A 56,482-nucleotide genomic window follows, 5' to 3' on the forward strand; every position below is an offset into this window, starting at 1 on the left:
CCCATCTTTTTTTCTCCTTTAGAATACGCTGCTTCAGCTTAATAAATTATAGTATGAATGATTCGATAATTCGTGTATGTCAGGTGCATATAAATAGACTTTTACATGCCCGGAAGGTTACGTTCCGCCCGTACTGTCGGCATTATTGCCGCTTGCGGGCGGCGTTGGTTCAGCAGTCTCCGGCGGAATATGTGTCGGCGTCGGGGTCTCCTCTATAATCTCGGCGGTGTGCTCCGGGGTTGGCTCTACGAGCGTCTCGTCCCCGGATGCAGGCTCAGCACTGGGCTCCGGCGTAGGCGTCGGGATAGGGCTACTGTCCGGCACGGCAGTCGCGGCCGGAGCAGCAGGCGCTACCAGCTCCACCTTCGCAACAAGCTGCGAGGCGGCATTCTCCAGGGTAATGAACCGGGGGAGCGACACCTGCAGCGTAATATCGTAAACACCGGCCGTAAGCCCCACGACATCTGCAACCACACTGATGCTATCCTGGTCGAGCTGGTCCAGCAGTGTTGGCGCACCTGATAGGGTCAGATCCATAGTGGCGCTTCCAGGGTCTATGACACGGGCTGTCAGCCCGCTGCTGACGCCCTCCAGCTTAATGGGGATAGCAGAGAGGGTCCGCTGGGTAATCTCCGCCGCAGAGACCGCTACGGTCATTGCGGCAGGTTCAATCTTGCCTGTGCCCTCCGGCGGCTTAAGCTCCAGCTTCATCTGCTCTGTACCCGCATTCTTGATAGTGCTCAAATCCAGTACAGCCTCATATGAGGATAAGGTCTTCAGGGTCTCTGCACTGCCGTACACGGTGACCATATCCTGTTCAGGCGTTACCCTGGACAGCACCAGGGAACCGGGCAGACTGCCGGTGAAGCTGATGTCCAGCGGCAAGGTTTTGGACGGGAGGGTAACAGGGACTTCTACCGCTACTGTAGAGGGTTCAATGACCGCATCCTCCAGCTCATTCCCCTTACTGTCCAGAGCAAAGAGCTTCAGCCTCTTCTCGCTAAAAGTCTCATTCTGCCCCTCCAGTTCCACCTTCCCCTGCACCTTCGCTACCCGTCCAAGATCACTTGCCGGAAGAGTAACCTCCACGGATACCGGGTCAATCACAGGACTGCCTACTTCATAGCCTGCTGCCGGCTCTCCCGTAATATTCAGCGAGACGGGAAAAGACTTCGTCGTCCGCGCCTCGATATGCACATTCACCTGATTCGGGACCATATCATCCAGGGTTACACCGCTTGGAGTCGAATACATCAGCGGAAGCGTGTTATCACCGGGCTTCACATCCTTCAGATCCAGCCATACCCGATAGGCATCGGAGAACTTGTAGGTCAGATCGGACTTCTTGCCTCTTACTTCCATCCTGACGCTGTCCACATCCTTGGTCAGTACATAATTCTCACTGTCGAAGCCTTCAATCTCCACTTTGACATTCTCAATCGTCTTCGATTCGGTATTAACCGTAGTCTGGTACGTTGGCGCTGTATCCACATGCACAATGGTCCACAGAATAATCCCCAGAGCCAGGGCAAGGATCTTGTTGAAGTTATTGTTCTTCATCCATTTATCCATTGTCTTTATTCCCCCTCCGTTTCCAGAAAGCGGAGCTCTTCTCCATCAGGGGCGAGCTGGTTGCGCTCAGCTCTTGGTGCAGCTTCGAGATCAGGGACTCTTCCTTGATATCCCGGACAATTTGTCCATTGATGGCCAGCGAGATCAGGCCGGTCTCCTCAGAGACGACCACAGACACCGAGTCTGCCACCTCACTGATACCGATTGCGGCCCGGTGCCGGGTTCCCAGCTCCTTGCTGATGAACGGATTCTCCGAGAGCGGCAGGTAACAGGCTGCCGCAGCGATCTGGCCTCCCTGCATAATCAGCGCTCCGTCATGCAGCGGCGTATTGGGGATGAAGATATTAATCAGCAGCTCGGAGCTGACCTCAGAGCGCATGGCGATCCCGGATTCCGTATATTCATTAAGCCCCGTGGCCCGTTCGAATACGATCAATGCCCCGATTTTGCGGACAGCCAGATAATTCACGGCTTTAATCACTTCACCGATTAATTTACTGATCTCCTCATCATTCTCCGCATTCCGCCCGAAGAACTTGCCCCGGCCGAGCTGTTCCAGCCCCCGCCGCAGCTCCGGCTGAAAAATAATAAAAATCGCGAGTATCCCAAAAGTAAACACCTGGTTCATCAGCCACCTCAGGGTATACAGATCCAGTAGAGTACTGCCGCCCCAGATGACGACCAGGACCATAATCCCCTTCAGCAGTTGAACCGCCCGCGTCCCGCGCACCATATTGAGCACTTTATAGATAATGTAGCTGACAATTAGAATATCAATTATATCTTTAATGGATTCTTTCCATGTAAGGTCGGTAAAGTAGCTCATGGCCGAAAACCCCCGTGATTTCAAATTAACTGGGTTTATGTAAATTGTCTGTTAAGCTTGAATCTTATTCTAGGGTATAACGTTACGCCTCCGGTTGCAAGTTTGGCGGCTGGTAAATTGATGAACCTGTCATTTCAGGCAACAAAAAAGCGCCATCTTTCCGGAAAAAGAGGCGCAAATGAGTTATCTGCTACAAGCGACCAACATTTAGCTATCGGTAGGCAACTTCAGAGAACATGTTCGTCACTTTATACCAGATCCAGCTTACGGCTTGGTCTATACTTTTGACTTGCCCGGAGATATGGGCGGTTGAAGCCTGATACAGCGAGCCGTCGATTACCGTTACGTTCCCGTTGACTTCCCCGTAGACTTGAGTCTTACCGTTCTCCACCGTCAGATCGCCGGAGATAATTTTGCCGGAGGGTACAATCACCGTATTCCCCTTGATCACAACCTGGTCGAGGTCTGCCCCTCTAACCACAAGTTGCCGATCCTGATTCCAAAAGGTTACGGAGCTCATCAACATCACAAGAATGAACATAGACGCCGCCGTCAGTGCCGGATGCCGCTTGATCCAGGTGATGAAGGCTCTTTCCTTCTTGGGTTTCGGTAATGAATCCATAATCCGGCCAACCAAATCCTCCGAGGCCACAGGTGTCTGGTGCATCAGGGAAAACATCAGCATATCGGTCTGTTCCAGTTCTTTGAACCTCGCACGGCACTCCGTACAGGATAAAAGATGCTCCTTCAATTCCCTCTGCTGCAGGTCGGGCAAGTCGTCATCCAGGTAGTCGTGCATCATAGAGACGGCCAGTTTGCATTCCATAGGAGCCAATCCTTTCATACGTGCTAATTTAGTGCATAAGACTTGCTTAACTTACATACGTCCCTGCAATGCAGGAGTTTCATAAAAAATAATCTATTTTTACAATTTGGGTCCTAACTTTTTACGTAAAAACTCACGGCCACGATGCACCCGGGTCTTGATCGTCGTTACAGGCATATCCAGCACATCGCCGATCTCCTGAAGCGACAAATCCTGCAGATAGCGCAGAATCATAACCGACCTGTACTTCACGGGCAGGCTGTCGATGGCTTCATAGATGAGTCTCTGTGTCTCCGAGAGCAGCAGTTCCGTCTCCGGGGTCACATTATTGCTCGGAATCATCGAATACCCGTCAATCCCCTCCTGGTCGTTCATCTCGGCATCCAGGGAATAGGTCGGGCGACGCTTACGCAGCCGGTCAATGCAGAGGTTCGTGCCAATCCGGTAGATCCATGTCGAGAACTTCTGCTTATCATCATACCTATCCAAATTTCTGTAGACGCGCAAAAAAGTCTCCTGAACAACATCCTCCGCCTCATGGCGGTTATTCAGCATACGGTAAGCCAAATGATAAATTTTGTCTTTATATAGTTCCACAAGCTCGGCAAATGCCCTTTGGTCACCCTTCAGGGCGAGCTTTGTCAGTCTGCCTTCCAGATTCTCCACCTGTTAACTCCCCCAGACTTGCCGCCCTTGGACTTTCAGCTCTTCGAAGACCACGGTACAAGCATTTAAATCGTAAATCATGTGCTTGCAAAAATCAAGGTTTGTATTGTTACCTTCTATATAATGTGCTGGAAAAGCTTGCTGCCGGGTTGCTGGCGGCTGATCGCTGGAGGAACCCCCTGGCCCCCCTGGCGGCTGATTAGTCGGGGGCTGCGCAGAACATTTGGACTTCCGGTCGCTGTTATTGGCAGATTTCTTGATTGGAACCGCACGCTGCGGTTGAAATCTGCCAATAAAGGCGAACGCTATCGCTCCTACAGTTCCAAATTTCCGCTCCGCCCCCTCCATCAGCCTGGTTCCCCCCACTGCTTTTCTTGTTGCCCAGGTATATCTCAGGCAACAATGGGGTAGGGCATGGGCTCGGCCGGGTCTCTGATTCCCGGTCTCGCTGGAACGGCAAAAACCCCGTCCCTCCTCTTGGTAAGGGGGAACAGGGTTGAAGAACAACGCATTCAAAATCTTAAAGCGGCTTCGCCGACTTTGAGATCAAAACCTTAAAGCGGCTTCGCCGACTTTTTAGATCAATATCGTCAGAGCGGGTGCTCACAAACCATCAGCCGGTATTCCGAAGACCGGCGGCAATACCATTGATCGTGAGCAGCACTTCGCGCAGCAGCTCAGCGTCATCCCCTTCAGCCTCACGCAGGGCGCGAAGCTCAGCGAGGAGCTGAACCTGCAGGTAGCTGAGCGGATCAACGTACGGATTACGCAGGCGGATGGATTCCTGAATGACCGGAACATTATCCAGAATGTCCTGCTGGCCGGTGATCTGAAGGATCAGCTCGGAGGTCAGCTTGAACTCAGCCTCGATCTGGCCGAAGATTCGCGCACGTGCTTCCTCGTTCTTGCCCATTCCGGCGTATTCCTTGGCGATGACAAGATCCGCCTTCGCAATAGCCATCTGCAGCGTATCGATCAGGGTCGTGAAGAATGAGAAGTTCGCATACATATGCTGCATGATCTTCATATTCTCTTCCTTGCCCTCATAGAAGCTCTGCAGACCGGTTCCGGCGGCATACCATGCTGGAAGCAGATAACGGCTCTGCGTCCAAGCGAATACCCAAGGAATCGCACGCAGGTCCTCGAAGCGTTCGCTATTTTTCCGCTTCGAAGGGCGTGAACCGATATTCAGCTCCCCTACCTCCGGCAGCGGGGTTGACTCTTTGAAGTACGTCAGGAAATCCGGATCACGGAAGATCAGATCCTGATACTTGTTCAGCGAGACTTCAGAGATACGGGCAATAATCTCATCCCACTTGGCTTCGTACAGATCCGCTTGCGGCGATCTGGCATGAATAGCGGCCGTAATCAGAGCGGATGTCGCCTGTTCCAGACTGCGGTAAGCAATACCTTTCATCGAATACCGGGAGGAGATAACCTCGCCCTGCTCGGTAATCTTAATCCCGCCGCCGATGGTGGAAGCCGGCTGGGCCAGAATGCTCCGGTTGAGCGGCATACCGCCGCGTCCGAGGGCGCCGCCCCGTCCGTGGAAGAACTTCAGCTTAATGCCGAACTCATCGGCAGTCGCCGTGATCTGCTTCAGAGCCACACGCAGCTCCCAGTTCGCTGTAACCACACCGCCGTCTTTATTACTGTCAGAATATCCCAGCATAATCTCCTGCAGATCATTCATCGCACGGACCGCATCGCGGTAGATCGGCATGTTGAGCAGCGTACGCATAATCTGCGGCGCATCATGCAGGTCGTCAATCGTCTCGAACAGCGGCACAGCCTGCAGAGTACAGACTACCGTACCGTCGTTGTCTTTGCGGAACAAGCCGACTTCCTTGGAGAAGACCATAACCTCCAGAATATCGCTTGCCGCCTCCGCCATACTGATCAGATAGCTTGTGATACACTGCTTGCCGTATTCCTCCTGCGCCTCATAGATCGCACGGTATACCGCCAGGCATTCCTCTGTCCCTTCACTATACGACTGGTAAGGGGAAGTCAGCGGACGCGGATCATTCAGCAGCTTCTCAAGCAGCACAATCTTCTCTTGCTCCGACAGCTTGGAGTAATCCGGTGTAACATTCATCTTGGCGAGAACCTCTGTCATTGCATTCTCATGCTCCTGGCTGTGCTGGCGGACATCCAGCGTAGAGGTGTGGAAGCCGAAGAGCTCCACCTGACGAATCAGCTTCTTAATGTAGGTATCTGCTACATAATCGGCGTAGTGATGCCGCAGGCTGCGGTCAATCACGTTCAGGTCGTCGATGAATTGCGCCGGGGATGCGTAGCGCTCTGGTGTTCCTTTTTTCTCATCGTCCAGCACATTCTGTGTCTTGGAGATCATATAGCTGAGCTTAATCCGGTAAGGCTCGTTATCATTACGCCAGGCATCGACCCGGTTAAGATTGATAATATTCCGGTCTGCCTCAATGGATTCCAGCAGTTCCGGCGTCACATTCACAATGCTTGTACTAAAGCTCAGGTACTGCATCAGCTCGCGCATAATACGCTGGTATTCACGAATAGCCAGCTTGCGCTGCAGACGGAGGGTCTGCAAGGTAACGGATGCCTTCACGGAAGGGTTGCCGTCGCGGTCTCCCCCGATCCATGAACCGAAACGCAGATAGGTCGGCACATGCCAGTTCTGGCCCGGATAATATTTGCTCAGACAGCGCTCAAGCTCCTGATATACATCCGGCAGCACTTCAAAAATCGTCTCATGGAAGTAATACATCCCGTTACGCACTTCATCCAGCACCGTTGGCTTGCGGTCACGCAGTTCATCAGTCTGCCACAAGGTAATAACCTCATTCAGCAGCTTCTCCCGGAGCTGTTCGCGTTCGCGGAACGTTAGCGTCGGATTATCCAAGCCCATGACGTCGTCGGAGATCCGTTTGTGGATATCGAGAATCGCACGGCGCATAGCTTCAGTAGGGTGAGCGGTCATAACCAGCTCGAGTGACATGCCGCTCATAATCTCAAGAACCTCTTCGTGGGAGAAATCCCGTTCGCGAAGCTCCTGAACCGCGCTCTCAATCGACCCCGGCTGTACAGTCTCCCCGGCAGAACGTTCGTAGTCGCGTTTACGGCGAATCCGGTGGTTCTGCTCGGCGATATTCACCAGCTGGAAATAAATCGCAAAGGCACGGATCACCTGATGGCGATTCTCCGGGTCCAGTGAGCTAATCAGCTCTTTAAATTCGTTGTGCAGTTCAGGCAAAAACAATGAGCGCAGCGATTTGCTGGTCTCCCGGATTTTCTCCACAATATCCAGCAGTTCGTTGCCGCCTTGGTGTACCAAGACTTCGCCCAGTATGTTCCCCAGGAACCGTACGTCCCGCCGCAGCAGATTGTTGGAGTTGCTTTTGCTAACGGTAGTCGTAAGTTCGGTCATGCTGCTCCCCCCATCCTCTTCCGGATCAATGCTCTTAACATTGTCTATTTGAAAAGCTTCCTCATATCATACAATAAAACCGCCCGGAAATCTTCAACTTTATTGCGCGGTAAAGCAGTGCAGTGATTTCGATTATACACCAAACCGGCCATTTATGCAGTCCCAAAAAATTATGTATTTCTTCCTGGTATATTCTCTCTTTGATATGTGATTTATGCAGTGTTCATGTGAAGTTATATGACGTAAAACGACAAAAACAGCCAGCTCCGCAGAGCCGGCCGTTGATCGCAGGTTAACTTTTATTTCATTGTGTGCCCTGAGCGGTTGTTGAATGCCAATTCGAATAATCCGGTAGCCGATAACCCGGCCAATCCGCCTGCCCATAGACGCAAGGTCAACTCCAGCTCTGTAAAAGGATACGCCACCGCTCCAACCAGCAGCCCGATGCCAAGTCCGATAAAAGGGATGCTGTTACGCGGCAAATGGGTATTATTTTTGATCAGCTGCACCAAGGCAAGAATAAAGACCGACAGGATTGAGGCAAAAGCCAATACATTATCCAGCAGTTCGCTGTTCATCATGAGATTGCTCCTTTCTGCGGGATGGTGGTGATATCAACGATGTTGGCAGCCGGATGGTAGGCAATCTGAGCGCCCAGTGCCTCCGCAATTTTACGTGCAGGAACATAGGTAACCCCATTCTCCAGCCACCCGTCCGCAATCTTCCTCCCATTCACCTGTACTGCAACTTTCATCTGAGTCCTCATCGCTTGTTCCTCCTTGGGCTTGATGCGTTCAACCACCGCCTCCACGGCCGCAGCCGTAGGCTTTTTCCCCGTTCGCAGATCTGCCAGACTTAATCCGAAGCTCATCTGCAGATGCGGGTAATCCTTGAAGCTGGTCCAGTCGCCGCCCCATTCGAACCCGATGGCCTTAGCGTGCTGCACCACCTCCAGCCAATCCCGAATCCCATTCTGGTTCTCATCCCTGCTCATATCCCAAGAGACACTTGAACCTTCCGGAAGCAGCAGCGCAAAATCCGCCGCCAATCCATAATTGTGATAACTGTACCCGCCGCGCGCATTCGTCACGATTGCTCCCGGCCGGGTTCGCCCCTGGGCATAGAGCGCATCCTGTTCGGCAATCGTCCGCAGGCCTTGCGTGATCAGGATGGGAACCCCGCCAGCATAACTGCGTTCAATCAGTGCAGTCACTGCGGCAAGGACGGCGGGATGAAGTCCTTTTAACCGGGCAGCAGATTTATTCAGTAGTTGAGTTAGCGTCAGCATGCGATTCCTCCCCTTTCCTGATTTCAGAGAGGACCACGAACAGATCCTGGCGTCTGGTGTACATCAAGAGGGTTAGAATGACTAGCCCTAGGGTCGTTCCCGTCTGGGCAATTGCCCAGGCATCCGATTGCAGCGAGCTTCGTATAGCGTCCGGGACGGGGGCGGAGCTGAATCTGATCCAGAAGGCCACCGCCATTTTAACCGTATACGCCCCGAGGAAAAAGAACGCCGCCAGCATAAACAGACTGACCACGCGCACCCGGAATCTCCGGCGGAAATACAAAAAAAGCGCAGCCATCAGCAGCAGCGCACAGATAAAGGATATAGAATAGGCCAGTAACAACACAATATCAATGCTGCTCATCTTCTGCCCCCCGATCATAGATTAGGAACTCGGCGAACCCGTTGTTCCTGATTTCATCCTGAATGTCCTGAGAGACATTCTTGTACCTGCGGATAGAGAGCGATACTTTATGTCCTGCCAGCGCCAGCCTCCGCTCTCTGTCCCGGTGCAGGGGCGATAGACGCTTGATCCACGCACTCAGCACGTTATCCCCCCCTGTCTTCTTCATTAGTACTGGTACTACCCGTATGGCTGCCTGCGGAATGGTCTATCTTCAAGCGCTGCAAGACTTCAAGCGTGGGTGCCATGAAGTCTGACCGCTCTTTGTCGAGGATATTCTGCAGCCTGTCCCGGTCCTCCTCAGCACGCTCCAGCAGTTCACGCGGCACCAGATTCCCCTTCACAATTGACCGCAAAAGCACAAGCATAATCATGAGCAGAATCAGAGCGATGATATAAGCCAGTCCATACTTATCCGCAAGCGGCAGCAGCTTCTCCAGATTCGCTACATCGTTGCTGTCCATTGCTTCACTCCCTTCTGTGTGGTTATTAAAATAGTTATTAAAGTAGTTATTAAAGTAGTTCTATAAGACGCACTTAAGATTTAAACTTGAAGCTTCAACGTCACTGCGGTGAACATTTGGACTTCCGGCCGCTGTTGTCTCCAGATTTCTTGAATTATACCGCTTGTTGCGGTGGAAATCCGGAGGCGGACGCTACCGCTCCTTCAGTTCCAAATTTCCCCTCCGCTTCTTTTGCTTTTTGTTTATTTCTTCAGTGCTTTTCCTATAGCCCCCGGACGGGTCCGAGGGCAAAATAAAAACGCCCTGAGCGGCGCCTGTGGCAATCTACTCTTCAGTTACAAGGAACGTAAGTCCGTTCTCCACCAGAATCTGCTTGACCGCAGGCTTCAGCGTAGAGGGGACCTCGCTATACTTCGTCTTCCCCAGCGTAACGCGTTGTGCGAAAAATAATGCCATTGCTCACACCACCTTTCTATAATAGAGGTAATGCACAGGTTAGACCCGCTGAACGATTACGTGTAGACTTGCGTGGCCATCTCCGCAATGAGATCCTCAATGAAATCCGCCCGTTCGCTGAGCGCGTTATTCTGCGCCTTTAGCCACAGATTCTCTTGCTGCAACTGCTCCAGCTCTGTCAGTACCGGCGGCTTGTTGGCCTCAGCCTCCTGGTACGCTTCCCACGCTGCCTGCAATTCAGCCTCTGTCGGCTGCGGCGCGTCCAAATTCCAGACGGCGATATACGGGCCGCGTTCTACGAGATCATAATCCTCGCCTTCGGTCAGCAGATTGTAGTCAATGCCATGGCGGTAGTTGATACCTTCTACAGGTTGTTCGTCGATTTCTGGCGGCTTGATCTCGTAGCGAACCCGGCCCTTAGTTTCGGCTCCCGGCCGCAGGACGGGTTCCGGGCCGTTGTCTTGGACGATGAAGTCGTGTAATGAGACTGCAGTTGGATATAGATGCATGATTGATAGAGCTATATTCATATCTTGACCCTCCTTCTTAAGATACTCTCGCTACCCTGAACCAGTTGTACAAATTACTGCCTGTTGTGGACAAGCCGCTTGAATGACTCTGGTGGAGATAAATACTAACAGGTTGACCAGCCGTTAAATCTGTTGTCACATGTCCTGAAGTCACAGAAACCGACGAACCTGAATTAGTATTACGACCTATACACTGATCTTCGGCGCCGTTTTTAAACATGTGCAAGCTAATGACAACCCCGTCAGGCACTCCTTGAAGTGAGCACAAGATGTCGAACGTATACATCCCTGTGCGACTAGGCGTGAACGTCCCTGTAGCTGGATTCCATTCATTTAAATAGTCAAAGTATTTTCCGTTATATACTAGCTTGGTCATTGTGTTTGAAACCATATTCTGTGCAGCAGTTGAACCACCCGCAGCCCCGGTACGTGACTGAGTATTGTTATCTCCCCATGGGTTGAGTACACCCATTCCTGGAACAAGCATACCTCCATCCTGTGCCACCATATTACCAGCCGGAACTGTGCCTGAATACCCAAAGTAGGAGGCGAAACCGGACAGATATGCAGCCCCATTATTCACGCCTGTATTGTTCGATGCATAAGCAACACATTCTGCCAGAATCACTACAGCATTGCCGCGATTCGATACGTTACAACGATCAACGAAAACGTCTGAGGCACTTACATATAATCCGGCTTGTGCGCTTTGTGTAGTGACTACACAAGATTCAAACACAACGCGCCTGGAGGCAGAGACTTTAAAAGCTCCCACCGCTGTCGTAGACGTTGCTGTAAATCCCTTAATTACAAAGACCCCATGACTGTTGTTGACCTCTATAGAGGTCACGCTCACATTTCCCGAAGCGGTAAGAGCAAACAAGTCTGATGTAACAAAACCTGTGATAACAACCGCTTCAGCATAACTCCCTGCCGCCACATTGATATTTACGGTATGGTTAGCCATTTTTGGAATCGCATTAACTGCTCTGCCTATCGTTTTGAACGCCCCACCCGCCGTATTCCCCAGCCCCGTATTCCCATCATTCCCATCCGTCCGGACATAGTAGGTAATATCAGCCGTAGTCTGATTCGGAACGTTTGGCGATTTCACGCCACCCGGGATCATCCATACCTTAGAAGCACCATCAACTTGAGCTACGGCGTATGCATCCGTTTCATTTACGATGGCAAAATCTCCGCCGTTATATGAATACAAGGAATATCTTTTCCCGGTCGATGGCGTTGTGTTCTTGATTTGCAATGCAGCATTAAATGTAACCCCCTCAATAGAAAGAGCTGGGGCTGTGTTAATACCAGCCGTAGAAATGATTTTTTGGTTATTCGTGAACGTGTTATTACCATTCAGTTGGGGGCGGTTATCTAGCTGAGCCTGTACATTACCAGTCACCCCATCCAAATATCCAAACTCCGCATTCGACACAACCCCCGTCCCAATCTTACTCGCATCAATCCCCGCCGATGCATTAACATCCGCATTCACAATCACTCCAGGCGCAATCGCCGTTACGCCATCCGAAGAACTAGTTACATCCCCAGTATGGTTGGGATGCACATAATTATTAGCCCCCTGCGCCACGCTATCCAGCTTCGACTTGTCTGCTCCAGCCATCAGCCCGGCAGCGGTCGTGGTCGCAACCGATGTAGACGCCTTGGCATTCCATGCCGTGCGCTCCACGGCTGTGATGTGCTTGACCGCATCCGCGGCGTGATCCTGCGCGGTCTTGACGGCGGTGTCCAGAATATCCATATTGCCGTTCAGGTCGGTGATATCTACAATGTCTGTACCATCGGGCTTTTTCAGCCCCAGATTACCCGTTGTTTTCATCGCTCACACTCCTATTCATATACTCTTAGTTCGTTCCAGGTCTTGCTGTGCGCACCGTTCCAGGTGAGGGACTGCAAGGAGTCCCACCAGGTGTAGCTGTATACGAAGCTATAGTCCAGATGGGCCGGCTTAATCTCTTCCATGATCTGAATCAGCCCCGCCATATTGGCCGGGATGCCCAGCGTACCGACGAAGTGTACCTCGAAGCTGTACGCTCCGGGCACCTCCACGACCTCCACATCTCCCCCGGAAAAAGCAGACGCCGTCCGCCGGATCATCTCCGGCGTAGTTGTTCCACTGCCCCGCAGCTTGGCCTTGATCATCTCCCGCCGGGTGGCGTAGGACTTGTTCGTATCCGAGGCCAACCCCAGCATCCGCTCCCAGCGGGACAGTCCCCAGGTAGCCGACTCCAGCGTCTTCTGATCATCACTGTCGGCCATCGCATAAGCCATTTCACCGCAGGCTGCACCGGCACTGGCCTGCAATGCCTCCATCTCAGGCACGCCCTGATAATACTCGGGCAGATACTTCATCAGATCAGGGGCCATAATCTCCGGCCCCTCCACCGTCACTCCATCTGCCGAATAAGCCACAAGGCCATATATACTGTCTCCATAAGCCACAGCTACACCCCCTTCAGCTGATTCCAGGTCAGCGGACCTTTGGACAGATAATCATGGGTATGTGCAGCCGGAGCGAATACAGTAGGCTTGCCGTCTACACCTGACCAGGGAACCATATCTGCAGCCTGTGCATAATCGACCTTGCCGTTATTATTCGTGTCGTAGATGCTTTTCAGCATATCGCCTGTGCTTTGGCCTGCCGCCAGCAGCATATTGCTGCTGCCGCTGCCGATGAACAGCTTGCCGCTATCTGTGCAGTAACCCAGCTCGCCTGCGGCCAGCGTACCCAGCGCACTCTCCAGGCCGCGGCGGATTTGAATCAAAGTCTTCCGTGCCATGGTCACCGCCTCCTAGAATGTTCCGCCGTCGATAGTGCTTACCGTGAGCTGGTTGCCATTGGCCGGATCGTAGACGATACTCGAACCGTCGATGTTGACCTCAATGCCAGTCGAGTTGACCAGAATTCCCTTACCCGGCTTGGCCGCAACACTGGTTGAGCCGACAATGATCCCATTGCCTGCCCCGACGGTCAGTGTGACACTATCCGCCTGCCCGCCGCCGGTAAGCCCATTCCCAGCCGTGATCGTCTGTAGCGCGCCGCCCGTCCGCACCCAGGCGCTCCCGTTCCAGCTGTAGATTTTCTGCTCATCGTCCACATAAGCCGTCCAGCCGACAGCCGGAACATAATAAGTCCAGCTACCTGCGGCATATTCTGCAATCTGATTGGTTTTACCCGCCCAGACACCGGTAGCACCGGAAGGAATAATATACCGGTCTGCTTCCACAGGACTTCCTGGCGGAGCCGTCAGGTGCTGATCCTTCACCGAAGCCTGCGGCTCAATATTATGCTTGGCCAGCTCGATTTCGTTTTTGATTTTTTGCGCGGACCACAGGTCTGTAATCGTCGAACCGCCATCGTTGATCACCCTATGCTTCGCGGCATCGTTAAGATGCGTTGCAATTTCTGCGGCGGTCTTCGAATTCGTGCCGTCCGACACTTTATTGGGATGCCCTGCTGTAAGATCCGCCTTAAGCACCTTGGCATACGTGGAGCCGTCAGCGATATCGTCCACCGTTCCGCTCACATCTGTTAATTTCTGCGCGTTAACCCGCCGCCAGGCGGTCCCGTCATCGAAATACAAATACCCGTTGTTACTCCCGCTGCTCACAAGGTACAGACGCCCCACCGAGGCTGCCGCAGGACGCGAAGCTTCGGGACCGGACAAGGCCCGGCCCACCATGGAGTTGGAGCTACCGTCTCCGATATAGACCTCCTTCGTATCTGTACAGAAGCCCATTTCACCCGCCTTCAGCATCCCGTAAGTGGACAGTTCGGCCCGGGTACCGCGTTTGACCTGAATAGTCTGTGCCATATTACACCTCTCTTCTAAAAGATCCGCCGTCAATCAGACCGGCCTGTTTATACCGCTCCAGTTCACGCTGCGTAGCCGTAAGCCCGCCCTGTAACTGGTTCACATCATCCGCTTCCACGGTATCCCCCGGGGTCTCGTAAGTCACATAGACTTCGGGCACATCCGCATAGATGTTAATGAGCCGCCGCCAAGGGGCCTCGTCCGGGAAAGAGACCGAATAATTCCGCACCTCTGTCCCGCTGAAGCGTGAGCCTGTGTACACGGCCAGCGTCTGATTGTTAATATTGTCGTGGGCCAGCAGTCCGCTGAATGCACCACCTGTAAGCCGAAGCTTCTCCTCTACAACATGACTGCCGCCGTTTGCCTTTTTGTTCAGCTTATCCTGAAAAACATCGATCTGCTCCGGATATCCCATACCTACACCTCCAGTACGACATTGCCGAACAGCGGCACTTCTGTCTCCAGCAGCGGGATATTTGCCGTTCCGCCGTTCAGCTTCAGCCCGCTATAGTCCACTACGCCCTCCGTATTCAGCAGCAATGCGCCAATGACCGATTGACTGATATAGCTAGCGGCAAAAGCCTTCTCCTTACGATACTTCTCCAGGAGTGCCGTAAAAGCTTGAATAACCGGCTGCAGCGCATAGCCTGCCGCCAGCGTGACCTTCGCGGTCACGCTGATCGTACGGCCTGTGGCCGATTCCACCGTCACCACCGCGCCCACCGGAGCCTGGCCCTCGCCAAGACCCGGCGCAGGATCAATGAACTGCTGCACCTGGGAGACCAGCAGCGGGGAGGCGGGCTGATGCTCCGCGTTCACAATGACCACCTTGACCGTCTTCGGTCCGGCCCACAGCGGGAAGACCCGCGCTCCCCCTACACCCTGGATCTGCTGTGCCCACTCCATATAATGATATTTATTGCCGCTCGTTGCAGGCCTCCGGGCCGAACCGAAGTACCGCTGCCGCAGCGCTTCATCCGGCTCCGCATCCGTCCCCGGTACCAACAGGCCCGTAATCTCCCCCCGGGCCAGTCCCGGGATATAATCAATCGGCAGCAGCGCGCCTGAATACTGATTCCCCTCAGCCCCGGCAGTCTCACTCTCCAGGCGGTACGTCCCGGGAGCAAGCTTCTCCGCAGCACTATAATGGAGCAGTCCCAGGGAGAAACGGCTGCCCAGCGGAATGTCCAGCGGCTGTTCGCCGCTGGTATAGAACCTCGCACCAAGCTGCGCTTTGCCTGCGGGCTGACGCTTCAGTCCCGTCCAGGCAATGGTTCGTTCCAGATATTCGCCGTCCGCCGTATCCGGGAAGAACAGATTATTACTGACCTCCAGTTCAAGATACATCTGGGCCATTTCAGCCGCCGCCGGCGCAAGCGCATCATAGATAATACTTCCCTCGCGCTTGTCCAGCCCCTCTGGAACCCGATCCAGCATGCGTTCCAGCAGAGCCTCGTACGTCTGATCCTCATACACTGGCCATCCCCTCCTTTCTAAGCTCCACATCGCCATATACCGTTACAGCCGTACAGCTGAAGCTAACCGTATCCCCGTCAAAAAGAATCTCTACATCCTCAAGCGCCTGAATCCGCTCATCCTGGAGCAGCGCATCGCTGATCAGCCGGCGCAGCTCCGGCCGGGCCAGCAGCCTGTCCTGACCCAGTACCAGCTTCCACTCCGTTCCGTAGTCCGCGCTATAGATCAGGTGCTCATAACGGCTGGTTTGCAGCACCTTGATTGCAGCCTGCTTCACCGCTTCAAGCCCGTCTACCCGCCCGCCGATCCGCCCCCGCTCCCAGTCCATCCGGTACGTCAGGCTCGGAGCATTCCCCGCATCGGTCACATTCCCTTCCAGCGCTCCCGTCACCGGACCGGATCTGCCTATTGCCGGAATCATAAATCCACCAGCCGATCGAGGACAATATAGCTCTGTCCGCCTTGCATCCGCACGAGCAGCACGCGGTCTCCCGCTTCAAGTCCACGCCGCAGCAGGATCTCCCGGCCTTCGATCACGGCCTTGCTCTCCATCACGGATTCAACCACAACCAGTGCGGCTCCCGTCAGCAGCAGCCGCTGCTCCACCTGAATCTGCAGCGGCTCTGCCAGAACCACCGTCCCATAAGAAAAAGCCACCGGATTCGTATTCGATACGGCCCCGAGGCTTGCCTGTTTGATAATATCGAGCATGTTGTCTACACCACCTTAATGTCTAGGGACATCGTATGCTCCCCTCCGGAAATTTTATGGCTGCATTGATCCACCAGGAACAGCTGTGTCTGGAATTCATCCAACAACACGTAGATGAAGTTCCCCGCCCTCACCCGTATATCGCCAAGAGCCTGCACAGAGAGACTGACCTTCTCCCGGTTGTGCAGCTTGAGCAGGTTGCCTGCCTTTTCCTGAATCTGCGCAGCATTCGCATTATCGTCCGCCTTCTGGTAGAGATGCAGGATACCCCAGCGCTTTACATTTTCTTTATCTGTGACCGGATAGAACTCGCGTTTACCGGTTTTTTCGTTGTCCTGGTAGAGCAGAATCGTATTGTACGTATTATCGTCGATGCTTCTTTTCAGCGAATAATCGTACAGGTAATGGCCTGCCCCCAGAATCACCTTTAGCAGCATGGACTGCGGACTGCGCAGCGTCAGCTTACCGAAATCATCATAGAACGCCATCAGCCGGCCCTTATACTGCAGCTCACTGCCGACCGCACCCATAATAATATCAAGCAGCTTCTTGCCGTCTTCGATCAGCGAGGGGATCTTGTACTCCGCCGGTTCCAGTAATCCAAGCCGCAAGCCGCGGTCCTTGGCAATGGTACTGATGACCTCAGCCGCAGTAACATCCTGAAGCACATAACTGCCATTGCCCAGCAGATAGCGGATCTGATCGTACGCCGTCAGCTTGATCTCCTGATTCGCACCCGTGTCAATACTGAAGACGAAGCCGTAGAATACATCGACTCCGTCTCTGCGGAACTGCACAATATCCCCGTTGCTGATCGCGAACTTTTTATGCTGATACATCCCGCTGTCCACCAGCGTAAGCTCAAGCGTTGCAGGCTTGCCGGTCCGGGTGGTTTTCCACGTGATATCCGTAACGATTCCGGCAATATTCCAGATGGCGCCTTCCTTATTAATTACGATTAATTCCATCGCCACGGCCTCCTAAGACAGCTTGATCACTCGGCCAATTTTGAGCTTCTTCAGTTCGCTGTCCGAGATATTGTTCAGCTTTTGCAGGGTTTTGGATTTACTGCCGTCACCGAGCAGCTTTTGGGCCACCGACCAGAGCGTATCCCCGGCTTTGAGCGTATAGGTAGCGGGCGCTGCCTTCTCGCTTGCCCGTTTCTGCTGCTTCTTCACTTCACCGGTGCTGCCTACCTTCACAGCTAACGCCTGATAGAACACATACTTTTTGAGTCCAAGTGTATAATCGATATCCCCCGAGGACCCCGCACTGAGCTTCCAGGAGAAGTTCTCAATACTGACCGCCATATTAATGCCAATATCCCCGGTAAAAGTCTGTTGCGCCTGCGCCCTGGCCTGCCTCAGCCAATCTGGGGTCTGCGTATTCTGCACGTTCGCCGATTTCAGCCCTGAAAAAACAAACCGGACCGGCCTGCGGCTGAGCATCCATTTGCGAATCAGCTCTACATACTCGTAGGGTTTCAACAGCTTACCGGCATTCTCTCCGGAGTACACCACAAACGGATAATACTGTGCCGGGAACATACTCTCAATCGTAATCTCCGTCAGCTTCGGATATGCAATCGCGTTGATTTCACCAAAATCCACAATCGTATAGCTTTTGCCATCGCTGTTCTCCTTGATCTCCAGCGTCTCAGGGTTCACCGGAAGCCGGATCACCTCTTCATAATTATTGAAGCTCAGATAGAATCCATACTCCTCCATGTTACGTGTACACCCCCTGCGCCGTAGAGACGAACTCCTCTTTCAGCTTTTGCCCAATCTTCGTGATGATGGAGTCAATATCGCCCGAATTATTAATATTCCCTGTTGTTACCTGCACCGTTGGCGTTAGCTCAACAAAATTCTGAATCGACTGAATCTCCGCCAGCTCCCGCAGCATATCCAGATCATCACTAGAGATATCGACCTTTTCATTGATCTTGCCTACCTCGCCCACCTTGTTGACGTTGTTCAGGCTGCCGTTTTGGTTGGCGAAAGCATTAGTAGAACCTCCCGGGATATTCTTAAGAGACTTAGGGTTAGTTAACTCCTTGGCTTTATCCGCCATTTGTTGTCCCTTATCCATGAAATTGTTCATGGCATTCTTTCCTATTTCATTCCCCTTGCCATATGCCGCTTTTGTATCCTTATAATCTGTTAGCTTGGATATTTCCAAAACTACCTTGTCTGCTGGTTTATATGCTTCAAGGCCTTGACGATATTTCCCAATAATATCACTGGCACCATGAGGGGTCTCCGGTTCCTCTACATCTAGTTTGACCTTACTGATCCCTAATGTGTCGAAGAATGGAATGTTGCTCAGCATATCAACCAGTGAGTTGAACTTGTCGAGCACCCACTGAATAGCCTTAGCCATTACCTTCATGAATCCTCCGGCGAATCCTTCTGCGCCTACAGCAATACTATACATAACATCCAGCGCACCAGCGGCAAGACCATAAAAGAATCCCTGTACTTTATTGACAGCTGAATTAAATATATAAACTAACACATCGCCAGCCAAAGTGAAAAAATTCTGGATACCAATGGCTATATTCTGCACAACTGCAGCCAGGTAGTAGAACGATCCCACAATAAATCCAATCACCTCGCCCGCCGAGACGCCAAGATGCTGCAAAATCATCAATAAGACTGCTATCACCGCAATGACGATTAAGATTGGCCAGTTAGCAGCCAGCCAGGCTGCAGCGAGCATATAGACCTGAACAATCATAGCTGCCAGGAAAACAATCGCTATCGCCTCAAGAATAGGCTTGATGAAAGACCAGTTATCCTGAACCACTTGAGCCAGCCATAACAATCCATTAACCACCATTGAGATCACATTCGCTATGACAAGAAACCCGTTAGCCATCGCATCAATCAGCGGTGCAAGCTGTCCTGAAGTTAACGCGTTGTTAATCATATCCATTACCGGCCGCAGAGCGCCCATTGGCTTAGCACCAATCTGTCCGAGCGCATTGTCAATATTCTCGTTCATCACGTTCCATTTCTCAATATCCCCCGGCTGTGCTGCTTCCTTCACGGCCTTCTCCCCGAACGACTTAATCGTGTTAAAAGGCGTTACCACATCAGCCGTTTTGAGGAATTTCATGATCTTGGAATCGCCGCCCGGTGCAGGCGGGACTGGTGGAGGTGGAGGTGGCGGCAACGGCGGCGGTACCGGGTCCTTCTTCAAGTTGATTTTCGGTTTCGGAAGAACCTCAGGTTTCACCACTGGCGGTTTAACATCCTCTTTTTTCACCTCAGGTTTCTTCTCTTCCTCTTCCTTTTTTTCTTTTTCCTTGAGGCCCTCCCACCACTTCACCTCTTTGGGCTCGGGCTTTTTTTTCTCAGGCTCCTCTACAGCAGGCGCGGCGGTAAGCATCCTGACCCCCAACTGCTGGGATTGCGCAGCCCTTTGGCTTTGCTGCATCACCACTGTTCTGGACACATCCACTTTGACAGGCAGCCGTTTGAAGCCTTCCAGCAGCGTGTCATTAATCTGTTGCAAGGATTGAATGATCCGATCCTCTGAACGGATGATTTGTTCACTGGAACGTTTCACCGCCGCCTGAAAACCTTTTACCGACCGGTTAACCATGTCGAGATTATTATTCATCCGCAGGCTTTGTTTGTGGACGGCTTTCCAGATCGTAACCGACCTGCGCGAGATAATGACTGCTTTGGAGCTATCGATTTCCATTCATTCACCCCCTTCATCTCTTCTTCCCCTTGCTCCGAGCGCGCTCCCGCTTCTCCTTGTCCACACGTACAGAGATCATGGCATAGATCGCCGCGCGTTCGCGGACGGAGAGCTTCATCAGCTCATGCGGGAGAATATGCAGCTCATGGAGGGCGTAATAGGCCAGATTGGCCTCACCATCGCCCTCGTTGATTAGTTTTTTACTTCATCCACCAGCTCGTTCATATCTGTGGCGAAGCCGTTCAGCGCCTGTACCCGCTCCCCAAGCGCAGCGAATTCTCCGGGCAGCAGCATTTTGCGCAGCAGCGATTCGGCGCCCATCACCCCGTAGGAGCGTTGAAGCTCGGTATTTTTCAGATCCGGATGCACAATGCTTGCCGTCATGAGCTTCGCCATATATTCATTGGGATCAATGTCCGTCGTGTAGGTGCCGTTCTTTCCCTTGACCTTACGGGTAGCCGCCTTGCGGCATTCCTGGTTCTCTTCCTCATTCATACTGCGCAGCTTCCAGACGGCTGGGTTACCTTCCTTATCCTTGAACCGCAGCGAGACCGCGAATTCCTCTGTTGTATCACAAGCCGCATTTTGCGCAAAAAACAAACTTAATTCACTCATGTTGTTCCTCCCAGATTCTTATTGTGTTAGGGCAGCGAAGAGGCCCGCCGCAGAATACCGCCGCACAGCGGCTATGACTTCTTTAGTGATCGTCCAGATACTTTGCGGGAGCCCCCAACTTATTCAGTCATTTACTCTTTTACAACCTGCGGATAGCCCGCTTATGCCTTATTGGCCGGCATTTGCCGGAGCCGCGAAGGGCTGCACCAATTCCACATCCTCGAAGGTAAAAGCAACCTCTTCCTCCAGCGCATCCGACTCCGTATCCAGCGAAGCCATAATCACACTGTCCAGATTGACATCCTTCAGCATGATGCGCTGGGCGCCCACGGTTGAGGACGGATCTTCATTGGTCACGATAATGCTGAAGTATTGGTCAATCCCTGTCTTCATGTACTCCAGCATCATCTGGCGGAAACGGCTCGTCATATAAAAAATTGTCATCGTACCGCTGCCCGACCAGCCGGTCGCCTTATGCTGCACCCCGCGGCGTCCAAGCGTCTTCACTTCCGCCTTCTGCTTCTCTACAGTGGCTTCCAGGGTTTTGACATAGAACATTTCTTCCGTCTGTCCGTTAATCGTGGCATACGCCCGGCCCTCCTGGCCGGACAGCGTATCGCTGGCTCTCAAGAATGTCATCTTAGACCACCTTCACTTTCATATATACTTTTTCTACGGAATCTACCGGCTTCACAGCTACCTCCAGCACTACGCTGTCACTGTCCGCTCCAGGAGTCACTACAATATCGCTCTGTGCATTGAAGTTCTCAATCGCACCAAGGTTCTGCAGATCATTCATATAAGTGACGCACTGCGACCAGAACAGCGCGCGCCCGTCCTCATTATTCGGCAATTTGCCAATGAAGTAGCTCTCAAAAATCCGCTTCAAATCACCAGCGATCCCATCCAGCACCCGCAGCACGCGGTTCTTGGAGAAGGCCTTGCCTTTGTCTGTGGAGAAGGAGGTGAACGTGTTAATGTCCTGCTCCACTACTGCACGGCCTCCGCTATAGGTGAAGAGCAGTTCTCCGTCTGTGAGCGCTTCTACAGTCTCGGAATGGCTGAAACGCACATCCGCATCTACAGCATCGTCATAGGCCTGATAAGTCAGAGATTCGTTCACAGCAGCAGCGGCAGTTGCCCCCGCAACCCAAGCCACGGCATGAGCTTTATCCACTACCGTTCCATCACTCAAAATGACGCCGTTCGCCACACTGATGATGCCCTCATGGTCAGCCGTAGCGTAATCGGACAAGACCGCCTGCACCTTCTTGCCTTCCGTATTACGCAGACGCTTCACATAGGAGCTATACAGCGACTTCAGCGTGTTATCCTGCGATACCAGACCTACCGTCTGGAAATCCTGAACCTCCAGTGCCGACAAGAACGCACTATGCTCCGCATTCGTAACCGTACCATTCGCCCCGCCTGCCAGCGGCAGTCCAGCGCTCACCGTCAGCGCCCCAGATTCACTCGGCTTAAATTCTACATAAGCGTTCGCAGCCAGACCGGCAGCAGCGCTTACCGTCTGCTTGTCCACCTCTACCCCGTCCAGCAGCGTCCGGACATCGAACTGAGTAGCGTCATCGATATTTTTCTCGATTACTACCTTAAGCACATTCCCGCGTTCCCCGCCATACAGCGCAGTCGCCTGAACTCCGTTATTGGTCACAGCAGCCTTCACACCCTGATTCAGACGGTAGAGCAGCAGTGTGCCTGCCCGCTTCAGCACCTCTCTTACCGGCAGCAGCTCTGCTGCCGTCAGACCGTAGCCCAGCTTTTGCTGAAAATCATCCTGTGCCGTAAGCTTTAGAATGACTCCCGCAGGCCCCCAAGGCAGTGCAAGTGCCAAGGCAGCCGTACCGCGTTCTCCCATTTTCCCTGCCACAATACCGTTCGAGGCCACATTTACGTATACCCCCGGACGCACCTTGTTTTGTGTTGTCCATGTTCCTCCAGCCATTAGATAACCTCCTTATTTAGATAACGCTCCATTAAGTGCTTAGCCTCTTCCAAAGTGTAGCTCCCGTCCTCTTGCAGAACTACCTCCAGTACATCCTTTTCCTTAGGGCCGAACAGGGCCGAGTTCCTGATCTGCTTTTTCCCAAAAGCATCCGGTTTCCCGCTTCCGCGTTCCTGCTCAATTGCCTTCATTTCCTTAGAACTCATTTCAGCCGCGCCCCTTCTGTGAAGTGTCCCATCAGCTCTGCTTCTTCCTCCGGCTGCTTCTGCTTCTGGAGATAGAGCATATAGTCCACGGTGAACAGTGCGCCCCGTTCCTCTGCTCCGGCTACCCAGGACTGGCGCACCACCCGATAAGCGGGATTCACACTTTCTCTTGCGTCCAGCGCCTCACAGAGCCCGTCAGCTATAGCCTCTGCATCCAGCAGACTGCCTTGCTCATAGCGGATACCGAAGCGGTAGACCGCCATGTATCTGCCTTCACGCTGCCTGTCGTAGGTTGCCGAGAGCAGCTCCAGCCTGAAGTAGGCTGACTGAGGCTTATCCCCTTCCACATAAACAGGAATATCCGGGAAAAACTGCCCCAGCGCAGCAGTGATATTCCCCCGTAGATGTTGTACCGTCATGATTTCATTCCTCTCATGATTAGATGTGGTAATCCCTCCTGCCTTTCTTGAAGTCACTCGCGGGCTCGATTCAGGAAGAATAGGACCCGTCTTGTACCCGGCAATGACCGAAGGAGCTTTCACCGCGCTTGTCTGCCGGCCTGTCTTAGGCTTCGATGAGGTGGAGCATTCATGCTCCTGCGGTGTCCTTCTGCTTCATTTGCCATGTTATAATCATAGACCCCCTGAGACCTTGCGCAGGCGCTATTACAGAGGAATTAGCGATAACTTCCGGTGGTACTAGGGATGGTAAAAGGCGGTCCCCTCATCTGAAACAAAAAGCCGCATCACCCCGGCGGGCAATACGGCCATGTCGATTACATATGGTAGCTGCATGTTGTCAAAAGGATTTCTGCTCCTTAGGCAGGTTCCCTCCAGCCGGGGTCTTCGTGAGCGTAGCCAGAGACAACAGCTGCAGATCAGCAAGTGCAAGCGCCATCTTATAGAACGCCTTCGACCTTATTTTCACATAAGTATCCTTGCTCACCGGAGGATCGAACACATGATTGTATATCGTGTAGTCGTAGCTCTCCTCTCTGCGCATGTATCTCTCCCGCACCAGTTGTTGTTCCCTCTGGGTAAGCCGCTCTACAACCGAATCAATCACAGCACAGTACGCCCGTCTTGCAGCAGGCACATCTACATTATGCGTGGCAATCGCTGCTGTCTGATCAGTAACCGTATGGGTTGCGCCATGGAACCGTTCCGTATAGGAGTACGTAATCCCGGCCTCTTTAGCCTCAAACGTTACAGATTTGAAAATCCGGTACTTCTCCAGCATATTCTCTATAGTGACCTGAGTTCGGCGGCGGTCAAGCTCGGGCAGCGAAGATAGAATCATCATTTATACCACTCCTTAGATGTTATACAGATTTAAGAACTTTGTTGCGGACCTTTCCGGCCAAATGTGTTAAAATTCTACTTGTTCGTATATTGTTCGCCTTTTTTCATAATATACCACTTATCTACCAATTCAGTAAAACCTCATTTTAGCCCGTTTTGCAGCACAAACAAGCTAAATGCATGCCCATTCTTACCTTTTGGCAATAATAGACTCTTTATTGTTTACCTATTGGCATAAATAGCTTATAGTAAGTACAACAGCTTTTTAGGTGATTAGGGATAAGGAGTGGTTATCGATGGCAGAGGAATTCGGATACTATCTGAGACAGCTTCGGGAAGGAAAGGGATTGACCATTAATCAGCTGGCAGCGCTTGCCGGTATCAGTGGAGCCCAAATCTCACGAATCGAGAATGGATTACGGGGTGTCCCCAAGCCGGCTACCCTGCGTAAGATTGCTGAAGCGACCGATGTGTCGTACGAGGAGCTGATGGGCCATGCCGGTTATTTAACCGAGACGGAGAGCAGTACAGAGGGCGCTGTGCCTGCCTGGGCTACCAGCAAGGATAAGCGTGACTTCCGCCAAATGCTGGAGGATGATGGTGAGCTGATGTTTGATGGAATTCCCCTGAACAAGGAGGATAAGCAGCGGATCAAGGACGTATTAACCGGCCTGTTCTGGGAGGCAAAGCAGATGAACAAGCGGACCACGCCCAAGCACGATCCAGGCAAGGAGTAAGTACCAGGCAATCCAACTACTATTAACATGCTGCGGGTGAAGAATATGGATGAGCTAATCAAGCGTTTGGTCAAAAAATACAATACCAGCAGCCCCTTCGAGCTGGCTGAAGCACTGGGGATTCACATCCGGTTCATGCATCTGGGTGACGGCACCAAGGGCCTCTACTATCGGAAGTTAAGAAGAAGGTTCATCGTCATTCATAACCAGCTGCCGCTGGAGTGGCAACGATTCGTATGCGCCCATGAACTCGCGCATGACCGTCTGCACAAAGGGGTCAACCGTTTTTTTCTGGAGGAGAATTCGTATTTCTCGCCAGGCAAGCTGGAGCGGCAGGCTAACCTGTTCGCGGTTAAGCTGCTATCGGTCGGCACTGCCATTGAGCAAGATGAGTCCCTACAGAGCTATTATGCAAGGATTGGCATCCCGGCTGAGGTTGTCTTTTTTTTAGACGATTAAAGGAACATACGTTCCTTTAATGACGCAACAAAAAACTCTTACCGCAGTAAGAGTTCATTGGCCAGCCATAAGCTGTTCGATCGGGATGACACGATTTGAACATGCGACCCCCTGGTCCCAAACCAGGTGCTCTACCAAGCTGAGCTACATCCCGAAACTATGAAATTATTATGGAGCGGGTGATGGGAATCGAACCCACGCTATCAGCTTGGAAGGCTGAAGTTCTACCATTGAACTACACCCGCAAAGGTGAAATATCGGGATGACACGATTTGAACATGCGACCCCCTGGTCCCAAACCAGGTGCTCTACCAAGCTGAGCTACATCCCGTTAATGAAGTAATAATGGCGCGCCCTGAGAGATACGGATGCTGCGCATCCGATTGCGAAGTAATCCTATCGAAGCCTATGCTCCAACGAACTCGTTCGAATCTAGAGGACACTTTGAATATTCAAGAAGTAATAATGGCGCGCCCTGAGAGATTCGAACTCCCGACCTTTTGATTCGTAGTCAAACGCTCTATCCAGCTGAGCTAAGGGCGCAAAAAATTTGGAGCGGACGACGGGAATCGAACCCGCGACCCTCGCCTTGGCAAGGCGATGCTCTACCGCTGAGCCACGTCCGCAAATAAGTGGTGCGCGTGAAGGGACTTGAACCCCCACGTCTTACGACGCCAGATCCTAAGTCTGGTGCGTCTGCCATTCCGCCACACGCGCATGAATCAATAAAAGTGAGCCATGAAGGACTCGAACCTTCGACACCCTGATTAAAAGTCAGGTGCTCTACCAACTGAGCTAATGGCTCATATTTGGCAGGGGATATAGGATTCGAACCTATGATGACGGAGTCAGAGTCCGTTGCCTTACCACTTGGCGAATCCCCTACAATAGATACCTATATAATGCCCACAATCTCCCTCAAATATCAAGAACATTATGGTGGAGGCTGAGGGGTTCGAACCCCCGACCCTCTGCTTGTAAGGCAGATGCTCTCCCAGCTGAGCTAAGCCTCCATATGTATGGTGACTAATAAGGGTACTAGTTAAAAATGGTGACCCGTATGGGATACTCTTCACTCCGTTACGAGATTGCGAAGTATTCCTTACGATGCCTATGCTTCAACGAACCCAGGGAATTCTCATCCCATAAAAAATGGTGACCCGTATGGGATTCGAACCCATGTTACCTCCGTGAAAGGGAGGTGTCTTAACCCCTTGACCAACGGGCCTTAAAAAATTTGTGGAGCTCTCAACCGGATTCGAACCGGTGACCTCTTCCTTACCATGGAAGCACTCTACCTGCTGAGCTATGAGAGCATGGCTCCCCGAACAGGACTCGAACCTGTGACAACTCGATTAACAGTCGAGTGCTCTACCAACTGAGCTATCAGGGAATATTGTCCGCTTGGCAACGTCCTACTCTCCCAGGACCCTTCGGTCCAAGTACCATCGGCGCTGGAGGGCTTAACGGTCGTGTTCGGGATGGGTACGTGTGGAACCCCTCCGCTATCGCCACCAAACGGGCATTTACAGCGTAAATGCTTCAGGAATTTGATTCCTGAAAACTGAATCCGAAACAAATCTGCGAATTATTTTTTTTGGATAAGCCCTCGACCGATTAGTATTGGTCAGCTCCATGCATTGCTGCACTTCCACCTCCAACCTATCTACCTCGTCGTCTTCAAGGGGTCTTACATACTGGGAAATCTCATCTTGAGGGGGGCTTCACGCTTAGATGCTTTCAGCGCTTATCCCGTCCGTACGTAGCTACTCAGCCATGCTCCTGGCGGAACAACTGATGCACCAGCGGTACGTCCATCCCGGTCCTCTCGTACTAAGGACAGCTCCTCTCAAATTTCCTGCGCCCACGACAGATAGGGACCGAACTGTCTCACGACGTTCTGAACCCAGCTCGCGTACCGCTTTAATGGGCGAACAGCCCAACCCTTGGGACCTACTTCAGCCCCAGGATGCGATGAGCCGACATCGAGGTGCCAAACCTCCCCGTCGATGTGGACTCTTGGGGGAGATAAGCCTGTTATCCCCAGGGTAGCTTTTATCCGTTGAGCGATGGCCCTTCCATGCGGTACCACCGGATCACTAAGTCCGACTTTCGTCCCTGCTCGACTTGTAGGTCTCGCAGTCAAGCTCCCTTATGCCTTTGCACTCTGCGAATGATTTCCAACCATTCTGAGGGAACCTTTGAACGCCTCCGTTACTCTTTAGGAGGCGACCGCCCCAGTCAAACTGCCCGCCTGACACGGTCCCCGTACCCGATAAGGGCACTAGGTTAGAACCTAGATACGATCAGGGTGGTATCCCAACGGCGCCTCCGCAGAAGCTTGCGCTCCTGCCTCCACGGCTCCCACCTATCCTGTACAGATCGTACCCAAATTCAATATCAAGCTGCAGTAAAGCTCCATGGGGTCTTTCCGTCTTGTCGCGGGTAACCTGCATCTTCACAGGTATTAAAATTTCACCGGATCTCTCGTTGAGACAGCGCCCAAGTCGTTACGCCATTCGTGCGGGTCAGAATTTACCTGACAAGGAATTTCGCTACCTTAGGACCGTTATAGTTACGGCCGCCGTTTACTGGGGCTTCGGTTCACAGCTTCGGATTGCTCCTAACCGCTCCCCTTAACCTTCCAGCACCGGGCAGGCGTCAGCCCGTATACTTCGCCTTGCGGCTTCGCACAGACCTGTGTTTTTGCTAAACAGTCGCTTGGGCCTTTTCACTGCGGCCCCCTCGGGCTATTCACCCTACCGAGGCACCCCTTCTCCCGAAGTTACGGGGTCATTTTGCCGAGTTCCTTAACGAGAGTTCTTCCGCGCGCCTTAGAATTCTCTTCTCGCCTACCTGTGTCGGTTTGCGGTACGGGCACCTTCTCCTGGCTAGAGGCTTTTCTTGGCAGTGTGAGATCATGACCTTCGCTACTATAATTTTCGCTCCCCATCACAGCCCAGCCTTAACGATGTGCGGATTTGCCTGCACACCAGCCTCACTGCTTAGACGGACATCCATCAGTCCGCGTCACTACCCTCCTGCGTCACCCCATCGCTCATAGCGGATTACGGTGGTACAGTAATTTCAAACTGTTGTCCTTCGACTACGCCTGTCGGCCTCGCCTTAGGTCCCGACTTACCCTGAGCGGACGAGCCTTCCTCAGGAAACCTTGGGCTTTCGGCGGATCAGATTCTCACTGATCTTTTCGTTACTCATACCGGCATTCTCACTTGTATGCTGTCCAGCGCTCCTTACGGTACACCTTCAACCCACATACAACGCTCCCCTACCCCAGATGCTAGTGCATCTAGCCATAGCTTCGGTGGTGTGTTTAGCCCCGTTACATTTTCGGCGCAGAGTCACTCGACCAGTGAGCTATTACGCACTCTTTCAATGGTGGCTGCTTCTAAGCCAACATCCTGGTTGTCTGTGCAACTCCACATCCTTTCCCACTTAACACACACTTGGGGACCTTAGCTGATGGTCTGGGCTGTTTCCCTTTTGACAATGGATCTTAGCACTCACTGTCTGACTCCCGGCAAGAAGTAAATGGCATTCGGAGTTTGACTGAGCTTGGTAACCCTTGCGGGCCCCGCACCCAATCAGTGCTCTACCTCCACCACTCCATTCACCGAGGCTAGCCCTAAAGCTATTTCGGGGAGAACCAGCTATCTCCGAGTTCGATTGGAATTTCTCCGCTACCCCCACCTCATCCCCGCATTTTTCAACATGCGTGGGTTCGGGCCTCCAGTGCGTGTTACCGCACCTTCACCCTGGACAGGGGTAGATCACACGGTTTCGGGTCTACGTCCACATACTCAAGTCGCCCTATTCAGACTCGCTTTCGCTGCGGCTCCGGCTTCTCACCTTAACCTTGCATGTTAAACGTAACTCGCCGGTTCATTCTACAAAAGGCACGCCATCACCCGTGCTGGACAAGTCCAGCATAGGGCTCTGACTTTTTGTAAGCACACGGTTTCAGGTTCTATTTCACTCCCCTTCCGGGGTGCTTTTCACCTTTCCCTCACGGTACTGTTTCACTATCGGTCGCCAGGTAGTATTTAGCCTTAGCAGATGGTCCTGCTGGATTCATACGGGGTTTCACGTGCCCCGCACTACTCGGGATCCGTCTCGGAGGGAACACAGTTTAGGCTACAGGGCTTTTACCTCTATCGCGGGCCTTTCCAGACCTCTTCGCCTACCATATTCCTTTGTAACTCCATGTGAGACGTCCCACAACCCCAAGAGGCAAGCCTCTTGGTTTAGGCTGTTCCGCGTTCGCTCGCCGCTACTGACGGAATCACTATTGTTTTCTCTTCCTCAGGGTACTTAGATGTTTCAGTTCCCCTGGTCTGCCTCTGCATTTCCTATGTATTCAGAAATGAGTAACTGCGAATTACCACAGCTGGGTTTCCCCATTCGGACACCCCCGGATCAAAGCTTGCTTACAGCTCCCCGAGGCAGTTTCGTTGTTCGCCACGTCCTTCGTCGGCTCCTGGCGCCTAGGCATCCTCCGTGTGCTCTTAGTAGCTTAACCAATGCGTTTTCCCTAAGGAAAATCGCTAGTATCGCCATTAATATGAAACTTGTTTACACAAGTTCAGCTTAAAGGAATGTTCTAAAACGCAAATTCGTTTCGGTATCCAGTTTTCAAGGATCAAGTTGCTGTTATTATGAAACAATCACGACTGTGATGTTCGGAATAACAGACGATGTGCATATACTGTTGTAAAACATGATTGGTGGAGCCAAGCGGGATCGAACCGCTGACCTCCTGCTTGCAAGGCAGGCGCTCTCCCAGCTGAGCTATGGCCCCATATAATCACCCCAAAAAGTGAGGTGTAGCTTCGAGGTTAATTCCGATTACTTTTCGGGGACCCCGGTACTTGCTATTCAATTCCAGATTGTTATATGGTGGGCCTTGGTGGACTCGAACCACCGACCTCACCCTTATCAGAGGTGCGCTCTAACCAACTGAGCTAAAAGCCCATATAACAAAACTTGCAGTAGTGAAGCAATCAATGAATTGATTGTTCGCTTGGCGGCGTCCTACTCTCCCAGGACCCTTCGGTCCAAGTACCATCGGCGCTGGAGGGCTTAACGGTCGTGTTCGGGATGGGTACGTGTGGAACCCCTCCGCTATCGCCACCAAACGCATACGAAAGAGACTTGCTCTTTCAAAACTGAACACGAGTGAGTGTCCGAACCCGAAGGTTCTATTGTGGAAGCAAAGCTTCCGATTTGAATGTCTTCGTTGCAGAAGACGATTCTCCATAGAAAGGAGGTGATCCAGCCGCACCTTCCGATACGGCTACCTTGTTACGACTTCACCCCAATCATCTACCCCACCTTCGGCGGCTGGCTCCCTTGCGGGTTACCCCACCGACTTCGGGTGTTGTAAACTCTCGTGGTGTGACGGGCGGTGTGTACAAGACCCGGGAACGTATTCACCGCGGCATGCTGATCCGCGATTACTAGCAATTCCGACTTCATGCAGGCGAGTTGCAGCCTGCAATCCGAACTGAGACCGGCTTTGCTGGGATTGGCTCCACCTCGCGGCTTCGCTTCCCGTTGTACCGGCCATTGTAGTACGTGTGTAGCCCAGGTCATAAGGGGCATGATGATTTGACGTCATCCCCACCTTCCTCCGGTTTGTCACCGGCAGTCACTCTAGAGTGCCCAGCTCAACCTGCTGGCAACTAAAGTCAAGGGTTGCGCTCGTTGCGGGACTTAACCCAACATCTCACGACACGAGCTGACGACAACCATGCACCACCTGTCTCAACTTTCCCCGAAGGGCACCTGATGCATCTCTGCTTCGTTAGTTGGATGTCAAGACCTGGTAAGGTTCTTCGCGTTGCTTCGAATTAAACCACATACTCCACTGCTTGTGCGGGTCCCCGTCAATTCCTTTGAGTTTCAGTCTTGCGACCGTACTCCCCAGGCGGAGTGCTTACTGTGTTAACTTCGGCACCAAGGGTATCGAAACCCCTAACACCTAGCACTCATCGTTTACGGCGTGGACTACCAGGGTATCTAATCCTGTTTGCTCCCCACGCTTTCGCGCCTCAGCGTCAGTTACAGCCCAGAAAGTCGCCTTCGCCACTGGTGTTCCTCCACATATCTACGCATTTCACCGCTACACGTGGAATTCCACTTTCCTCTTCTGTACTCAAGTCACCCAGTTTCCAGTGCGACCTCAGGTTGAGCCCAAGGTTTAAACACCAGACTTAAATAACCGCCTGCGCGCGCTTTACGCCCAATAATTCCGGACAACGCTTGCCCCCTACGTATTACCGCGGCTGCTGGCACGTAGTTAGCCGGGGCTTTCTTCTCAGGTACCGTCACTCCGGCAGCAGTTACTCTACCGGACGTTCTTCCCTGGCAACAGAGCTTTACGATCCGAAAACCTTCATCACTCACGCGGCATTGCTCCGTCAGGCTTGCGCCCATTGCGGAAGATTCCCTACTGCTGCCTCCCGTAGGAGTCTGGGCCGTGTCTCAGTCCCAGTGTGGCCGTTCACCCTCTCAGGTCGGCTACGCATCGTCGCCTTGGTGGGCCGTTACCCCACCAACTAGCTAATGCGCCGCAGGCCCATCCCCAAGCAGCAGATTGCTCCGCCTTTCATTCTTCTCTCAGGAGAAAAAAGAAATTATCCGGTATTAGCTACCGTTTCCGGTAGTTATCCCAGGCTTGAGGGCAGGTTGCCTACGTGTTACTCACCCGTCCGCCGCTAAGTCTGAAAGGAAGCAAGCTTCCTCTCAAACTCCGCTCGACTTGCATGTATTAGGCATGCCGCCAGCGTTCGTCCTGAGCCAGGATCAAACTCTCCAAATTGGTATTTAGAAAGAGCGATTGCTCATTTTCAAACATCTGACGAGAATTCACATTCTCATTTTTGGATCTCACCGAAGTGATTTCCCACTCACTCGTTGTTCAGTTTTCAAAGATCAATGTCTCATTTTAGCTCTTCACCGCATCTCAGCGGCGACCTTCATAATATATCATAGTGTTTCGTTGTTTGGCAAGCTTTTTTTTGAAAAAGTTATTTTTCATTATTTCTTGCCTGCGTCTTCTCTTTAAACATTCAAAAGGAGCGCGAGATATAATGTATCATGTCGGCTCCCTTTTCGTCAAGCTATTTCATTCATTTTATTTATTCCGGTTATCAGCCTGCTTCAGCCTAGTGCTTGAACTGAGAAGAACGTCCACCCCATGCATACTTAGACAGCTCTTTCTGTGGAGCAAATCGTGCATACATACGGAAAACTGTTTTATATCGATTGGCAATCGCATGCCTAATGTTCTGATCTAAACGCTGATCACTCATATCCAGTAGCATCTCATCCAGCTCTTTGCGCAAAACATAGTCCAGCTCCTTGCATTCCTTCTCATTGAATAACATCCCCAACATATGCTTGGCCTCCTTCATGAAATTCATAGTTATCCAAAACCATCAAACGCCGTTTCATCTCAATCAAAAAAGCCATTTGATGTGGGAAGCTCTATTGAAGTGCTTACACTAAATTAACCGGAGTATTGAACCTATAACCATTATCATAAGAAAATTCCATTTATGGACTCTCTTTATTCAACCTGGCAGCAGATCCAAATGTTTCGGCTTTACTGTTATGCACAATTCCCCAAGATTTTATGATAAAAGCCAAAATGTAATTGTGCTCTCGATGATTGCTGCCACAAATAACAGAATCACAATCCAGACCGAAGCGGTGAAGGTCTGCCGCATAAAGGCCTGCCAATTCATTGCTCCTTCCCCGCTCCGCTTCATCGATCCAAAGAGTGCAGAGAGCACCTTACTGCCGAACTTCAGCCCAAAGGCGCAGGCAATGATGATGGCCGGAATCTCAATGATGCCATGCGGCAGCAGTCCTTTTACAATCAGCGTGAACAGATCCTGTCCCTGTATCGCGGACAAATGAATCAGATAGCCGATAACCGCACCGTTGATGAGCAGGAAGAATGCCGGCAAGAGGCCGAATAAGGCGCCCAGATAAATGATGACTACGCTTTTGATACTATTGTTCAGAAAAATGAATACAAAAAAGCTCCACTGCGGATTGGACGACTCTCTAAGGTTCCCGCTAATCTTACTGATCCCCTTCAATTGCTCATTCAGCAGCTGCTGAAGACTACCTGTGCCGAGCCAGCCCAAGATTCCCCCGGCTATGAACAGGATTGTGGCCATTAGGAGCGCGGTGCGAATTGTCCTTAGATCTTTGATAAATGTATTAAAAGATAACATGCGTACCTCCTGATTTGGATTCTGCCGAATTGCATTTCGTATGGAATGATTCATATCTGAGGTCATAAGCGCCCTGTACGAGCATACATTTAGAACAAACAAGCATTTCGCATGGGAGAGGAGCGCTGACATTATGAATTCTTTTTATGTATTTAGCGGCAAAAAGATCAAACGGTTCCTGTACATTTTTGCTGCTGCGCTTCTTACCGCCGGCGTTGTCTATGTGGAGAGGGGCAATATCACCGTATTCTCTGAAGCTGCCCCTTCTGCCATTTACAGTGTGCCGACGGAAAAGAAGCTGATCGCCTTAACCTTCGATATCAGCTGGGGAGAGAAACGGCCTGAGCCGATTCTGAAGGTGCTGGAAGACAAAAAGGTGGATAAAGCGACATTCTTCCTGTCCTCACCTTGGAGCAAAACCCATCCTGAGATCGTTACAAGCATCAAAGACGCCGGGTTCGAGATTGGCAGCCACGGTCACAAGCATGTGAACTACAGTACGCTAAGCAATGATGAAATCCGCACGCAGATCAGTACTGCCCATACAGTATTGACGGAGCTAACCGGTTCTCAGCCCAACCTGATCAGAATGCCTAACGGTGATTTTGACAAAAGAGTCCTGCAGGTGGCCACCGATCTCGGCTATAAAGTCATTCAATGGGACACGGACTCACTGGACTGGAAGAACATCGGTGTGGATAACATCGTTAACCGTGTAACGAGCAAAGCCCATCCCGGGGATATTGTGCTGCTGCATGCCAGCGACTCCTGCAAACAAACACATGAAGCCCTGCCTCAAATTATTGATAAGCTCCGCAGCCAGGGGTATGAGTTCGTAACCGTCTCTGAGCTAATTAGCCAAAGCAGTGCAAACGGTAAGGAAGTCCGCGATTCCGCCTTGCTGAATAATGGCCTGGAAGACGCTGCAGGAATGTAACTCCCTTACCTGTGTATGGCATCAGTGACGCGGTGAGATCAGCTGAGAGATATCAGGCGTCGGTGTATTCAGCTTCGGGTAGCTCAGGTCAAGCCCCTCCAGCGTTTTGACCACAATCTTCAGGGCCAGATAGTTGCGGTACCAGCGGTGATTCGCCGGAATCCAGTACCACGGAGCCTTATCTATACTGCTCTCCTGGAAAACATCCTCATACGCCTTTTGATAATCGTCCCAGTATTCGCGTTCCTGCAGATCACTGGCATCGAATTTCCAGTGCTTCGCCGGATCTTCAAGCCGCTCCTTAATCTTCTCCAGCTGCTTCTCTTTGGAGATATGCAGAAAGAGCTTAATGACCGTCGTTCCCTCTTCCGCCAGCATCTCCTCGAACTGGCGGATGTAGCGGAACCGCCGCTTGGCATCCTCCTTGCTAAGACTGCCATGCACGCGGGGCACCAGCACATCCTCATAATGCGAACGGTTGAATGCGGCAATATAGCCTTTGGGCGGGGTCTTCATATGAACTCTCCACAGGAAATCGTGCGCTTCTTCCTCCAGTGAAGGCTTCTTGAAGCTGGTTACGATGAACCCCTGCGGATTGATGCCGGAGAAGATGTGTTTGACGGTTCCGTCCTTACCGCTTGAATCCATTCCTTGCAGGATGACCAGCAGCGAATGCTTTTTCTGTGCAAAAAGGATATCCTGCAGCTTGACCAGCCGTTCCTTCAGCTTCTCCATTTTGGCTTCGGCTTCTTCTTTGGATTTGAAGTCTCCCCGTTCATCAGGATCGAGGTCCTTCAGGCGTGTTTCACTGGTGTCTTTTATCATATAGCGCTTGATGTTCATATATTCCCTCCTCCACTCTGTTCTTTAAGATTAACCTCTTCATCTTCATTCTAACCGCTCCCCACAGGCAATGCCAAAACCCCGCCTCCCTGGTTGTATACAGAGGGGCGGGGTTTTGAGCATGATTGCTATGGTCCGATTGTGGCCGGCTTCAGTACACGGTGCAGCATCAGAATCTGGAAGGCATTACAGGCGATAAGCGGTACAAGAATAAAGATGGTGGCGCTGTCCACGCCGATCCGCAGCACACCGATAATCTCCACTATAGTGATGGCTGTCATGAAAAAAAAGGTCGGGACCCAGGCTGACGCGTTCGTGCTGCGAATTTTGACCCAAGATACAATAAGTGCAGTGAACAGAATTGCCACGCCTAGCGTCAAATCCGTCCGGGCGCTCTGGTCTCCGCTGACAAAGGTGCGCAGGAACATCAGCTCAAACAACGCCAGCACGGCCAGCACCAGCTGTATGTAACGCCACGCCTTGCGCGGGAACACCCCGATGCCCGTATAGTTGAGGATCAGATATGCAAAAAATCCGAGCTGGGCGTATACGCTTACAAGCACTCCGTAGCCCAAAAGAATGAGGGAGTACAGGAGAAGATCGGCAGTGCCTTTAAATTGTATACCGCCATTCCCTATCTGCAGAGCAAGTCCAGCAATGACAGCCCCGCCTGCACCGATCAAAAGCGTGGTCCAGAACAAATAAAACCATTTTCTCAAGCTCAGTACTTCCACCTCCCCGTGTCAGATTTATTTTACCAAGGTTACCGTCAAAAAACCATTCCGCTTCAACATAAATGTGCCCTGGCGCGGCATACTACAATCAGTAATTCTATAAAGGAGGGCAGCGCCAATGAAATGGAGGGCTATCTGGTCTGGAGGCTTGGCACTTGGCTTGATAATCACCTTGACGGCCTGCGGGGGCGAACAGAGCAGTTCTTCTTCGGGACAAGGCGGATATAAGGAAATGAAGACGATGGTTGTCGATATATTGAAAAGTGATGAAGGGAAAAAGGCTGTAGAGGAGGCCTTGTCTACTCCAAGCTCAGAAGAGGGCAGCGCCGCCAGCGGCTTAAGCATGAAGATGATGCCTATGCAAACCACGGAGCAGATCCGGCTCGCTGTTAAAGATACCCTCACCGCGCCGGAGTATCAGAAGGAAATTGAAAAAATCATGACTGATCCGCAGTTTGCCGGCGATTTCGCCAAAGCGATTAATAAACAGAGCAAGGAACTTCATCTTCAATTGATCAAGGACCCCACTTATCAGAAGTCGGTTGGAGAAATTATGAAGTCGCCCGAAATGACGAAAATGTTCCTCGATCTTACGAAGACTCCGGATTACCGCAAGCAGTCCATGACGATTATGCAGGAGGCTATGCAGAACCCGCTATTCCGAATGGAAGTACTTACGCTTCTCAAATCCGTGGTCCAGGATGAACTGCAGCCTAAGGTTGAGAAAAAGGATGGGGGTAAAGGCGGCAGCGGCGGGGAGGACAAGCAGGGCGGTGACAGCCAGAAGCAGGAAGGCGGAGACGATTCCGGTTCGGGTTCTTAACCTCTTATATTTTAAAATAAGGCCTTGCCCCGTGGATGGGACATGGCCTTATTTGTTTATGTGCATGGCAAAGCCAAGGATGATTATTGCTCGTACTTGGCAATCAGCTTGTCTGCAATGTCTGCAAACAATATTCCGGTAGCCGTATCCGCCTTATATACTGACGGTGAAAAGTCCGGCTCGGAAATATGGTTGTCCGGGGCACCCAGCGGCACCTGGGCCAGCAGCTCTGTATGCAGCGTTTCCGCCAGACGGGCTCCGCCGCCTCTGCCGAAGATGTAATCCTTTTTGCCGCAGGAGGAGCATTCGTAGTACGCCATATTCTCAATGACGCCAAGAATCTCATGCTCGGTCTGCAGAGCCATAGAGCCTGCTCTCGCTGCCACAAAGGCAGCTGTAGCATGAGGGGTAGTGACAATGATCTCCTTGCTGTGCGGCAGCATCTGGTGGACATCAAGGGCCACATCGCCCGTACCTGGAGGCAGATCCAGCAGCAGGTAATCGAGTTCCCCCCAGCCGACATCGGCGAAGAACTGGCGCAGCATTTTGCCAAGCATCGGTCCTCTCCAGATCACCGGACTATTCTCTCGGATGAAGAAGCCCATCGACATGACCTTGACGCCGAAGCGTTCTACCGGAATAATCGTTCCTTCTTCCACGATCGGCCCTTCTTCAATTCCCATCATGTCCGGGATACTGAAGCCGTAAATATCTGCATCGATCAGGCCGACTCTCTTGCCCTTACGGGCCAGTGCCACGGCCAGATTCACGGTTACTGTTGATTTCCCGACCCCGCCCTTGCCGCTGGCGATCGCGATGAAGTTCACCCCTGAGTTCTCGTTAATCAGCTCATGCCCCTCAAGGCCTGCTGCGTGTCCTTTGAGCTTCTCCCCTTCATCTGAATCCGGCTCGTCCCCGCTGCCCTCTCCGCGAAGCATAGCCCGTTCATAATCGGTGGCATCACGCAGGCGGATATGAATCTGTTCTGCCCCGCCCGCCGTAAGCAGGTCACGTACCTGCTGCTCCAGCTCCATCCGCTTCTTCTCATCCGAATCCAGACATACGATGGATAACGAAATACGGTCCTCTTTGATCATGATATCGCGGATTAACTGTAGTTCGATCAGGCTTTTTCCGGATTCCGGGTCTGTAAGCGGCTGTAAAAGTTCCTGAATTTGTTCCCTGGTCTGCATGGAAAGCACCTCTGTTCCTATCCGGCGGTAAGCCCCGGTATTTGTACCTATTATAGCATTACCCCCGGAGGGAAGAGTAGTCCCACCCTATGCCGCTATGGCTGCTCGGAGCTGTACCGCAGGATGCCCTGGTAGATGCTGGTTGCCACTTTCCGCTGATACAGATCATCCCCTAGGAGCAAGGACTCCTGAGGATGTGACAGGAAGCCTACCTCAACGAGCACGGACGGCATCTTTAACACTTTTAACAAATAAATGGTATTCGCCGTCTTCGCCACGCGGTCCGTATTCTCAAGTGTAGCTCTCAGCTCATCCTGAACCAGCCCGGCCAAGGCCTTGTTCCTCTCGCTGCTTGGATAATAGAAGGTCTGCGCCCCGCTCCAGCGGTTGGAGGGAATACTGTTCATATGTACGCTGACAAACAGATCGGCGCCCTTCTCTTCAATGCTCCGCACCCGCTGCTTCAGATCCTCCGTCTTGCGTCTTGCGTACCCCTTGGTGCTGTCCTGGGCCAGATCATAATCGCCTTCACGGGTCATCACCACAATCGCCCCAGCCTGCTGCAGATAATCGCGCAAGTACAGCGACACAGAGAGATTGATATCCTTCTCAATCAGGCCTGAGCGGCTCACTGCTCCCCCGTCCGGTCCCCCATGACCTGCATCAATGGCAATCACCTTGCCGGAGAGCGGCAGGCTCCAATAATTGACCGTCTTGGCAGTCGGCATGTCGTAGGCGATGATTCCGATCATTATAGTGAGCAGCACAGCGCCCAGGATACCTTTTTTGATGCCGCGCCAAGAGATCCAGACCGAGACTTTATGCTTCTGCCCTCCAGACATAACAAAGACCCCCTCGTCCCGATAGATTCTACTCATCTATATGGGACAAGAGGGCCAAATAGTACTGGCTGTCAGGAGTTTACAGAGACTTCCGGTGACATACCTTCAATCAGAATCTGCGCCACCTCAGGGCGAGTGAATTCAGGAGGCGGACACTGTCCGTCACGCAGCAGCGCACGTACCTTCGTACCGGAGAGAGTCAAGTGCTGGTCAGACGGATGCGGGCAGGTTTTGCTGGAGGCCATATTGCCGCACTTCACGCAGAAGAAGCTGTGCTCGAAGAACAGAGGCGTGATGCCCAGTTCCTCGGCGGTGAAGTTCGCAAAGATCTCCTGCGCTTCATACGTGCCGTAATAATCACCAACACCCGCATGATCACGCCCGACAATGAAGTGTGTACAGCCGTAATTCTTGCGCACCATGGCATGGAAGATGGCTTCACGGGGGCCTGCATAACGCATCGCTGCCGGGAAGACGCCAAGGAAGGTACGGTTCTCCGGATAATAATTCTCCAGTAAGGCCAGATAACTCTTCATCCGCACGTTGGCCGGAACATCATCCGACTTGGTCTCACCAACCAGGGGATTGAGGAACAGAGCGTCTACAACCTCCATAGCGCATTTCTGGATATACTCATGGGCACGATGTACCGGGTTACGCGTCTGGAAGCCTACAACCGTTCTCCAGCCCTTATCGGCGAAGATCCGGCGGGTCTCGGCGGGGTCAAAATAGAATTCAGCGAACTTCTCCGGCTGCGGGCGGTTCAGCACCGTTATAGGTCCGCCTACATAGGTTGCCGGCCGGGACAGCAGCTTACTGACTCCGGGATGCGCGGGATCGGTTGTTTTGAACACATTGTGCGCCTCAACCTGTTGGTCTACTGCGTAGATGCTCTCGATATCCAGTAAACCGTAGATGATATCATCGTGTTCGCCTTTGAGTGCCACTCTGTCGCCTATTGCAAGAGTCGCTGCCTGCTCGTCACCTATAGCCAGCGTAACCGGTATACTCCATACGGTTCCGTTAGCCAGGCGCATCTTGCTTACTACCGAGTGATAATCCTCTTCGTTCAGGAATCCGGTGAGCGGCGAGAAGGCACCTACACCAATTAAATCCAAATCAGATAAGGTCCATGTATTGAGGGCAATCGATTGATGGCCTGAAGCTTGCTTCAGCAGTTCTTCTCTCTCTTCTCCGTCTGCGATGCGCCGGATCAGCGTTCCTCCGTGAGGAAGTATTGAAGTCATCCCTGTTCTCTCCTCCTGTGCAATGCCTGTGTAGTGCTGTATAGAGTGCTGGTAACTTAGTGCGTGCGGGTAAATAAGTGCGGATAAATTAGTGATCATATCTGAGCGATATTTATTTAGGCGTGTCTTATTTGTGTAGTCCGCATTCTGTTTTGTCCGAACCGGACCATCTGCCGGCACGCGGATCTTCACCAGGCATAACAGCCCGGGTGCATTGCTCACAGCCGATACTCGGGAAATTGCGGTCATGCAGCGGATTGTAGACTACATCATTCTCGCGGATATAATTCCACACATCCTCTGTAGTCCAGTTCGCAATCGGATTGAACTTGACCAGCCCGAACTTATTATCATATTCTATCTTCTTCGCATTGGCCCGGGTAGGGGCTTGGTCCCGGCGAATCCCGGTAATCCAAGCGTCGTATTGTGAGAGAATACGGGTCAGCGGCTCCACCTTGCGGATTGCGCAGCACTGGTTAGGGTCAGTATTCCATAGGGCCTCCCCATACTGCAAGGCCTGCTCCTCCACCGTAATCTGCGGAGACACCCGGACGAATTCCATCCCGTACTTATCAGCCATAATATCTCTAGTCTCATAGGTTTCCTTGAAATGATAATCCGTATCTAAATAGAACACATCTGTCGAAGGACTCACCTTCTGGATCATATCCACCAGCACTACATCCTCCGCCCCGAAGCTGCAGGCAAAGGTTATATTCGGAAAGGTCTCTACCGCCCAGCGGATAATCTCCTCGGGAGAAGCATTCTCCAGCTCTTCCGCTTTCACTTTGATTAAATCCTCTTTCTCGAGCAGGTTCATCTTAGTTTCCTCCATCCGGATATTTCATAAAACATCTGGCTTCCGCTAATTCCAACTATTCTTATATGGAATATTATAAGGCATGTGGGGCGGATGCACAACAGTTTTATCCATTTTGGGCGAAAGTTTTGGATGGAGGGATGGGAGAGGATTAAATTGATAACTTTGCGGAACAAAAATGGTCCTACCGTTCTAGCGGGAAGGAATTTTACTGTATGGTTTTGCTCGGTGCAGAATTGTCATCACCCTATAAAAGTCATAACTGTTGCCGGAGGTACAATCAATCTAACCGGAACTATGATTTAAGCTCTATCTGTTCAAGCGTCAACATCGCGGTTCTCCTCCCTTTCACCAAGCCTAGTGTGGTGCCAGTTTGAGCCACTGCCCAGGACATAGACTTCAGTGTAGTATTCACAGCATCTCCACCAGAGATGTTCGAAACCCTTATCCAAAAGGCAATAGCCATTTTAACAGTATAAGCACCCAGGAAAAGGAATATTGCCAGCATGAACAGGCTGCCTGCTCGCACCCGAAACCTTTTCCGGAAATATAAAAAAAGCGCGGCCATCAGCAGCAGCGCACATACGAATGAAATACCATATGCAATTAACAGCACGATATCAGTGCCCCCATTGTCTGCACCCCGATCATAAATTAAAAATTCCGCAAATCCGTTGTTTCTGATCTCCTCCTGAATTTCCTTGGAGGTATCCTTATAACGGCGAATGGAGACCGTAATCCTACCCGATGCTTGAAGCACTTCTCTCTCGTTGGCGCGGTAACAGGGGAATAGTCGTTTGATCCATTGGCTCAACACGGTTATCCTCCCCTATCTTCATCACTGCCGTTTGCGGCAGTATGGTCAATTTTGAGTCTCTGCAGCACTTCCAACGTCGGTGCCATGAAATCGGAACACTCTTTATCCAGAATCGCTTGCAGCCTATCCCGGTCTTATTCAGATCGATCCAGCAGCTCACGCGGCACCAGGCTCCCCCTTACAATGGATCGAACTAGTGTAATAACAATGATCAGCAGAATCAGTGCTACAATAGGCCGAACCATACTTGTCTGCAAGTGGAAGCAATTTCTCAATATTTTACACATCATTGCTATCCTTTCCCCCGCTCCCCTCTCCCTAAAATCAAATAGCCCCCGGGGATCCGAGGGCAAAAATAAAAACGCCTAATGGGCGCTAAATACTCAATATACTATATGAGAATCCATGGTAACACGCTCAGTAGAAACGGCGACGAATGTACCATTACCGTAACATACAGAGAGCCAGTCATTGTTTGAAGCGCCTGATCTTGACGTCCATTTGATTCCGTCAGGTGAAGTCATGACACAACTATCATTGCCTGATTTACATACAACAACGAACAGCCCATTTCCATAACATACTGATTCCCATCTGTTATTAATTCCTGCTTGCCTCGATATCCATCCAATTCCATCATCAGAAGTCATAATTATGCCTGGTCCCACAGCAACAAATAACCCATCCCCGTAGCAAACAGAGCGCCAGTCAATAACAGACGCTGACTGGGTATAGCTGTTCATCCAACTAATACCATCCTCTGATGTCATGGCACCGAAATCTCCATTGGTATAGTTAATTGCAACAAATATGCCCTTCCCATAGCAAACTGAGCACCATGCTTCATCCTTAGTATTAAGTGTTTGCATAGTCCAATTTATACCGTCTGCGGAAGTCATAACATTGCCTGTATGCACGTCGCTGCCATACGGACTACCAACAGCAACAAATAATCCGTTGCCGTATGTGACAGATCTCCAAGTAGTATTGATATTAGCCGCAGTTCGAGAGACCCAGTTGATCCCGTCTAGGGATGTCATGATTATCCCTGATCCAACGGCAATAAATAATCCATTTCCGTAACACACAGAGCGCCAGTCATTGCTTTGAGCGCCCAACCTTGCCGTCCAATTAATTCCGTCAGGAGAAGTCATGACAGCACCTGTTTGCCCATTACCCACCGCAACGAATATCCCGTTTCCGTAACACACGGATTTCCAAGAAGTAGTTAAAGTATTTGATCTAGTCACCCACATTGCCCCTGCTCTAATCATGGGAAATGCTCGTATATTATTATTAAATAGTGCATTTGTGTCCATTGGAGTAGATGAACGGGACCCCACCTCTACAAGAGCGTGGGATATATCTTCCTTAAATTTATCCATAGGAACAATATAATTGCTTATACTTTCATCTGTACCAGAGGTCAATATATAAGACTGGCCTCCGACAGCCACAAACCTGCCATTACCATAACAAATAGAATACCATATCCTAAAATCAGTATTAGGTGCAGTAGGTTTATCTCTCAAAGTCCATGTAAAACCGTTAGAAGAAGTCATCACTTGGTCCTCATATGTGTCCACCGCGACGAACAGTCCATTTCCGAAACAAACACTTGACGGCCTTTTCAGTGGACTAGATCTGACCGTCCATGTAATACCGTCACGAGAGGTCATAATGCTTTTTCCAGTAGTATCACCTACAGCGACGAACAATCCATTCCCATAACAAACACTCTGCCAGGATGAATCATGGCCATTTCTATATGTCCAATTGATGCCATCTGGAGAAGTAAGAACAAACTGGTTTTTAAAAGATTGACGGCAGACAGCAACAAATACTCCGTTACCATAACAAACAGAGGTAACTATATTACTTTGATCTTCTAATCTAAAAGTCCATACGATACCGTCAGGAGAAGTCATGAACATGTATCTTCTTGAAGTCGAACTTATGCCCCTAGACGCGACGAATAGTCCATTTCCGTAGCAAATGGACGTCATGTCCGACATTTCCTCTGGAGTATTTACGATTTTCCAGACCATTCCATCAACTGAGACGGCCACTTTAGAAGAACCTAACGCAACAAATATGCCATTTTCATAACATACATCATCCCAAAGGTTTCCGATATCCGCTTGATGTGTCCATGTAATCCCATCAGTAGAAGAGAGGACTTCACCACCATATGAGACTGAAACGAACAATCCATTTCCGTAACAAACAGAATTGCCACTACTTGCGAAAGGTATAGTTCTAAATGTCCAATCTATGCCGGGTGGAGATAAGGATAATGCCCCATGTATTAACCCGTTCTCAGTACCAATCGTTGTCCCCTTTCGCACATCCGCTGCGGTTGCTGTTCCGTATTCACCCCCTTCACCCTGTAATTGAAAAGCCGTTCCATCATACACAACGGTGTATACTCCGTTCAGCGCAAGCGTGGCAGCGTTACCTTTCGGCTTTTTGATGGGTTTGGCTCCCAGCGCATTAAGGTTTAAGGTAGGATTAGCTCCGCTCTCAATATGTGATATGAAACTAAACTTTAGTCCTGCCACTAACGCTGTCGGTGCTGGGCTCAGAGTAATGGTGTATGCAGTGGCTATGCCAGCCGTGGTACCAAATCCTGTGTTATTATTCAGCAACGTTTTGTCAGCAGCAGACATGAGACCAGCAGTGCTGGCGGTTGCGGTTGCAGTCGATGCTTTAGCATTCCATGTATTTTTTTCTGCATCAGTAACAAATCGGTTATTCACATCTTGCACAATGATAGACGGCGGATGTGCAGCTGGATGTGTGTAGTTGTTGGCCCCGGCGGCCACTCCATCCAGCTTTGCCTTATCTGCTGCTGCCATCAATCCTGGTGTGCTGGTCGTGACCGTAGCCGTAGATGCTTTGGCGTTCCACACCGTCCGCTCTGCTGCGGTGATATGAACTGTTGTATTTCCGGTATGGCTAGTTAAATTGGCCTGGACGGTATTTGCCTTAGCCGCAGCATCCGTCGCAGCCGCTGCCTGGGCAGCGTTCGCTTTCGAGGTTGCGTCCGTTGCTGCAGCAGCCTGAGCCGCGTCTGCCTTCGCCTGCGCTCCTGCTGTTGTCTCTTTGGCATTCCAGGCCGTACGCTCCGCTGAGGTGATATGCCGTGTGGCATCATCTGCATGTGCTTTTGCAGCCTCCAGTGTTGTGGCCGGTGCAGTCCGCCAGGAAGACTTACCTGTAATGGATTTGACCATGTTTGCCAGCCAGCCCAGCAGATTCGTTACAGTGCCGCTGTCTCCTGTTGGCGCTGTCGTATCTGAGATCGTCCGGTTTCCAATAACCGCATCCGTGGCAGTGCCTGCCCCGCCTGCTCCTGCGGTGATCCCGGCCAGCTTATTCTTCTCAGCCGTGGTGTAATCATTGGCGGACAGCCCTTTGCCGGATATTTTGTCAACCTTCGACGCTGAAACGGTGTCCAGATCCTTTTGTAATGCAAAAATCAGTGAGTCATCAATGCTCCCTGTAATATTGGCCGCCATCCCAACAACAACAACGCAGTCAAAAGCCTTCTCAATGATATCCGTGCCGCCGCCCGGCGCGATATAATCCGCTGTCACTCCGGCATTGGCATAGGCGTACAAAATCTCTCCGGCATCCGGATCTTGAGCAAATACCCCAACCTCCCGGAAATAAAAGCCTGTAGTGACATCGGCGTTGGAGAGTGTCGTGCCGATAATCACTTTGTTCGGCGGTTGCATCTGAAGACGGGCAATCGGCAAGCTTTTCTTGAGAGATATCAGTGTATTAAGCGCGGGTACCGATTGTCCGCTAAGCGATCCGTCGCCAATCGCGATCCTGGTATAATTGAGTTGCGTTCCCGCCTGGGCCTTCCCCTGCAGCACAAGACCTTTATTCGTTAATGTCATGCCTCCAAATACTGCCACATGATTCCCTCCCTAAATCTGAATATGTTCCCCGAAATGTAAAAAGCCGCCCATATAAAGAGGCAGCGGCTCCGCTTGCGAAATAGTGACGCTATCCAGTACAGCAGACAACCTCTTAACCGCATCGACAGCGGCAATGAATTCCTGAGCCCGTGCAGCAGTCACATCCGCATTGTTGGTGACTACCCGGAAATGATAAGGGTCTCCTCCATATTGCCACCATTCTTCGACTGCCCCCTGGCCAAACAGGATGGCGATCAAATCTTCTACTGCACTGGCAGTCCCTTTGTGTCTGTGAAAAGGAATTGCATTTTGAATCAGCAGACGCTTCTGTTCCACAGGCAGAGCCGGATCATAATACGGCGGCTTGAATTGCCAGGCCAGTTCATCCGTTTCCTCATCCGTCCATTCAGCGGACCGGCCGAATATATTCAGACCGGCGATCATAGCGGTTGTCTCTTGCAACTGTATATCTAACGCAGCCGCAGCCGCAGCCATGGCAGGGTCCTTACGAATAGGAAGCGGCAGCAGCTCGATCAGGCTTAAAGTCTGGATATTAATCATCTGCCAGCCCCCCGTAAGTCAGTGCCGTTGTGCCGGCCAAAGCCACTTGGGTTGCGGACATGGTTTTATACACGGGCTCTGTTACCGTCACCCTTAGTGCACCAGCAGCCATAACACGGGATATTAGCTCTGACGGGTTGATATCCCGGCCAAGCTTGGAGCGCTGCCATAGCTGATAAGCAGCAACAGCTGCCGATACTGACGCCTGGATACCCGGAACCTCAGCAGCCCGGCTGCGGCTAATATAATAGGTCAGCGCAGTATTATAACTGACAGGCTGCGGCGCACTCACAGTTACCAGATCGGTCAGCGGCCGGATTCCCCGGTCTTCCAAAGTCTCAGCAATAGAATTCAGGACATCCTCGTTTGGAATCTCCCCCTCTGCCAGTAACGGAACCACGGTTACACGCCCGGGCGCCGGAGAGAAGGCATGAACATCCTTAATTGCCGAGGAAGCGGACTTGGCCCAGAATTCATATGCTCCCTGAGGCCCGGCCGTTGAGTACGATTCCGGCGCATGGCGGATACGTTCCTTGAAGGCTTCATCCGTCTCAGCAGCAGCGCCGCCAGAGCTGGTGGTCAGATTCGTTACCGACTGGACAAAAGGCAGCGGGTCCATTTGAACATTAATCTGCCCGGGCAAGAAGCCGTTCCCTGTTGTCCCCGATTCGGAGCATTTTGCCATGATCATTCCCGCAGTCTCTCCCGGAGGAATCTCCAAGTACTCCATGGTTATAAAATATATCGAACCCTTCCCGCCCTGTACTCCGACGCGTGTCCCTGCTGGTATCGAGGTTGCTGATGCTAGCGGGATGGATAAAACAAACTGGAGCGTAACGATTGCCGCTGATGCTTCCAATCGCTTCGATCCTTGAAAAGCCCCCATGTGATCCAATAATGTTCCGGAGGCATACCGCAGTAAATTTCCTTTGGCTGTCTGATTGATCAGCACCTTTTGCTGGATAATCACCGCTGCGAGCGAAGACAAAAAAAGCCGCACCGGATCGGCAGGCTGTAGAGTGCGTCCGGCAAGGCCTTCATATACAGTGATGACATTCTGCTGTATGGCTGCTGCATCCTCCTCCGAAAAGCGGATATCCGGTAATTCAGCATATTCCAATTCCTACTCCTCCTCTGCCAGGCTATATTTCAATACAACGGCCAAGCTGCCTGTAAGCTGTTCTTCTATATCCTTGTGAAAAGAAATATCGGCCACGATTGCGCGCGGCTCCTGCTCTGTAATGGCTGTGATGATCGCTGCCGTCAGGCGGGATTCAGCGATGTATGCCGGTTCATCAATAATCGAGTAGTCCAGACCAACTCCACGGGCCAACGGTGCGCTCCCAAGCGGAGTAGCCAGGATCATCCTTATATTCTGAGCCACTTCCTCTGCTACTGTTACCGGGCTAAAATCAATCAGGCTAGGCTGAGTCATATCAATGGTATACATCATTTCACATACTCCTCAAGCGAGATCGTGACCTGTGCGTCCAGCACATTGCCGATGCTATCCAGCCTGTTCCAATCCTGCGACAGACTGCTGATCACCCATAGCCCAACCCCGACATTCTTGCGTCCTATGATTAACGGCATCGCCTTGCCGGCACGGTCCAGCTCGGTAAGCCTGTCAAGCTCTTTGCGCGGATTAAGGCCAAGCGCCGCCGAGAAATGAACCGAGAATGAAACCGAATCTGCGCCCGGTCCCAGAAATTCCTTCTTGGGCTTCTTGCCGATAATGTCATGCTGCGCCCACCGGCTGGAGCTTCTGCGTTTGAATTCATCTATGGTACGAATGGCGCCTTCCGCAACGACAAAGACCACCGGGCCTAGACTGCCAATTTTATTCATCTTATAATCTTGCTTCTGGTCTTTGCTGCCCTTATCGCTCATCCGGTTCTGCCTCCTCCATCATGAAATGCACTGGCAGACACTTTGCCGGTAACCGTTAAGTCTCCCTCGATCCTCACCCCGCCGCTTGCCTTAACATTCAGCTTTTGGGCTATACGGTCATAATAGACATAGCTGCCATCCTCAAACCATACTCCCCGCTGATCCTGGGTTCCGGAAGGCTGACCGTCATCCGCAAAATAGGTTCCCAAACAGATGCCACCGGAACGCGCATGATTCAAAAAAGCACACACGACCCGCTCTCCCGGCAACGGTACTGCATTGCCTTTTCCCCAGCCGCCCGGTGTTAGAACCGGTAACTCGCCGGAAACCATATCATCACGGTCTGCAAAAGTAACCCTGACACTTCCGGCTGCCAGATTAGCTGTAGATACCCTGCCAATAAGTATCACCATTCACCACCCCAATACTTTACGAATGTCCAGACTGGTTGTATATCCGCTGCTTCCAATTGAGTGCCTTGCCGATTCAATAATGTATTTACCGTCAAACCGCTTCCAGCCTTTGATATTAATCGTGAGTCCTGCGGCCATCCTTAGATCTCCCATAAGCGAGAGAGTACCTTTGCCGCCCTCTTTATTCTTTTCCCGGAGCCTTTTACGGGCCAGCCGCATAGCATCTGCTTGCGAGTCGACCTGTTCATTAATCTTAAGAATTGGACCGCTCTTAGGCGCGCCTTGAGGGGTATACGTGGCCTTCAAGGACTCTTTGCCCTGTGATGGAGTATACGTCACTGTACATGCCCGGAAAGCTGCATAGGCAGTATTGTAAGTGAAGCTGTAATCTGTCACATTGGCCTCCCCGCGCACAATTGTGGCCACCACTTCTTTTTGTTCATATTCCTGTTCATCAAAAAGCACCAGGCTTCCAGATGATACTTTAATTGCGATACCTTCTTGCGTAGCTGTGTTCAGCAAAAAGGCCAAGTCCGACACCTCCGACTGCTCCAGCCGATCATAAGAGGGGTTGTCCTGTGCCTCGTAGATTAATTTGAGCTTCGCGCGTTTGGCCACTTGGGCGGCTACTGTTTTCAGATTGGTTTTCTCCCAGCTGCGTGAGCTGCGCTGCATCCGAACCTCGGAGGTCACGGGAAGCGAGACCGCCTTAATTGAGATCGTGTCAGGAGGACCGCTAAAATCAATACTGTCTACCTCAAAGGTGCCCAGCGGCAGCTTCTTGACTTCACCCGGCTTGTCCCAGTTGACCGTCCGTATCGCAGCAACCAATTGATCGCCTTCAACCGGTGACCAAGGCCCCTGCCAATTGCGCTCCCTATCCTCAAGCGTAACTGTAAGATCATCTAATGAACCCGAGGCAGCATCATTATACTGAAAGTCTGTCAGCGATTTAGTGATATCCTGTGTAACGTCCTTTCCGTTATAGCGCAGCTCGAGTACCGCTCTGCGTGCATCCTGCATAAGTTCCACGTGCCTTCACTCCCTTCGCCAAGGAGGTAATGAGCTGGATATGTCGGAGGGCAGCTCCGGTACATTCAGTACAATATTGCCTGAGAATACACTGACAGCAGCATGTGCCGGATTAGCATTCAGGAGCAGCGTTAGGAAACGGGCATCTCCATAGATTTTAAAAGCAATCCCATCCCACATATCGCCTTGTACCGTTCTATAGATCATTGGAAGCTCACCCGCCTCTGTTGCACTAGCATCGACTTGAACCGGCGTTCGAATCCGTCCTCAGACTGCCTTAAAGCCTCCCGTACCTGTTCAGCTACAGATTTATCGCCACCCTGAAGGGTTACACTAGGCGCCCAAGTTACATGGATATCCCCATTGTTAACAGAATTATTATTATACCCCATTAAATCATTTGCCTTCTCAAGCAAAGACCTCGACCGGGGCTTGCGGTTTAAGGGAATAGCAATTTCAGGGCCAGCCTCACCAAAAATAGAGGGCACGTATGCGATACCGCCTTCAGCATAACCCTCAAAACCCGGATCATGTTGCGCCAAGTAATTCGCTTTTCGACCAGCTTTAGTACGCGAATTAGGCGTACCATCAGTTTTTATGGACTTGTGAACTTCACCCCACTCTTCGTCCGTAAGTTTCCAGTTTGGAACCTGTCCGGTTTGCTCCCAAAGGATTTGCACATTTACCCTCTTATCAGCAGGCAGTTTATCAACCTCAGCATTAAGATTCATCATATCAGTCATGGCTTGATTGAATTGTGCTTGTTCAGCAGCAGACATATCCTTGTACTTGGCCGCTTGCTCTTGCAAGGTACCGCCGAGATCAAGCTCAATCAATTTCTTTTGCGAGTTATAGTAGGAAATAAAGCTGTTTTCAGCTTCGGTTATTTCACTTTGTGTTTTCTTAATTTTGGTATTATCTTTATCAAAGGACTTTTCTAGCTTACTAAAATCATCTTGGAAATCTAACAACCCTGTTGGATTTGTGTAATCTTTCCCAGTGACTTGACTAGCTTTCGTTCTAAAGGCAGAAAATTGTTCGATTTTCTGATCACTACTTAAGTCACTTAAATCAATTTTCGTGTATTCCGCCTGAAGTTGAACGTAATCTCTATACTTCACCTTGTTCTTTTCATAAGAAGCAGTTTGTTTCTTGAGGTCCTGAGTTAGCTCTGAATAATCATTCTCCAATTCAGGCAATTTCGCTTGTGCAGTAAGAGCATCATGTTCTAGTTCACGACGGCCCATTTCTTCCTTGGCTTTAGCAATATCTCCGACAAGACCTATCTGTTCTTTGAACTTATCATTCTTTGAGCCTTCTGCAGACAGAATATTCGGATTCATATCGATAAGTTCCTGCTCGACTAGCTTCTGCTTTCGTCTGGCTTCTAACAATTCGGCAGCAGGTGTTTTTGCATCCTTAAGTTTCTTCTCCAACCGGTCATGTTCAGTAATTAGATCCTTGGTTCTGGCACTGGCCTCCTCAATCCCAGCATAATTGGCATAGGACTCATCCAGCGCATCCCCCATATTCAAAAGCTCCTGGCGCGCATCCTCCTGATGCTTTTTGAAGGCGATGACACCGGCTGTAACAAGCCCGACACCGGCAACAGCAAGCCCTACGGGATTCGTCAGCAATCCCAGCACACCGGCAAATCCTCCAGCCGCTCCACTGGCTCCTCGGGCCGCATTGATGATCTTGGAGAATTCCTGAACAATCTTCACAGTCTTGGTAGCCAATACTGCGGTAGGCGCTGCAAGACCGATGACCATCAATGCTTGTTTGTTGTCTGACGCCCAGCTAGTCAGCCCCTGAAGCGCCGGCATCACGCTCTCTCCCAGAGGAACCACAAGACCGGACATCAACTCCCGCCCTATGGCTGCAAACTGCTCGGTTAGCGTATTGTCCTTAATCGCAGACACTTCATCCATCGTCTGCCGGGTCATATCAAACTGATGCCGCGTCTGGCCCAGCGACAACACCGCTTTGTTTCCGATTTCCTCAAACTGAGCCCCGAATATAGCGCTGGCAAGGGCCGCTTGATGAACCGGATCTTTAATTGCTTTTAATTTGCCAATCACCTGATTCATGGCATCCTTACCGGTCATAGACCCGTCTGCCAGCCCTTTGAAGATTTCATCCCCGCTGCCCATTGTCTTGCGCAGTTGAAGCATGGCCTTGCTCGCCGAGTCTCCGCCCGCCTTCAAATCCTTGACCAGGGCAACAGCTCCATTCTTCCCGGCCACTTTCACCAATTCGCCGAATTCTTTCGACTTCGTTCCGCCGCTTACAAGTGCAGCACTGAATTGGTTCAGCTGCTCAGGTGCAAACAGCTCATAGACGGCGGCCTTTGTGGAATCTGAGCCCTCTTTCACTGTTGAGCTGAATTTCTTCACAACCCCGGCAAGACCTTCAAGGGAATCCCCACCATTGTCCATGCCAGAGCTCAACAACTCAAACATCTCGTCAGCAGAATATCCCATCTTCTTGAAGTCAGCGCTATACTTCTCTACGGCACTTAGAAGCCCGCCGGATGTGTTCATCCCCTTCTGCGCACCTTGGGCCATCAGATTATAGGCCTGCTCTGAAGAGATGCCGAACTTTTGCATCATCGCATCAACGGCTTGTACAGAGTCTGATATATCCCCCTTAAAAACATCGCGATACGTCATAGCCGTCTGGGTGGTCTTCTCCAGCTCATCTCCGGTTTGGCCCAGAACTTGCTGCACCGTTCCAACCGCCTCACCGATATCTTCGAAGTTTTTACCGTAATTCTGACTGTACAGGTTATCGGAGATTTCTTTCATTCCGCTCATTTCAGCGGCGGTTAATCCGGTTGATGCCTGAAGCTGCGCCATTGCCCCGGCAGAATCATTCACAGCCGTCCATACGGCTTTTAGGGGTTCAACCGCTTTAGTTAGCATGGAGAAATCCACTTTTTCGAAAGCAGCCTTAAGTTTGTCACCAAGTTGTTCGGCTTCGTCGCCAGCGTCCTCAGCATCTCCGCGCAGTTGATCGAAGTAGCCCGCCCTGGCCAGCTGCTTAAGCACGTCTTCCAAATCCTTAATTTGCTGTTCCACTTCCTCGACAGAGCGGGGAACATTTGGATTCACCAATACATTCAACCGGACAATAAGCTCACTGATGCTGCTTGGATTGCCTGAACCTGAACCTGCCATAAGTTACCTCCCTCCTTTAATTCTCGCCACCCGCTCTGCCCAATCCCCCAGTTCCTCAACAGGCAGGCTGAGAAAATAGGGGATTGGAGTGTGGGTAAGCATGGCCAAAGAGACGGCGATGTCTTTGATCCCATCGCCGTCTCCGCAGCCTACAGCAGCAAAAAACTTTGTGCCTGTAAGGTAAGTTTTGTGAAATCCTTAGCGGGCAGAGCTTTGATCAGCCCCACATGAACACCAGCAGCCCTGGCCACAATATAAGCCTGATAAGCTTTATTGGTCTCTTTAATCAATTCCCCGCCAGATTGACGGGCAGATTCCATCTGATACTGCCGGTCACAGGTGAGAATGTCCTCGCCGGTTAACTTATCAAAATCAATACTCAGGCTTTCAAACGTATCGCCCTCAAAGTTGACGGGCCGGGCGAAAGTGTATACTTCCGCTCCGGTCTCCTCCAATTCTTTTGTTCCCATCGTGCTCTCTCCTTATAGACCAAGATTCTGTTTAGTAGCCGCAAGGTAATCCACTTCGTATACTTTATGAATGTAGTTATACTTATCAATTTCCAGTACCTGAACACCATCCAGGGTGACCTTCAGATAGTTAACCGAGAAGTTGTTGGTAGTATCCATTGCTGCTCCAGTCTCCAGATTACCGAGTGTCAAGCCGAGCGGTCTCGCCCGGACAGTAACCTTAAACGGCACCTCGCGGTATTCACTTGTCGCGGTATCGAAGGTCTGAATGGAAGCACGCAGATCCAACGTGTGGACCTTCGGTGCCAGTAGAGAGGCTGCTGCACTCTCAATCGTGCGCCATTTAAGCGCCAGACTCATCGCTCCCGTATACCCTGGAGAAGGCGCCGCCATTTCTCCGGCAATCCCGCCCCCTTTGATGGTATCTACCAGGTAAGTAATTTCCGGCAGAGTCGCGGTTGCTGTTCCCAAATAATCGACGGCATTCAAGTACACCGAATAATCAATAACCCGTTCTGATCTTTTTGGCATTATTGCTCCTCCTTCTACGCTACCAGCGCAGCCAAGTATGTTGTGTCGTATTCAAGCAGGAAGGAAATCTCCTGTGCCGGTCCAGGCGGCGTAAGATGCAGATGGAATGTAATTTTACCGGCCATCAGATCTGTCACCGGATTCTCGGATTCATTGAATTCTACCCGACCGCCCAACAGAGCCCCCGATGCTGTCAGGCCGTTCAGCCAGATATTGACTGAATCCGTAACCGCAGCTACCAGCCGTTTGTTCATCGGGTCATCCACCTTCTGCATATAGGTCAGAATGAGACTGTTTCCGATCCAGTTGAACATCCGGCGGACCGGAATAAAGCTATCTTTAGGATCGGTTACGCCCGGATACACAGCGGTGTTGTTCCCCCAGCTCTTCCAGCCGCTTGTTCCCAAATTAAGTGCTGTTACAATGCCTGCACTATTCAGGAAGCTGGCCTGGTCAATTCCGAGGAATTGGCTTGTCCCATCAGATAGTGTAGTACCATCCGCTTTCAGAGGCTTATTTGAAGGCGATACAAAAGGGATACCGCCATTATCGGCATCCGCCGCAGCAATAAGGCCGGCAAGCTGAGTGGAGAAATGATATTTTTTATCCCCAAGCGTCAGCATCGGATAGGCGGCAATTTGCAGAGCACCCGTGTAGCTATTGTTAGCTTTCCAAGTACCGGCATCTGTATATGATCGGGATGGATCAATATCCGTCAGGGCAATCGCTTTGAAATTCCCGTTAATATTTCCGGCCTTCGCCTTCATCACTGCGGCAACCGCAGGCAAATGCGACCAGCCCGGGGCCAGCAGCAGATCCGGAAGGATCCCGAAACGCGGGTAAGCCTGATGAATCAGTTCAAAACCAGTGTATTCACCCGAAGCGGTTACGCCCCCGATGATATCCTCAGCTTCTACAGCACCGGGATTCAGCTTGTCATATCCGACGGATAGCTGATCTGCATTGGCAGCAATAGACCCAGAAGACTTCGTAGTAATCAGTACTTGTCCATTCTCATCGAAAGCAGCTGTGTAATCCTTACCGGATACATAAGTAGAGGTACCATCTGAAGATTTAACAATCAGTGTCGGCAGCATCACTCCTTCGGCTTGTACGGTTGCCAGCCGATTACTGACAGTCACCACCGCAGGGGCAACCGTTGTCTTATGGACAGCCGGGTCAAGCACATTGACCAGGATCATGGGAGCTCTCTCGTACAAGGCAAAATGAGAATATACTAACTCACTCAGCGTGTATTTTGACCAGTCTTCACTATATCCTAGAGCCGCAACGGCTTCCGCGTAGTTATTCACAAGCACGGGAGTATTAACGGGTACAGCTGCCGCCGCCAGATGAACCGGAGCTGTCCCTACTGCAAAGGGAATCCCGCTTGTTGCTTTAGCCGGAGCCAGAACCGAAGTCGACTGCTCAATAATGCTTACACCATGTTTAAATGCCATTGATTAAATCCCCTTCCCAAGAAGCTTTTGATAGACTGTATATTCAGCGGTACCCGTTTGAAGGATGCGCTCCTGCACTGTGGTCATTTCCTCGACCGGTACAATCAGTTCAGCCACATCCGGCTGTTCAGCCATTAACGGCGTTAAATAGGATGGAATGCCTGAACGGAATACGGTGGATTGCAGCAGTTGGCCGCCACGTAGGTTAGGCCCCAGATAAATCCGGATCGTCTCCCGCTGGGTTTGTTTCTGGTCTTCATTTTCAATAGAATTCACAATACTACCTCCTGTCGAATTTGGGGCAATGCCCAGGTTGTTGTAAGTTCGCCCCTCCACACTTCTGAAGGGTGCTCTTCGTCAAGCTTCCATGTCCAACTGGCGTCCAAACTGAATTTCTGCTCAAGAACTCTCTGGCGTAATAGCAGGATACGTACCCGCTCCATCAGATTAAGCAGCTCAACCAGGCCTGTATCATCTTCAGAATAAGTACCAAATTGAAGCTTCATTTGAATTTGCCCTTGGCCAGAATCTCCTTCACCCTCAGCAGGCCGAATCATAATTACCGGATATACCGGATTTACGCTTGTATTCGGTGAAAGATATCCAAGCTGCACTGGGGGCACGGGCTGCGTATCATCAGCCAACTCCTTTTGCAGAAACTTTTGAATGGCCAAAATTAATAATGTAATGGTCACTGTCGCCCTCCTTATTTACGTTGGTTAACCTCCCTTCTATTTATTAGGGGCTTTCACTAGACAAACCCATTTAATTATTTATAATAAGCTCACTTTGTCAGATAAGGGACCTATACTCCTCCATTACGGAGCTGATCTTTTTTTGTGCCCGCTGGATGTACTCACTTACGCTGCCTGCCGAAATCATGAGCATTCCAGCAATAGCAACATGCGAGAATCCTTCACCGTTAGCCAGCATATAGCACTCCCGCTCCCTTCTGCTTAACAGCCCCAATACATATTCCAATTGAAAACATTGATCCTCAGTGAGTCCTTCAGAAGGGACCGCATTGAACCCG

At 51.3% G+C, this 56,482-nt stretch carries 58 protein-coding genes, 14 tRNA genes and 4 rRNA genes (2 of these 76 only partly in view); 4 read left to right on the forward strand and 72 right to left on the reverse strand.

Annotated features, from left to right (window positions below; all coding sequences use genetic code 11):
• From glmM to NYE26_RS27220, 30 genes are all read right to left on the reverse strand, one after another.
• Positions 1–5 carry the 5' end (the start) of a phosphoglucosamine mutase gene (gene glmM, locus NYE26_RS27075; protein ID WP_339251523.1) on the reverse strand. The gene continues 1,336 nt to the left of window position 1, outside the view, so the window shows 5 of its 1,341 coding nt (coding positions 1–5); its start codon is at positions 3–5; the stop codon falls past the left edge of the window.
• 112 nt (positions 6–117) lie between these two features.
• Positions 118–1,572: a CdaR family protein gene (locus tag NYE26_RS27080; protein WP_339251525.1), complete on the reverse strand. Its 1,455-nt coding sequence runs from the start codon at positions 1,570–1,572 to the stop codon at positions 118–120.
• Positions 1,565–2,398, reverse strand: a complete 834-nt coding sequence (cdaA, locus tag NYE26_RS27085) for a diadenylate cyclase CdaA (protein ID WP_036724507.1) — start codon at positions 2,396–2,398, stop codon at positions 1,565–1,567. The genes NYE26_RS27080 and cdaA overlap by 8 nt, the downstream gene beginning before the upstream one ends.
• Before the next feature lie 211 nt (positions 2,399–2,609).
• Positions 2,610–3,224, reverse strand: a complete 615-nt coding sequence (locus NYE26_RS27090; RefSeq protein ID WP_036724508.1) for a zf-HC2 domain-containing protein — start codon at positions 3,222–3,224, stop codon at positions 2,610–2,612.
• 99 nt (positions 3,225–3,323) lie between these two features.
• Positions 3,324–3,890 carry an RNA polymerase sigma factor SigW gene (sigW, locus tag NYE26_RS27095; RefSeq protein WP_339251528.1) on the reverse strand — a complete coding sequence of 189 codons (567 nt, stop codon included), beginning with the start codon at positions 3,888–3,890 and terminating at the stop codon, positions 3,324–3,326.
• A 613-nt stretch (positions 3,891–4,503) separates the two neighbouring features.
• The gene (gene ppc, locus NYE26_RS27100) at positions 4,504–7,296 is read right to left on the reverse strand and encodes a phosphoenolpyruvate carboxylase (protein WP_209879643.1); all 2,793 of its coding nucleotides are present in this window, start codon (positions 7,294–7,296) and stop codon (positions 4,504–4,506) included.
• A 299-nt stretch (positions 7,297–7,595) separates the two neighbouring features.
• On the reverse strand, positions 7,596–7,874 hold the full coding sequence (locus tag NYE26_RS27105; protein WP_339257635.1) for a holin: 279 nt from the start codon (positions 7,872–7,874) through the stop codon (positions 7,596–7,598).
• The gene (locus tag NYE26_RS27110; RefSeq protein WP_339251532.1) at positions 7,874–8,584 is read right to left on the reverse strand and encodes a M15 family metallopeptidase; all 711 of its coding nucleotides are present in this window, start codon (positions 8,582–8,584) and stop codon (positions 7,874–7,876) included. Before NYE26_RS27110 ends, NYE26_RS27105 begins: the two co-directional genes overlap by 1 nt.
• The gene (locus tag NYE26_RS27115; RefSeq protein ID WP_339251534.1) at positions 8,556–8,948 is read right to left on the reverse strand and encodes a hypothetical protein; all 393 of its coding nucleotides are present in this window, start codon (positions 8,946–8,948) and stop codon (positions 8,556–8,558) included. Before NYE26_RS27115 ends, NYE26_RS27110 begins: the two co-directional genes overlap by 29 nt.
• On the reverse strand, positions 8,935–9,156 hold the full coding sequence (locus tag NYE26_RS27120; protein ID WP_339251536.1) for a hypothetical protein: 222 nt from the start codon (positions 9,154–9,156) through the stop codon (positions 8,935–8,937). The genes NYE26_RS27115 and NYE26_RS27120 overlap by 14 nt, the downstream gene beginning before the upstream one ends.
• Complete coding sequence (locus NYE26_RS27125) at positions 9,134–9,451, reverse strand: hypothetical protein (protein ID WP_036724518.1); 318 nt, start codon at positions 9,449–9,451, stop codon at positions 9,134–9,136. The genes NYE26_RS27120 and NYE26_RS27125 overlap by 23 nt, the downstream gene beginning before the upstream one ends.
• A gap of 324 nt (positions 9,452–9,775) precedes the next feature.
• Positions 9,776–9,907, reverse strand: coding sequence for a hypothetical protein (locus NYE26_RS27130; RefSeq protein WP_339220485.1), 132 nt, complete (start codon positions 9,905–9,907; stop codon positions 9,776–9,778).
• Positions 9,908–9,963: 56 nt separating this feature from the next.
• Positions 9,964–10,437, reverse strand: a complete 474-nt coding sequence (locus NYE26_RS27135) for an XkdW family protein (protein WP_339251538.1) — start codon at positions 10,435–10,437, stop codon at positions 9,964–9,966.
• 16 nt (positions 10,438–10,453) lie between these two features.
• Complete coding sequence (locus NYE26_RS27140; RefSeq protein ID WP_339251540.1) at positions 10,454–12,286, reverse strand: hypothetical protein; 1,833 nt, start codon at positions 12,284–12,286, stop codon at positions 10,454–10,456.
• 11 nt (positions 12,287–12,297) lie between these two features.
• Entirely contained in the window at positions 12,298–12,909 is a 612-nt protein-coding gene (locus NYE26_RS27145) for a putative phage tail protein (RefSeq protein WP_339251542.1), read from the reverse strand.
• Positions 12,910–12,911: 2 nt separating this feature from the next.
• Positions 12,912–13,247: a hypothetical protein gene (locus NYE26_RS27150; RefSeq protein ID WP_076081815.1), complete on the reverse strand. Its 336-nt coding sequence runs from the start codon at positions 13,245–13,247 to the stop codon at positions 12,912–12,914.
• Between the two features lie 12 nt (positions 13,248–13,259).
• A complete protein-coding gene (locus NYE26_RS27155) occupies positions 13,260–14,282 on the reverse strand; it encodes a DUF2793 domain-containing protein (RefSeq protein ID WP_339251545.1) in 1,023 nt (340 codons plus the stop codon).
• Position 14,283: 1 nt separating this feature from the next.
• Positions 14,284–14,697, reverse strand: a complete 414-nt coding sequence (locus tag NYE26_RS27160) for a phosphoglucomutase (RefSeq protein WP_209879667.1) — start codon at positions 14,695–14,697, stop codon at positions 14,284–14,286.
• Between the two features lie 2 nt (positions 14,698–14,699).
• Positions 14,700–15,758: a baseplate J/gp47 family protein gene (locus tag NYE26_RS27165; protein ID WP_339251547.1), complete on the reverse strand. Its 1,059-nt coding sequence runs from the start codon at positions 15,756–15,758 to the stop codon at positions 14,700–14,702.
• Positions 15,751–16,179, reverse strand: a complete 429-nt coding sequence (locus tag NYE26_RS27170; protein WP_339251549.1) for a DUF2634 domain-containing protein — start codon at positions 16,177–16,179, stop codon at positions 15,751–15,753. The genes NYE26_RS27165 and NYE26_RS27170 overlap by 8 nt, the downstream gene beginning before the upstream one ends.
• Complete coding sequence (locus NYE26_RS27175; protein ID WP_339251551.1) at positions 16,176–16,469, reverse strand: DUF2577 domain-containing protein; 294 nt, start codon at positions 16,467–16,469, stop codon at positions 16,176–16,178. The genes NYE26_RS27170 and NYE26_RS27175 overlap by 4 nt, the downstream gene beginning before the upstream one ends.
• A gap of 5 nt (positions 16,470–16,474) precedes the next feature.
• On the reverse strand, positions 16,475–17,437 hold the full coding sequence (locus tag NYE26_RS27180; protein WP_339251553.1) for a hypothetical protein: 963 nt from the start codon (positions 17,435–17,437) through the stop codon (positions 16,475–16,477).
• 12 nt (positions 17,438–17,449) lie between these two features.
• Entirely contained in the window at positions 17,450–18,196 is a 747-nt protein-coding gene (locus NYE26_RS27185) for a LysM domain-containing protein (RefSeq protein WP_076081822.1), read from the reverse strand.
• Between the two features lies 1 nt (position 18,197).
• Positions 18,198–20,180: a hypothetical protein gene (locus NYE26_RS27190; protein WP_339251556.1), complete on the reverse strand. Its 1,983-nt coding sequence runs from the start codon at positions 20,178–20,180 to the stop codon at positions 18,198–18,200.
• Positions 20,181–20,372: 192 nt separating this feature from the next.
• Positions 20,373–20,795: a phage portal protein gene (locus NYE26_RS27195; protein WP_036724538.1), complete on the reverse strand. Its 423-nt coding sequence runs from the start codon at positions 20,793–20,795 to the stop codon at positions 20,373–20,375.
• Positions 20,796–20,963: 168 nt separating this feature from the next.
• On the reverse strand, positions 20,964–21,434 hold the full coding sequence (locus NYE26_RS27200; protein WP_036724540.1) for a phage tail tube protein: 471 nt from the start codon (positions 21,432–21,434) through the stop codon (positions 20,964–20,966).
• A 1-nt stretch (position 21,435) separates the two neighbouring features.
• Entirely contained in the window at positions 21,436–22,758 is a 1,323-nt protein-coding gene (locus NYE26_RS27205; protein ID WP_339251558.1) for a phage tail sheath family protein, read from the reverse strand.
• Positions 22,758–22,964 carry a hypothetical protein gene (locus NYE26_RS27210; protein ID WP_339251560.1) on the reverse strand — a complete coding sequence of 69 codons (207 nt, stop codon included), beginning with the start codon at positions 22,962–22,964 and terminating at the stop codon, positions 22,758–22,760. The genes NYE26_RS27205 and NYE26_RS27210 overlap by 1 nt, the downstream gene beginning before the upstream one ends.
• On the reverse strand, positions 22,961–23,383 hold the full coding sequence (locus tag NYE26_RS27215; RefSeq protein ID WP_076081827.1) for a DUF6838 family protein: 423 nt from the start codon (positions 23,381–23,383) through the stop codon (positions 22,961–22,963). The genes NYE26_RS27210 and NYE26_RS27215 overlap by 4 nt, the downstream gene beginning before the upstream one ends.
• Before the next feature lie 379 nt (positions 23,384–23,762).
• Complete coding sequence (locus NYE26_RS27220; RefSeq protein WP_051477960.1) at positions 23,763–24,263, reverse strand: ArpU family phage packaging/lysis transcriptional regulator; 501 nt, start codon at positions 24,261–24,263, stop codon at positions 23,763–23,765.
• A 298-nt stretch (positions 24,264–24,561) separates the two neighbouring features.
• On the opposite strand from NYE26_RS27220, the gene NYE26_RS27225 reads away from it, so the two are divergent.
• Together NYE26_RS27225 and NYE26_RS27230 are read left to right on the forward strand one after the other, a co-directional pair.
• Entirely contained in the window at positions 24,562–25,002 is a 441-nt protein-coding gene (locus NYE26_RS27225; RefSeq protein ID WP_339251563.1) for a helix-turn-helix domain-containing protein, read from the forward strand.
• A 45-nt stretch (positions 25,003–25,047) separates the two neighbouring features.
• Positions 25,048–25,461 (forward strand): ImmA/IrrE family metallo-endopeptidase, encoded by a 414-nt coding sequence (locus NYE26_RS27230; protein WP_036696270.1) that lies wholly within the window; start codon positions 25,048–25,050, stop codon positions 25,459–25,461.
• Positions 25,462–25,541: 80 nt separating this feature from the next.
• On the opposite strand, the gene NYE26_RS27235 is transcribed toward NYE26_RS27230, so the two are convergent.
• From NYE26_RS27235 to NYE26_RS27330, 20 genes are all read right to left on the reverse strand, one after another.
• Positions 25,542–25,615: transfer RNA gene (locus NYE26_RS27235), tRNA-Pro, on the reverse strand.
• Between the two features lie 17 nt (positions 25,616–25,632).
• Positions 25,633–25,706 (reverse strand) — tRNA-Gly (locus NYE26_RS27240).
• A 12-nt stretch (positions 25,707–25,718) separates the two neighbouring features.
• Positions 25,719–25,792: transfer RNA gene (locus NYE26_RS27245), tRNA-Pro, on the reverse strand.
• 135 nt (positions 25,793–25,927) lie between these two features.
• Positions 25,928–26,004: transfer RNA gene (locus NYE26_RS27250), tRNA-Arg, on the reverse strand.
• Positions 26,005–26,012: 8 nt separating this feature from the next.
• Positions 26,013–26,087 (reverse strand) — tRNA-Gly (locus tag NYE26_RS27255).
• A 7-nt stretch (positions 26,088–26,094) separates the two neighbouring features.
• Positions 26,095–26,178 (reverse strand) — tRNA-Leu (locus NYE26_RS27260).
• A gap of 15 nt (positions 26,179–26,193) precedes the next feature.
• Positions 26,194–26,266 (reverse strand) — tRNA-Lys (locus NYE26_RS27265).
• Between the two features lie 5 nt (positions 26,267–26,271).
• Positions 26,272–26,345 (reverse strand) — tRNA-Gln (locus NYE26_RS27270).
• 53 nt (positions 26,346–26,398) lie between these two features.
• Positions 26,399–26,474, reverse strand: a tRNA-Val gene (locus NYE26_RS27275).
• Between the two features lie 140 nt (positions 26,475–26,614).
• A tRNA-Glu gene (locus NYE26_RS27280) sits at positions 26,615–26,689 on the reverse strand.
• Between the two features lie 12 nt (positions 26,690–26,701).
• Positions 26,702–26,777 (reverse strand) — tRNA-Thr (locus NYE26_RS27285).
• 1 nt (position 26,778) lies between these two features.
• Positions 26,779–26,854 (reverse strand) — tRNA-Asn (locus tag NYE26_RS27290).
• Between the two features lie 9 nt (positions 26,855–26,863).
• Positions 26,864–26,980 (reverse strand): 5S ribosomal RNA (gene rrf / locus NYE26_RS27295).
• 78 nt (positions 26,981–27,058) lie between these two features.
• Positions 27,059–30,001, reverse strand: a 23S ribosomal RNA gene (locus tag NYE26_RS27300).
• 203 nt (positions 30,002–30,204) lie between these two features.
• A tRNA-Ala gene (locus NYE26_RS27305) sits at positions 30,205–30,280 on the reverse strand.
• A 96-nt stretch (positions 30,281–30,376) separates the two neighbouring features.
• Positions 30,377–30,453, reverse strand: a tRNA-Ile gene (locus NYE26_RS27310).
• Between the two features lie 47 nt (positions 30,454–30,500).
• Positions 30,501–30,617 (reverse strand): 5S ribosomal RNA (rrf, locus tag NYE26_RS27315).
• 124 nt (positions 30,618–30,741) lie between these two features.
• Positions 30,742–32,302 (reverse strand): 16S ribosomal RNA (locus NYE26_RS27320).
• Together the 16S, 23S and 5S rRNA genes with 14 tRNA genes alongside form the textbook arrangement of a ribosomal RNA operon.
• A gap of 346 nt (positions 32,303–32,648) precedes the next feature.
• Positions 32,649–32,879, reverse strand: a complete 231-nt coding sequence (locus tag NYE26_RS27325; protein WP_036692450.1) for a hypothetical protein — start codon at positions 32,877–32,879, stop codon at positions 32,649–32,651.
• A 237-nt stretch (positions 32,880–33,116) separates the two neighbouring features.
• Positions 33,117–33,728 carry a stage II sporulation protein M gene (locus NYE26_RS27330; RefSeq protein WP_339251565.1) on the reverse strand — a complete coding sequence of 204 codons (612 nt, stop codon included), beginning with the start codon at positions 33,726–33,728 and terminating at the stop codon, positions 33,117–33,119.
• Between the two features lie 133 nt (positions 33,729–33,861).
• On the opposite strand from NYE26_RS27330, the gene pdaB reads away from it, so the two are divergent.
• Positions 33,862–34,665, forward strand: coding sequence for a polysaccharide deacetylase family sporulation protein PdaB (gene pdaB, locus NYE26_RS27335; RefSeq protein WP_036721768.1), 804 nt, complete (start codon positions 33,862–33,864; stop codon positions 34,663–34,665).
• Between the two features lie 21 nt (positions 34,666–34,686).
• Here the strand turns inward: pdaB and NYE26_RS27340 are convergent, their stop codons facing one another.
• Positions 34,687–35,508, reverse strand: coding sequence for a PPK2 family polyphosphate kinase (locus NYE26_RS27340; protein ID WP_036721770.1), 822 nt, complete (start codon positions 35,506–35,508; stop codon positions 34,687–34,689).
• A gap of 128 nt (positions 35,509–35,636) precedes the next feature.
• A complete protein-coding gene (locus tag NYE26_RS27345; RefSeq protein ID WP_036721907.1) occupies positions 35,637–36,233 on the reverse strand; it encodes a KinB-signaling pathway activation protein in 597 nt (198 codons plus the stop codon).
• Between the two features lie 127 nt (positions 36,234–36,360).
• Here NYE26_RS27345 and gerD point away from each other — a divergent pair, with 127 nt between their 5' ends.
• Positions 36,361–37,065 carry a spore germination lipoprotein GerD gene (gene gerD / locus NYE26_RS27350; protein WP_036721773.1) on the forward strand — a complete coding sequence of 235 codons (705 nt, stop codon included), beginning with the start codon at positions 36,361–36,363 and terminating at the stop codon, positions 37,063–37,065.
• Between the two features lie 83 nt (positions 37,066–37,148).
• On the opposite strand, the gene NYE26_RS27355 is transcribed toward gerD, so the two are convergent.
• The 20 genes from NYE26_RS27355 to NYE26_RS27450 all read right to left on the reverse strand — a co-directional run.
• Positions 37,149–38,258, reverse strand: coding sequence for an Mrp/NBP35 family ATP-binding protein (locus NYE26_RS27355; RefSeq protein ID WP_036721776.1), 1,110 nt, complete (start codon positions 38,256–38,258; stop codon positions 37,149–37,151).
• A 95-nt stretch (positions 38,259–38,353) separates the two neighbouring features.
• The gene (cwlD, locus tag NYE26_RS27360) at positions 38,354–39,100 is read right to left on the reverse strand and encodes an N-acetylmuramoyl-L-alanine amidase CwlD (protein WP_339251570.1); all 747 of its coding nucleotides are present in this window, start codon (positions 39,098–39,100) and stop codon (positions 38,354–38,356) included.
• A gap of 71 nt (positions 39,101–39,171) precedes the next feature.
• Positions 39,172–40,347, reverse strand: a complete 1,176-nt coding sequence (gene sat / locus NYE26_RS27365) for a sulfate adenylyltransferase (RefSeq protein WP_339251572.1) — start codon at positions 40,345–40,347, stop codon at positions 39,172–39,174.
• Between the two features lie 127 nt (positions 40,348–40,474).
• The gene (locus tag NYE26_RS27370) at positions 40,475–41,167 is read right to left on the reverse strand and encodes a phosphoadenylyl-sulfate reductase (protein WP_036721783.1); all 693 of its coding nucleotides are present in this window, start codon (positions 41,165–41,167) and stop codon (positions 40,475–40,477) included.
• A gap of 295 nt (positions 41,168–41,462) precedes the next feature.
• On the reverse strand, positions 41,463–41,981 hold the full coding sequence (locus NYE26_RS27375) for a hypothetical protein (RefSeq protein ID WP_339251574.1): 519 nt from the start codon (positions 41,979–41,981) through the stop codon (positions 41,463–41,465).
• 386 nt (positions 41,982–42,367) lie between these two features.
• Positions 42,368–45,910 (reverse strand): hypothetical protein, encoded by a 3,543-nt coding sequence (locus NYE26_RS27380; RefSeq protein WP_339251576.1) that lies wholly within the window; start codon positions 45,908–45,910, stop codon positions 42,368–42,370.
• Positions 45,911–45,922: 12 nt separating this feature from the next.
• Complete coding sequence (locus tag NYE26_RS27385; RefSeq protein ID WP_036721785.1) at positions 45,923–46,474, reverse strand: phage tail protein I; 552 nt, start codon at positions 46,472–46,474, stop codon at positions 45,923–45,925.
• A complete protein-coding gene (locus NYE26_RS27390; RefSeq protein WP_339251579.1) occupies positions 46,467–47,594 on the reverse strand; it encodes a baseplate J/gp47 family protein in 1,128 nt (375 codons plus the stop codon). The genes NYE26_RS27385 and NYE26_RS27390 overlap by 8 nt, the downstream gene beginning before the upstream one ends.
• Before the next feature lie 3 nt (positions 47,595–47,597).
• Positions 47,598–47,927 (reverse strand): GPW/gp25 family protein, encoded by a 330-nt coding sequence (locus NYE26_RS27395; RefSeq protein ID WP_339251581.1) that lies wholly within the window; start codon positions 47,925–47,927, stop codon positions 47,598–47,600.
• On the reverse strand, positions 47,924–48,364 hold the full coding sequence (locus NYE26_RS27400) for a phage tail protein (protein WP_339251583.1): 441 nt from the start codon (positions 48,362–48,364) through the stop codon (positions 47,924–47,926). The genes NYE26_RS27395 and NYE26_RS27400 overlap by 4 nt, the downstream gene beginning before the upstream one ends.
• Positions 48,361–48,777 carry a phage baseplate assembly protein V gene (locus tag NYE26_RS27405; protein WP_209878882.1) on the reverse strand — a complete coding sequence of 139 codons (417 nt, stop codon included), beginning with the start codon at positions 48,775–48,777 and terminating at the stop codon, positions 48,361–48,363. Before NYE26_RS27405 ends, NYE26_RS27400 begins: the two co-directional genes overlap by 4 nt.
• Positions 48,778–49,800: a contractile injection system protein, VgrG/Pvc8 family gene (locus tag NYE26_RS27410; protein ID WP_339257639.1), complete on the reverse strand. Its 1,023-nt coding sequence runs from the start codon at positions 49,798–49,800 to the stop codon at positions 48,778–48,780.
• 15 nt (positions 49,801–49,815) lie between these two features.
• Positions 49,816–50,016, reverse strand: coding sequence for a tail protein X (locus NYE26_RS27415; protein WP_209878878.1), 201 nt, complete (start codon positions 50,014–50,016; stop codon positions 49,816–49,818).
• Positions 50,013–52,988 carry a phage tail tape measure protein gene (locus NYE26_RS27420; RefSeq protein ID WP_339251587.1) on the reverse strand — a complete coding sequence of 992 codons (2,976 nt, stop codon included), beginning with the start codon at positions 52,986–52,988 and terminating at the stop codon, positions 50,013–50,015. The genes NYE26_RS27415 and NYE26_RS27420 overlap by 4 nt, the downstream gene beginning before the upstream one ends.
• 149 nt (positions 52,989–53,137) lie before the next feature.
• A complete protein-coding gene (locus NYE26_RS27425) occupies positions 53,138–53,458 on the reverse strand; it encodes a phage tail assembly protein (RefSeq protein WP_051477757.1) in 321 nt (106 codons plus the stop codon).
• Between the two features lie 12 nt (positions 53,459–53,470).
• Positions 53,471–53,989 (reverse strand): phage major tail tube protein, encoded by a 519-nt coding sequence (locus tag NYE26_RS27430; protein ID WP_209878874.1) that lies wholly within the window; start codon positions 53,987–53,989, stop codon positions 53,471–53,473.
• Positions 53,990–54,003: 14 nt separating this feature from the next.
• Positions 54,004–55,449: a phage tail sheath family protein gene (locus tag NYE26_RS27435; protein ID WP_339251590.1), complete on the reverse strand. Its 1,446-nt coding sequence runs from the start codon at positions 55,447–55,449 to the stop codon at positions 54,004–54,006.
• A gap of 3 nt (positions 55,450–55,452) precedes the next feature.
• The gene (locus NYE26_RS27440) at positions 55,453–55,725 is read right to left on the reverse strand and encodes a hypothetical protein (RefSeq protein WP_339251591.1); all 273 of its coding nucleotides are present in this window, start codon (positions 55,723–55,725) and stop codon (positions 55,453–55,455) included.
• A complete protein-coding gene (locus tag NYE26_RS27445) occupies positions 55,722–56,144 on the reverse strand; it encodes a hypothetical protein (protein ID WP_339251593.1) in 423 nt (140 codons plus the stop codon). Before NYE26_RS27445 ends, NYE26_RS27440 begins: the two co-directional genes overlap by 4 nt.
• A 97-nt stretch (positions 56,145–56,241) precedes the next feature.
• Positions 56,242–56,482, reverse strand: partial view of a sigma factor-like helix-turn-helix DNA-binding protein gene (locus NYE26_RS27450; protein WP_036721921.1) — the 3' portion only. The gene runs 233 nt beyond the window's last position; only the last 241 of its 474 coding nucleotides appear in the window; its start codon lies beyond the right edge, outside the window; its stop codon occupies positions 56,242–56,244.

The organism is Paenibacillus sp. FSL P2-0136, assembly GCF_037975325.1.
In the GTDB taxonomy this organism is placed as follows: Bacteria; Bacillota; Bacilli; order Paenibacillales; family Paenibacillaceae; genus Paenibacillus_AQ; species Paenibacillus_AQ silagei.

Bases quoted from the DNA above. Each gene is read 5' to 3' on its own strand.
- NYE26_RS27135 (WP_339251538.1), bottom strand. From the start codon at position 10,437: ATGAATATAGCTCTATCAATCATGCATCTATATCCAACTGCAGTCTCA.
- NYE26_RS27195 (WP_036724538.1), bottom strand. From the start codon at position 20,795: ATGAGTGAATTAAGTTTGTTTTTTGCGCAAAATGCGGCTTGTGATACA.
- NYE26_RS27125 (WP_036724518.1), bottom strand. From the start codon at position 9,451: ATGGACAGCAACGATGTAGCGAATCTGGAGAAGCTGCTGCCGCTTGCG.
- NYE26_RS27185 (WP_076081822.1), bottom strand. From the start codon at position 18,196: ATGGAGGAGTATGGATTCTATCTGAGCTTCAATAATTATGAAGAGGTG.
- ppc (WP_209879643.1), bottom strand. From the start codon at position 7,296: ATGACCGAACTTACGACTACCGTTAGCAAAAGCAACTCCAACAATCTG.
- NYE26_RS27160 (WP_209879667.1), bottom strand. From the start codon at position 14,697: ATGGGATATCCGGAGCAGATCGATGTTTTTCAGGATAAGCTGAACAAA.
- NYE26_RS27215 (WP_076081827.1), bottom strand. From the start codon at position 23,383: ATGACGGTACAACATCTACGGGGGAATATCACTGCTGCGCTGGGGCAG.
- NYE26_RS27200 (WP_036724540.1), bottom strand. From the start codon at position 21,434: ATGACATTCTTGAGAGCCAGCGATACGCTGTCCGGCCAGGAGGGCCGG.
- NYE26_RS27395 (WP_339251581.1), bottom strand. From the start codon at position 47,927: ATGATGTATACCATTGATATGACTCAGCCTAGCCTGATTGATTTTAGC.
- NYE26_RS27190 (WP_339251556.1), bottom strand. From the start codon at position 20,180: ATGGAAATCGATAGCTCCAAAGCAGTCATTATCTCGCGCAGGTCGGTT.
- NYE26_RS27225 (WP_339251563.1), top strand. From the start codon at position 24,562: ATGGCAGAGGAATTCGGATACTATCTGAGACAGCTTCGGGAAGGAAAG.
- NYE26_RS27205 (WP_339251558.1), bottom strand. From the start codon at position 22,758: ATGGCTGGAGGAACATGGACAACACAAAACAAGGTGCGTCCGGGGGTA.
- NYE26_RS27110 (WP_339251532.1), bottom strand. From the start codon at position 8,584: ATGCTGACGCTAACTCAACTACTGAATAAATCTGCTGCCCGGTTAAAA.
- NYE26_RS27115 (WP_339251534.1), bottom strand. From the start codon at position 8,948: ATGAGCAGCATTGATATTGTGTTGTTACTGGCCTATTCTATATCCTTT.
- NYE26_RS27170 (WP_339251549.1), bottom strand. From the start codon at position 16,179: ATGATTCCGGCAATAGGCAGATCCGGTCCGGTGACGGGAGCGCTGGAA.
- NYE26_RS27155 (WP_339251545.1), bottom strand. From the start codon at position 14,282: ATGGCACAGACTATTCAGGTCAAACGCGGTACCCGGGCCGAACTGTCC.
- NYE26_RS27355 (WP_036721776.1), bottom strand. From the start codon at position 38,258: ATGCAGACCAGGGAACAAATTCAGGAACTTTTACAGCCGCTTACAGAC.
- NYE26_RS27150 (WP_076081815.1), bottom strand. From the start codon at position 13,247: ATGGCACGGAAGACTTTGATTCAAATCCGCCGCGGCCTGGAGAGTGCG.
- NYE26_RS27325 (WP_036692450.1), bottom strand. From the start codon at position 32,879: ATGTTGGGGATGTTATTCAATGAGAAGGAATGCAAGGAGCTGGACTAT.
- NYE26_RS27210 (WP_339251560.1), bottom strand. From the start codon at position 22,964: ATGAGTTCTAAGGAAATGAAGGCAATTGAGCAGGAACGCGGAAGCGGG.
- NYE26_RS27180 (WP_339251553.1), bottom strand. From the start codon at position 17,437: ATGGAATTAATCGTAATTAATAAGGAAGGCGCCATCTGGAATATTGCC.
- NYE26_RS27435 (WP_339251590.1), bottom strand. From the start codon at position 55,449: ATGGCATTTAAACATGGTGTAAGCATTATTGAGCAGTCGACTTCGGTT.
- NYE26_RS27430 (WP_209878874.1), bottom strand. From the start codon at position 53,989: ATGCCAAAAAGATCAGAACGGGTTATTGATTATTCGGTGTACTTGAAT.
- NYE26_RS27130 (WP_339220485.1), bottom strand. From the start codon at position 9,907: ATGGCATTATTTTTCGCACAACGCGTTACGCTGGGGAAGACGAAGTAT.
- pdaB (WP_036721768.1), top strand. From the start codon at position 33,862: ATGAATTCTTTTTATGTATTTAGCGGCAAAAAGATCAAACGGTTCCTG.
- NYE26_RS27120 (WP_339251536.1), bottom strand. From the start codon at position 9,156: ATGAAGAAGACAGGGGGGGATAACGTGCTGAGTGCGTGGATCAAGCGT.
- gerD (WP_036721773.1), top strand. From the start codon at position 36,361: ATGAAATGGAGGGCTATCTGGTCTGGAGGCTTGGCACTTGGCTTGATA.
- NYE26_RS27230 (WP_036696270.1), top strand. From the start codon at position 25,048: ATGGATGAGCTAATCAAGCGTTTGGTCAAAAAATACAATACCAGCAGC.
- NYE26_RS27405 (WP_209878882.1), bottom strand. From the start codon at position 48,777: ATGGTGATACTTATTGGCAGGGTATCTACAGCTAATCTGGCAGCCGGA.
- NYE26_RS27140 (WP_339251540.1), bottom strand. From the start codon at position 12,286: ATGAAAACAACGGGTAATCTGGGGCTGAAAAAGCCCGATGGTACAGAC.
- NYE26_RS27425 (WP_051477757.1), bottom strand. From the start codon at position 53,458: ATGGGAACAAAAGAATTGGAGGAGACCGGAGCGGAAGTATACACTTTC.
- NYE26_RS27080 (WP_339251525.1), bottom strand. From the start codon at position 1,572: ATGGATAAATGGATGAAGAACAATAACTTCAACAAGATCCTTGCCCTG.
- cwlD (WP_339251570.1), bottom strand. From the start codon at position 39,100: ATGTCTGGAGGGCAGAAGCATAAAGTCTCGGTCTGGATCTCTTGGCGC.
- NYE26_RS27090 (WP_036724508.1), bottom strand. From the start codon at position 3,224: ATGGAATGCAAACTGGCCGTCTCTATGATGCACGACTACCTGGATGAC.
- NYE26_RS27420 (WP_339251587.1), bottom strand. From the start codon at position 52,988: ATGGCAGGTTCAGGTTCAGGCAATCCAAGCAGCATCAGTGAGCTTATT.
- NYE26_RS27410 (WP_339257639.1), bottom strand. From the start codon at position 49,800: ATGCAGGATGCACGCAGAGCGGTACTCGAGCTGCGCTATAACGGAAAG.
- NYE26_RS27385 (WP_036721785.1), bottom strand. From the start codon at position 46,474: ATGATTAATATCCAGACTTTAAGCCTGATCGAGCTGCTGCCGCTTCCT.
- NYE26_RS27330 (WP_339251565.1), bottom strand. From the start codon at position 33,728: ATGTTATCTTTTAATACATTTATCAAAGATCTAAGGACAATTCGCACC.
- NYE26_RS27370 (WP_036721783.1), bottom strand. From the start codon at position 41,167: ATGAACCTGCTCGAGAAAGAGGATTTAATCAAAGTGAAAGCGGAAGAG.
- NYE26_RS27220 (WP_051477960.1), bottom strand. From the start codon at position 24,263: ATGATTCTATCTTCGCTGCCCGAGCTTGACCGCCGCCGAACTCAGGTC.
- NYE26_RS27340 (WP_036721770.1), bottom strand. From the start codon at position 35,508: ATGAACATCAAGCGCTATATGATAAAAGACACCAGTGAAACACGCCTG.
- sat (WP_339251572.1), bottom strand. From the start codon at position 40,347: ATGACTTCAATACTTCCTCACGGAGGAACGCTGATCCGGCGCATCGCA.
- cdaA (WP_036724507.1), bottom strand. From the start codon at position 2,398: ATGAGCTACTTTACCGACCTTACATGGAAAGAATCCATTAAAGATATA.
- NYE26_RS27415 (WP_209878878.1), bottom strand. From the start codon at position 50,016: ATGATCTATAGAACGGTACAAGGCGATATGTGGGATGGGATTGCTTTT.
- NYE26_RS27400 (WP_339251583.1), bottom strand. From the start codon at position 48,364: ATGAGCGATAAGGGCAGCAAAGACCAGAAGCAAGATTATAAGATGAAT.
- NYE26_RS27175 (WP_339251551.1), bottom strand. From the start codon at position 16,469: ATGCTCGATATTATCAAACAGGCAAGCCTCGGGGCCGTATCGAATACG.
- NYE26_RS27105 (WP_339257635.1), bottom strand. From the start codon at position 7,874: ATGAACAGCGAACTGCTGGATAATGTATTGGCTTTTGCCTCAATCCTG.